The sequence below is a fragment of the Bradyrhizobium tunisiense genome, assembly GCF_042263385.1.
GTDB classification, from domain to species: domain Bacteria; phylum Pseudomonadota; class Alphaproteobacteria; order Rhizobiales; family Xanthobacteraceae; genus Bradyrhizobium; species Bradyrhizobium tunisiense.
Genome location: NZ_JBHLEV010000004.1, coordinates 792,180 through 849,850, shown reverse-complemented (window position 1 = coordinate 849,850; position 57,671 = coordinate 792,180). Strand labels below are relative to the sequence as shown.

The 57,671-nt window shown below is 66.4% G+C and carries 44 protein-coding genes and 3 riboswitches (1 of these 47 only partly in view); of the genes, 18 read left to right on the top strand and 26 right to left on the bottom strand.

Annotated features, from left to right (window positions below):
- The first annotated feature begins 17 nt into the window (after positions 1-17).
- From ACFDR6_RS22620 to ACFDR6_RS22570, 11 genes are all read left to right on the top strand, one after another.
- Positions 18-341, top strand: a complete 324-nt coding sequence (locus tag ACFDR6_RS22620; RefSeq protein WP_212092478.1) for a Dabb family protein — start codon at positions 18-20, stop codon at positions 339-341.
- Positions 338-1,417, top strand: coding sequence for a maleylacetate reductase (locus ACFDR6_RS22615; RefSeq protein ID WP_375859543.1), 1,080 nt, complete (start codon positions 338-340; stop codon positions 1,415-1,417). The genes ACFDR6_RS22620 and ACFDR6_RS22615 overlap by 4 nt, the downstream gene beginning before the upstream one ends.
- A 4-nt stretch (positions 1,418-1,421) precedes the next feature.
- Positions 1,422-2,789, top strand: a complete 1,368-nt coding sequence (locus ACFDR6_RS22610; RefSeq protein ID WP_375859542.1) for an amidohydrolase family protein — start codon at positions 1,422-1,424, stop codon at positions 2,787-2,789.
- A gap of 21 nt (positions 2,790-2,810) precedes the next feature.
- A complete protein-coding gene (locus ACFDR6_RS22605; protein ID WP_375859541.1) occupies positions 2,811-3,713 on the top strand; it encodes an NAD(P)-dependent oxidoreductase in 903 nt (300 codons plus the stop codon).
- 15 nt (positions 3,714-3,728) lie between these two features.
- Positions 3,729-4,613: an intradiol ring-cleavage dioxygenase gene (locus tag ACFDR6_RS22600; RefSeq protein WP_212092474.1), complete on the top strand. Its 885-nt coding sequence runs from the start codon at positions 3,729-3,731 to the stop codon at positions 4,611-4,613.
- A gap of 53 nt (positions 4,614-4,666) precedes the next feature.
- The gene (locus ACFDR6_RS22595; RefSeq protein WP_375859540.1) at positions 4,667-6,061 is read left to right on the top strand and encodes an FAD-linked oxidase C-terminal domain-containing protein; all 1,395 of its coding nucleotides are present in this window, start codon (positions 4,667-4,669) and stop codon (positions 6,059-6,061) included.
- A gap of 10 nt (positions 6,062-6,071) precedes the next feature.
- A complete protein-coding gene (locus ACFDR6_RS22590) occupies positions 6,072-7,595 on the top strand; it encodes a sugar ABC transporter ATP-binding protein (RefSeq protein WP_375859539.1) in 1,524 nt (507 codons plus the stop codon).
- Positions 7,588-8,538, top strand: coding sequence for an ABC transporter permease (locus tag ACFDR6_RS22585; RefSeq protein WP_317240207.1), 951 nt, complete (start codon positions 7,588-7,590; stop codon positions 8,536-8,538). The genes ACFDR6_RS22590 and ACFDR6_RS22585 overlap by 8 nt, the downstream gene beginning before the upstream one ends.
- Positions 8,535-9,512: an ABC transporter permease gene (locus tag ACFDR6_RS22580; RefSeq protein WP_212092470.1), complete on the top strand. Its 978-nt coding sequence runs from the start codon at positions 8,535-8,537 to the stop codon at positions 9,510-9,512. Before ACFDR6_RS22585 ends, ACFDR6_RS22580 begins: the two co-directional genes overlap by 4 nt.
- Before the next feature lie 42 nt (positions 9,513-9,554).
- Positions 9,555-10,529 (top strand): sugar ABC transporter substrate-binding protein, encoded by a 975-nt coding sequence (locus tag ACFDR6_RS22575; RefSeq protein ID WP_375859538.1) that lies wholly within the window; start codon positions 9,555-9,557, stop codon positions 10,527-10,529.
- A 70-nt stretch (positions 10,530-10,599) separates the two neighbouring features.
- A complete protein-coding gene (locus ACFDR6_RS22570; RefSeq protein ID WP_375859537.1) occupies positions 10,600-10,887 on the top strand; it encodes a YciI family protein in 288 nt (95 codons plus the stop codon).
- A gap of 91 nt (positions 10,888-10,978) precedes the next feature.
- Here ACFDR6_RS22570 and ACFDR6_RS22565 read toward each other — a convergent pair whose 3' ends face one another.
- From ACFDR6_RS22565 to ACFDR6_RS22535, 7 genes are all read right to left on the bottom strand, one after another.
- The gene (locus ACFDR6_RS22565; protein WP_375859536.1) at positions 10,979-11,971 is read right to left on the bottom strand and encodes an ABC transporter ATP-binding protein; all 993 of its coding nucleotides are present in this window, start codon (positions 11,969-11,971) and stop codon (positions 10,979-10,981) included.
- Entirely contained in the window at positions 11,968-12,957 is a 990-nt protein-coding gene (locus ACFDR6_RS22560; protein WP_375859535.1) for an ABC transporter ATP-binding protein, read from the bottom strand. Before ACFDR6_RS22560 ends, ACFDR6_RS22565 begins: the two co-directional genes overlap by 4 nt.
- Before the next feature lie 31 nt (positions 12,958-12,988).
- Entirely contained in the window at positions 12,989-13,912 is a 924-nt protein-coding gene (locus ACFDR6_RS22555) for an ABC transporter permease (RefSeq protein WP_375859534.1), read from the bottom strand.
- Positions 13,909-14,850, bottom strand: a complete 942-nt coding sequence (locus tag ACFDR6_RS22550) for an ABC transporter permease (protein WP_212092465.1) — start codon at positions 14,848-14,850, stop codon at positions 13,909-13,911. Before ACFDR6_RS22550 ends, ACFDR6_RS22555 begins: the two co-directional genes overlap by 4 nt.
- A 17-nt stretch (positions 14,851-14,867) precedes the next feature.
- Positions 14,868-16,469, bottom strand: a complete 1,602-nt coding sequence (locus tag ACFDR6_RS22545; protein ID WP_375859533.1) for an ABC transporter substrate-binding protein — start codon at positions 16,467-16,469, stop codon at positions 14,868-14,870.
- Between the two features lie 186 nt (positions 16,470-16,655).
- A complete protein-coding gene (locus ACFDR6_RS22540; protein WP_375859532.1) occupies positions 16,656-18,089 on the bottom strand; it encodes a PepSY domain-containing protein in 1,434 nt (477 codons plus the stop codon).
- Between the two features lie 12 nt (positions 18,090-18,101).
- The gene (locus ACFDR6_RS22535; RefSeq protein ID WP_375859531.1) at positions 18,102-20,459 is read right to left on the bottom strand and encodes a TonB-dependent receptor; all 2,358 of its coding nucleotides are present in this window, start codon (positions 20,457-20,459) and stop codon (positions 18,102-18,104) included.
- 115 nt (positions 20,460-20,574) lie between these two features.
- A riboswitch (cobalamin riboswitch) is annotated at positions 20,575-20,776 on the bottom strand.
- Positions 20,777-20,848: 72 nt separating this feature from the next.
- On the opposite strand from ACFDR6_RS22535, the gene ACFDR6_RS22530 reads away from it, so the two are divergent.
- Positions 20,849-21,421, top strand: coding sequence for a histidine phosphatase family protein (locus ACFDR6_RS22530; protein WP_375859530.1), 573 nt, complete (start codon positions 20,849-20,851; stop codon positions 21,419-21,421).
- On the opposite strand, the gene cobT is transcribed toward ACFDR6_RS22530, so the two are convergent.
- The 8 genes from cobT to cbiT form a co-directional block, all read right to left on the bottom strand.
- Positions 21,414-22,466, bottom strand: a complete 1,053-nt coding sequence (gene cobT, locus ACFDR6_RS22525) for a nicotinate-nucleotide--dimethylbenzimidazole phosphoribosyltransferase (RefSeq protein WP_375859529.1) — start codon at positions 22,464-22,466, stop codon at positions 21,414-21,416. The genes ACFDR6_RS22530 and cobT overlap by 8 nt on opposite strands.
- 10 nt (positions 22,467-22,476) lie before the next feature.
- Positions 22,477-23,226 (bottom strand): precorrin-6A synthase (deacetylating), encoded by a 750-nt coding sequence (cobF, locus tag ACFDR6_RS22520; RefSeq protein ID WP_375859528.1) that lies wholly within the window; start codon positions 23,224-23,226, stop codon positions 22,477-22,479.
- A gap of 40 nt (positions 23,227-23,266) precedes the next feature.
- A complete protein-coding gene (locus ACFDR6_RS22515) occupies positions 23,267-23,944 on the bottom strand; it encodes an energy-coupling factor ABC transporter permease (protein ID WP_317240219.1) in 678 nt (225 codons plus the stop codon).
- Between the two features lie 37 nt (positions 23,945-23,981).
- Positions 23,982-24,201: riboswitch (cobalamin riboswitch) on the bottom strand.
- Positions 24,202-24,246: 45 nt separating this feature from the next.
- Complete coding sequence (gene cobA, locus ACFDR6_RS22510; RefSeq protein ID WP_317240220.1) at positions 24,247-24,978, bottom strand: uroporphyrinogen-III C-methyltransferase; 732 nt, start codon at positions 24,976-24,978, stop codon at positions 24,247-24,249.
- A complete protein-coding gene (locus ACFDR6_RS22505) occupies positions 24,975-26,285 on the bottom strand; it encodes a cobyrinic acid a,c-diamide synthase CobB (protein ID WP_375859527.1) in 1,311 nt (436 codons plus the stop codon). The genes cobA and ACFDR6_RS22505 overlap by 4 nt, the downstream gene beginning before the upstream one ends.
- Entirely contained in the window at positions 26,285-27,067 is a 783-nt protein-coding gene (gene cobM / locus ACFDR6_RS22500; RefSeq protein ID WP_375859526.1) for a precorrin-4 C(11)-methyltransferase, read from the bottom strand. Before cobM ends, ACFDR6_RS22505 begins: the two co-directional genes overlap by 1 nt.
- Complete coding sequence (locus ACFDR6_RS22495) at positions 27,064-27,432, bottom strand: cobalamin biosynthesis protein (protein WP_375859525.1); 369 nt, start codon at positions 27,430-27,432, stop codon at positions 27,064-27,066. The genes cobM and ACFDR6_RS22495 overlap by 4 nt, the downstream gene beginning before the upstream one ends.
- Positions 27,429-28,610: a precorrin-6Y C5,15-methyltransferase (decarboxylating) subunit CbiT gene (gene cbiT, locus ACFDR6_RS22490; RefSeq protein WP_375859524.1), complete on the bottom strand. Its 1,182-nt coding sequence runs from the start codon at positions 28,608-28,610 to the stop codon at positions 27,429-27,431. Before cbiT ends, ACFDR6_RS22495 begins: the two co-directional genes overlap by 4 nt.
- Here cbiT and ACFDR6_RS22485 point away from each other — a divergent pair.
- On the top strand, positions 28,609-29,355 hold the full coding sequence (locus tag ACFDR6_RS22485) for a cobalt-precorrin-6A reductase (protein WP_375859523.1): 747 nt from the start codon (positions 28,609-28,611) through the stop codon (positions 29,353-29,355). The genes cbiT and ACFDR6_RS22485 overlap by 2 nt on opposite strands.
- Here the strand turns inward: ACFDR6_RS22485 and cobJ are convergent.
- From cobJ to ACFDR6_RS22450, 7 genes are read right to left on the bottom strand one after another with little or no spacing between them, the layout of a single operon-like run.
- Positions 29,331-30,065 carry a precorrin-3B C(17)-methyltransferase gene (cobJ, locus tag ACFDR6_RS22480; RefSeq protein WP_375859522.1) on the bottom strand — a complete coding sequence of 245 codons (735 nt, stop codon included), beginning with the start codon at positions 30,063-30,065 and terminating at the stop codon, positions 29,331-29,333. The two genes, ACFDR6_RS22485 and cobJ, sit on opposite strands and share 25 nt — an antisense overlap.
- Positions 30,062-30,793: a precorrin-2 C(20)-methyltransferase gene (locus tag ACFDR6_RS22475; protein WP_375859521.1), complete on the bottom strand. Its 732-nt coding sequence runs from the start codon at positions 30,791-30,793 to the stop codon at positions 30,062-30,064. Before ACFDR6_RS22475 ends, cobJ begins: the two co-directional genes overlap by 4 nt.
- Positions 30,794-30,795: 2 nt before the next feature.
- A complete protein-coding gene (locus ACFDR6_RS22470) occupies positions 30,796-31,425 on the bottom strand; it encodes a precorrin-8X methylmutase (protein WP_375859520.1) in 630 nt (209 codons plus the stop codon).
- A complete protein-coding gene (gene cobG / locus ACFDR6_RS22465) occupies positions 31,425-32,588 on the bottom strand; it encodes a precorrin-3B synthase (RefSeq protein ID WP_375859519.1) in 1,164 nt (387 codons plus the stop codon). Before cobG ends, ACFDR6_RS22470 begins: the two co-directional genes overlap by 1 nt.
- Positions 32,585-35,833, bottom strand: a complete 3,249-nt coding sequence (gene cobN, locus ACFDR6_RS22460) for a cobaltochelatase subunit CobN (protein WP_375859518.1) — start codon at positions 35,831-35,833, stop codon at positions 32,585-32,587. The genes cobG and cobN overlap by 4 nt, the downstream gene beginning before the upstream one ends.
- On the bottom strand, positions 35,833-36,867 hold the full coding sequence (gene cobW, locus ACFDR6_RS22455) for a cobalamin biosynthesis protein CobW (protein ID WP_375859517.1): 1,035 nt from the start codon (positions 36,865-36,867) through the stop codon (positions 35,833-35,835). Before cobW ends, cobN begins: the two co-directional genes overlap by 1 nt.
- Positions 36,864-37,238, bottom strand: a complete 375-nt coding sequence (locus ACFDR6_RS22450; RefSeq protein ID WP_212092445.1) for a DUF1636 family protein — start codon at positions 37,236-37,238, stop codon at positions 36,864-36,866. The genes cobW and ACFDR6_RS22450 overlap by 4 nt, the downstream gene beginning before the upstream one ends.
- Positions 37,239-37,332: 94 nt before the next feature.
- A riboswitch (cobalamin riboswitch) is annotated at positions 37,333-37,552 on the bottom strand.
- A 40-nt stretch (positions 37,553-37,592) separates the two neighbouring features.
- On the opposite strand from ACFDR6_RS22450, the gene cobO reads away from it, so the two are divergent.
- Together cobO and ACFDR6_RS22440 are read left to right on the top strand one after the other, a co-directional pair.
- On the top strand, positions 37,593-38,228 hold the full coding sequence (cobO, locus tag ACFDR6_RS22445) for a cob(I)yrinic acid a,c-diamide adenosyltransferase (RefSeq protein ID WP_375859516.1): 636 nt from the start codon (positions 37,593-37,595) through the stop codon (positions 38,226-38,228).
- Positions 38,229-38,233: 5 nt separating this feature from the next.
- Positions 38,234-39,682 carry a cobyric acid synthase gene (locus ACFDR6_RS22440; protein ID WP_375859515.1) on the top strand — a complete coding sequence of 483 codons (1,449 nt, stop codon included), beginning with the start codon at positions 38,234-38,236 and terminating at the stop codon, positions 39,680-39,682.
- On the opposite strand, the gene cobD is transcribed toward ACFDR6_RS22440, so the two are convergent.
- Positions 39,671-40,636, bottom strand: a complete 966-nt coding sequence (cobD, locus tag ACFDR6_RS22435) for a threonine-phosphate decarboxylase CobD (protein WP_375859514.1) — start codon at positions 40,634-40,636, stop codon at positions 39,671-39,673. The two genes, ACFDR6_RS22440 and cobD, sit on opposite strands and share 12 nt — an antisense overlap.
- A gap of 11 nt (positions 40,637-40,647) precedes the next feature.
- Entirely contained in the window at positions 40,648-41,589 is a 942-nt protein-coding gene (cbiB, locus tag ACFDR6_RS22430; RefSeq protein ID WP_375859513.1) for an adenosylcobinamide-phosphate synthase CbiB, read from the bottom strand.
- 121 nt (positions 41,590-41,710) lie between these two features.
- On the opposite strand from cbiB, the gene cobU reads away from it, so the two are divergent.
- Genes cobU through bluB form a run of 3 tightly spaced genes read left to right on the top strand, consistent with a single transcriptional unit; the run spans position 41,711 to position 43,629 of the window.
- Positions 41,711-42,214 carry a bifunctional adenosylcobinamide kinase/adenosylcobinamide-phosphate guanylyltransferase gene (gene cobU / locus ACFDR6_RS22425; RefSeq protein ID WP_317240237.1) on the top strand — a complete coding sequence of 168 codons (504 nt, stop codon included), beginning with the start codon at positions 41,711-41,713 and terminating at the stop codon, positions 42,212-42,214.
- The gene (gene cobS, locus ACFDR6_RS22420; RefSeq protein ID WP_317240238.1) at positions 42,211-42,993 is read left to right on the top strand and encodes an adenosylcobinamide-GDP ribazoletransferase; all 783 of its coding nucleotides are present in this window, start codon (positions 42,211-42,213) and stop codon (positions 42,991-42,993) included. The genes cobU and cobS overlap by 4 nt, the downstream gene beginning before the upstream one ends.
- Before the next feature lie 3 nt (positions 42,994-42,996).
- A complete protein-coding gene (gene bluB, locus ACFDR6_RS22415; protein ID WP_375859512.1) occupies positions 42,997-43,629 on the top strand; it encodes a 5,6-dimethylbenzimidazole synthase in 633 nt (210 codons plus the stop codon).
- Positions 43,630-43,818: 189 nt separating this feature from the next.
- Here bluB and ACFDR6_RS22410 read toward each other — a convergent pair whose 3' ends face one another.
- A complete protein-coding gene (locus ACFDR6_RS22410) occupies positions 43,819-45,507 on the bottom strand; it encodes a ShlB/FhaC/HecB family hemolysin secretion/activation protein (RefSeq protein WP_375859511.1) in 1,689 nt (562 codons plus the stop codon).
- Positions 45,508-45,518: 11 nt separating this feature from the next.
- Positions 45,519-57,671: the 3' portion of a leukotoxin LktA family filamentous adhesin gene (locus ACFDR6_RS22405; protein ID WP_375859510.1), read on the bottom strand. It continues 5,247 nt past the right edge of the window; the window shows 12,153 of its 17,400 coding nt (coding positions 5,248-17,400); the start codon falls outside the window, past its right edge; its stop codon occupies positions 45,519-45,521.

Genomic DNA, 57,671 nt, shown 5'->3' with positions numbered 1-57,671 from the left:
GGCGAGGAAATCAGGAAATGTCGGGCCCGATCAGGCACATCGTGATGTGGCGGCTGCGCGGGGAGACCCAAGAGGAGCGTTCCGCCGCCCGGGTCAAGGTCAAGACCCTGTTCGAGGGCCTCAAGGGACGGATCGACGGCCTCACCCACATCGAAGTCGGGCTGGACGTCAGCGCGGTCGACTACGCCTGCGACGTGGTCCTGTTCTCCGAATTCACCGACCAGGCCGCGCTCAGCGCCTATGCCAACCACCCGGAACATCTGCGCGTGCGCGAGGCGCTGGGTGACTTGCGGATCGGACGCTTCCAGGTCGATTATCCCATCAAAGAGACCGGCGCATGATCGGTTCGTTCACTTTTGAAAACCTGCCCTGCCGCGTCGTGTTCGGCAGCGGAACGCTTGCGTCGGCCAAGGCCGAGGTGGAGCGGCTGGGCGGCACGCGCGCCCTGGTGCTGACGACGCCGCAGCAGGAGGCACAAGGCAAGAGCCTGGGGACGGCGCTCGGCCCGCTCTATGCCGGACTGTTCTCCGGCGCCACCATGCATACGCCGGTCGACGTCACCGAGCGGGCGCTCGCAGCGATGAAGGCGTGCGAGGCCGACTGCGTCGTCTCGCTCGGCGGCGGCTCCACCACGGGCCTCGGCAAGGCTTTGGCCTTGCGCACCGGAATCAATCAGCTTTGCATCCCCACCACCTATGCCGGCTCGGAGATGACGCCGATCGTCGGCCAGACCGAGAATGGCCTGAAGACCACGGTGCGCGATGCGGCGATCCTGCCCGAGACCGTGATCTACGATGTCGATCTGACCCTGACGCTGCCGGCGAACCTGGCCGCAACATCAGGCATCAACGCCATCGCGCACGCCGTCGAGGCCCTGTATGCGCGCGACACCAATCCCGTGACGTCCCTGATGGCGGAAGAAGGCATCCGGGCGCTGGCCCGCGCCCTGCCCGCGATCGCCGCCAGAAGCGACGATCGCGAGGCCCGCACTGAAGCGCTCTATGGCGCGTGGCTCTGCGGCGTCTGCCTCGGCACGGTCGGCATGGCGCTGCATCACAAGCTCTGCCACACGCTCGGCGGCACCTTCGACCTGCCGCACGCCGAAACACACACCATCGTGCTGCCGCATGCGCTGGCCTACAACGCACCGGCGGTGCCCGACGCGATGGCGCGGATCTCGCGCGCGATCGGCGCGGCCGATGCCTCGCAGGGACTCTATGATCTCGCCAAGCGGCTGGGCGCGAAGCTGGCGCTGCGCGACGTCGGCATGCCCGAGAGCGGCATCGACAAAGCCGCAGATCTCGCGGTGACGAACGCCTACTGGAATCCGCGTGCGCTCGAACGAAACGCCATCCGTGACCTGATCGCACGTGCCTGGGCCGGCGAGCCGCCGGCTGCGATCAAAGCGGCGGCTTGAGGCGATGCGGCGCACGCTCATCAGATCCGCTGTTGTCATCACCATGGATGACACGATCGGCGATCTCGGCACCGGTGACGTCCTGATCGACGGCAGCCGCATCGCCGAGGTGCGGCCGTCGATCGACCTCGGCAGCGGTGATGCAGAGATCATTGACGGCGCCGGGCGCATCGTCATCCCGGGCCTGATCAACGCACACATGCACACCTGGCAGACGGGCTTGCGCGGCTACGCCGCCAACTGGACGCTGCTGGAATATTTCCGCCGCATGCATGCCGGACTTGCCACCGTGTTCCGGCCCGAGGACATCTATATCGCCACCCTCGTCGGCGCGCTGAACCAGATCAATTGCGGCACGACCACGCTGGTCGACTGGTGCCACAACAATCCGACCCCTGAACATACTGACGCTGCCGTGCGCGGGCTGATCCAGAGCGGCATCCGGGCCGCGTTCTTCCACGGCTCGCCAAAACCCGAGCCGAAGCCGGGCGAGCCGCATTTCTCGGAGGTGCCGCACCCTCGCCGCGAGGTCGAGCGGCTGCTCGCAGGTCCCCTCGCCGATCGCGACGGCCTCGTCACGCTGGGGCTCGCCATCCTCGGCCCGCATTACTCGACGCTCGACGTCGCCAAGCACGACTTCCGCATGGCGCGGGAGCTGAAGCTGATCGCCTCCATGCATCAGGGCGGCGGACCGGCCAAGACATCAGGCGGCTGGGAGCAGCTGATTGCGGCCGACCTCGTCGGCACCGACGTCAACATCGTTCATGGCAACGATCTGCCCGATGATCTCCTCGACCGCCTCGTCGGTCTCGGCGTGTCCTTCTCGGTGACGCCGGAGAATGAGATGATCCAGGGCCACGGCTTTCCGATCACCGGGCGGTTGCTGAAGCGCGGCGTTCGCCCGACGATCGGCATCGATCTGGAATCCATCCTGGCCGGCGACCTCCTCTCCGCCGCCCGCATTGCGCTATCGATGCAGCGGTCCCTCGACAACGCGGAGTCGCGCAAGGCGAGCGGCGCCATTCCGGCAACGACCACGATCCCCGTCGGCGAGGCCCTGCGCTGGATCACGACGGAAGGCGCGCGCATGCTCGGCCGCGAACACCAGATCGGCTCGCTGACGCCGGGCAAGCTCGCGGACCTCGTCATCATCAACGCCTCCGACCTGAATCTCTGTCCGGTGCACGATCCCGTCGCAACCGTCGTGATGCAGACGAGCCTCGCAAATATCGAGTCCGTCATGATCGGTGGCGCCTGGAAGAAGCGGAACGGACGACTGCTGGTCGAAGGGCTGGACGCCAAGAAGGAGCTGCTGGCGCAATCGGGCCGGCGGCTGGTGCAGGACATCGAACGACAGGGACGCGCCGCCTGAGGCGCCAACGGACGACAACAAATGACAGATGCTTCGAAAAACATCGCTTTCATCGGAATCGGCAAGATGGGCCTGCCGATGTCGATGCTCCTTGCCGAGGCCGGCTACACCGTTACCGCGTTCGATCGGAGCGTGGCGCGGCTCGACGAAGCCCGCGCGCAGGGCATTTCGATTGCGGCATCGCCGGCCGAGGCCGTGAGCGGCAAGGCCGCTGTCGTTACGTCGCTGCCCGATGACGCCGCGTTACGCGGCGCGCTGCTCGGCCCGGCCGGCCTCATCGCGGCGATGTCGCCCGGAGCTGTTCTGGTCGAGACCAGCACCGTGAGCGTCGAGGCGTCCAACGAGGTCGCGGCCGCCGCGCAGGCGCGCGGCATCGCCTATCTACGTGCGCCGGTCTCCGGCAATGCCAGCATCGTTCACACCGGCGGGCTGTCCTGCTTCGTCTCGGGACCGAAGGATGCCTTCGAGAACACGATGCCGCTGTTCGCCGCTTTCACCCGCGCGCAGACCTATCTCGGGCCAGCCGAGGAAGCGCGCTACGCCAAACTCTCGGTCAATCTGATGATTGCCGTGTCGGCGGCGATGATGGCCGAGAGCCTGGCACTGGCGCGCAAGGGCGGAATCGCCTGGCAGGACATCTTGAAGGTGCTCGACGACAGCGCCGTCGCTTCGCCGATGGTGAAGTACAAGACCGCGCCGCTGCGCAGCCGCGATTTCGAGTCCACCTTCTCCTGCAAGCAGATGGCCAAGGATCTCGACCTCATTCTCGGTGCCGGTCACGCCATCGGCGTGCCGCTTCAGCTCGCCGCGCAAGTGCGCGAGACCTACGGCGCGCTGGTCGCGCAAGGCGACGGCGAGGCCGACTTCATCGCGACCGTCAAGCACCTCGAACGACTGTCCGGCCTCGGCGAGCCGAAACTCTGATCGACGGAGATAAGCATGCGCAATTTCAACGAGACCACGATCACCGACGCGGTGCTGGAGCGGATCGCGGGCGCAACCGATCCGCGCATCAAAGAGGTTAGCGAGGCGCTGGTTCGCCACCTGCACGCCTTCGTTCGCGAAGTGCGGCCGACCCAGAAGGAATGGGAATACGGCATCGATTTCCTGACCCGGACGGGACACATGTGCGACGACAAGCGCCAGGAGTTCATCCTGCTGTCGGATACGCTCGGCGTCTCCATGCTCGTCGATGCGATCAACCATCCGGTGCCGGAGGGCGCAACCGAGACCACGGTGCTCGGGCCGTTCTTCGTCCAGGCCGCACCGGAGAAGGACAGCGGCGCGGACATCTCCGGCCCGATGGAAGGTGATCCAATGCTGGTCACCGGCTCGGTCTCGGCCGTGGACGGAAAGCCGCTGGCGGGGGCCATCGTCGACGTCTGGCATTCCGACGACGACGGCTATTACGACGTGCAGCAGCTCGACGCCATCGGCGATCTCGCGATGCGCGCGCGCTTCCACACCGATGCCAGCGGCAGATTCCATTTCTGGTCGATCAAGCCTGCCGCCTATCCCATTCCGCATGACGGCCCGGTCGGCGACATGCTGGAGGCGCAGGGGCGCCATCCCTGGCGTCCCGCCCATGTGCATTTCATGATCTCGGCGCCCGGTTACGAGCAGCTCGTGACGCACGTGTTCGTTGCCGGCGACCAGTATCTCGACAGCGACGTGGTGTTCGGCGTCAAGGACAGCCTGATCCGGGAGTTTGTCCGTCAGCCCGCTGGCCGTGCGCCGGATGGTCGCATGGTGGACACCGAGTATTTTCATCTCAACTACGATTTCGGCCTGAAGCAGGTCGCGAGCGAGGCGAGAGCGGCTTAAGCTGGACGAAGGACCAACAAGAGTCCGGCAACAGGGAGCAGACGGAGCTGAGGATGGGACCGCGGGTCAGCACGGCAGCATTGGCCGATCGCCTCACAGGCATGATCGGTTCGCGCGCGAGCGTTGCGCGGGGCGTGCTCGATCAGCACGGGCAGAGCGAGTCGCATTATCGCAATTTGCCGCCCGACATCGTCGTCTTTCCTGAAACCACGCAGGAGGTCGCCGAGATCGTCAAGCTGTGCGCCGGCGCGGGCGTGCCGATCGTGCCATTCGGCGCCGGCACTTCGCTCGAAGGCAATGCGGCGGCGATCGCCGGCGGCGTCTGCTTCGACCTTGCGCGCATGAACAAGATGCTGGCCGTGCACGATAGCGACATGGATGTCGTCGTGCAGCCCGGCATCACGCGCAAGCAGCTCAATGCCGAGCTGCGCAACACCGGCCTGTTCTTTCCGATCGACCCCGGCGCCGACGCCTCGATCGGCGGCATGACGTCCACGCGCGCCTCCGGCACCATGGCGGTTCGGTACGGTACCATGAAGGACAACGTCATGGCGCTCGAGGTCGTCCTGGTCGACGGCCGTATCATCCGCACCGCCAAGCGCGCGCGAAAATCAGCCGCCGGTTATGACCTGACGCGCATGTTCGTCGGCGCGGAGGGCACGCTCGGAATCATCACCGAGATCACGCTGAAGGTCCACCCGGTGCCGCAGGCGATCTCGGCCGCCGTCTGCAGCTTCGACACGCTTCACGACGCCGTCGATACCGCGATCTCCGTGATCCAATCCGCGATCCCCGTCGCGCGCATCGAGCTGCTCGATGACGTCATGATGCGCGGCATCAATGCCTACGCCAAGCTCGGCTATCGCGAGGCCCCTACCCTGTTCTTCGAATTCCACGGCTCCGAAACATCCGTCGCCGAGCAGGCCGAGGCCGCGCAGGCGATCGCGGCCGACCATGGCGGCCATGGCTTTGCCTGGGCCAAGGCGCAGGAAGACCGCAGCCGGCTCTGGCACGCCCGCGACAACACGCTCTATGCCGGCCTCGGCCTGCGGCCGGGCGCGCGCGCCGTGATCACCGACGTCTGCGTGCCGATCTCGCGGCTGGCGGAATGCCTGACCGAGACGCGGCGCGATGCGGACGAGCACGGCTTCACCGCGCCGATCGTCGGCCATGTCGGCGACGGCAATTTCCACATGCTGATCCTGATCGACCCGGCAAGACCGGAGGAGACCGAAGGCGCCAAGGCGCTGCAGGCCCGCATGGTCGCCCGCGCCATCGCCATGGACGGCACCTGCACCGGCGAGCATGGCATCGGACTCGGCAAGATCGACTATCTCACCGACGAGCTCGGCGAGGCCGTCGATGTGATGCGCTCCATCAAGACCGCGCTCGATCCGAATGGTTTGATGAACCCCGGAAAGATCTTTGCAGGCGGAGCCAAGACATGAGCGACAAGGCATGAACGACGCGCTCCCCATCGAGGTCACCTCGCCGACGCCGCTGCTGGAGCTGCGCGGCATCAGCAAGGAATTTCCCGGCGTCAAGGCGCTGGACGACGTGTCCTTTGCCGTCTACCCCGGCGAGGTCCACATGCTTCTCGGCGAAAACGGCGCCGGCAAGTCGAGCCTGATGAAGGTGTTGTGCGGTGCCTACAGCGCCGATGCCGGCGAGTTCTACCACAAGGGTGAGAAGGTCGCGATCTCATCGACCGCGGACGCGCAGAAGCTCGGCATTGCCGTGATCTTCCAGGAATTCTCGCTGGTCCCCTATCTCGACATCGCCCAGAACATCTTCCTCGGCCGCGAGCCCGGCGGACGCATCCCCGGCACCATCGACCGCCGCAAGATCCTCGCCGATGCGAAGCGCGTGCTCGGCACCATCGGCTTCGACATCGATCCTTCCACGACCGTCGACAAACTCGGCGTGGCACAGCAGCAGATGGTCGAGATCGCGAAGGCGATCAGCCAGAACGCCCGCATCCTCGTCATGGACGAGCCGACCGCCGCGTTGTCCGATCGCGAGACCGAGCTGCTGTTCGAACTGATCGCGCGGTTGAAGGCCGACGGCGTTTCCATCGTCTACATCTCCCACCGCATGGCCGAGGTGTTCGCGATCGGCGATCGCATCACCGTGCTTCGCGACGGCCGCCGCATCGACGGTGTCCGGCCTGCCGACGTCACGCCGGACCAGCTCGTGCGCATGATGGTCGGCCGCAACGTCGACATGACCTACCCGCGCAGTTTTGCCGACAAGCCCGGCGAACTGCTGCTCGAGGTCAAGGGCCTGACCACCGCGACCGGCATCTCCGACATCAACATCGAGGTGCGTCGTGGCGAGATCGTCGGCCTGTGCGGCCTGGTGGGCTCCGGCCGCAGCGAGGTCGCGCGCGCCATCTTCGGCGCCGATCCCGTGACATCGGGCGAGATCATCTTCGACGGCAAGAGCATATCCGGCGAACCGGATCTCGCCGCGCGCCGCGGCATCGCGCTGATCCCGGAGAGCCGCAAGAGCGAGGGCCTCGCGCTGCTGCGCTCGGTGAGCGACAATCTGGTGGTCTCGGCGCTGCGAAAGCTGTTTCCGAGCGGCCTGTTCGACCAGCGCAGCGCACAGCGCACCGCCGACGGCCTGATCCGGCAGCTGCGCATCGCAACGCCGAGTGCGCGCCAGACCGTCGGCCTGCTCTCGGGCGGCAACCAGCAGAAGGTCGTGATCGGCAAGTGGCTGGCGGCCGGCTCGAAGCTCTTCATCTTCGACGAGCCGACCCGCGGCATCGACATCGGCGCCAAATCGGAGATCTTTGCCCTGATCGACCGCCTTGTCGCGGAGGGCGCGGCCGCGCTGATGATCTCGTCCGAGCAGATCGAGATCTGCCACGTCTGCGACCGCGCCTATGTGATGCGCGAAGGGCGCATCGCCGGGCACCTGACCCGCAACGAACTGACCGAGGAGAACATCGTGCGACTGGGGATGCATCATGCGTGAAGCCGTGGTCGTATCACAGCCTAATCCGCTGCAGCGCATTCCCGGCGTTGCCATGGTGCTGGTGCTGCTGATCGCGCTGTTCAGCGTGATCGCACCCGGCTTCCTGTCCGTCGCCAACCTCTCCAATGTGCTGGTGCAGTCGACCATTCTGACCATGCTCGCGTTGCCGATGACGCTGATCATCATGACGGAGGGACTTGACCTGTCGATGGGTGCGGTGCTGACGCTGACCTCGCTGTGCGTCGCAATCGTGTCGCTCGCAACCAATTCGATGCTGCTGGGCCTGGGTGCCGGCCTGCTGGTCGGTACGGCGTTCGGCATCGCCAACGGCTGGCTGGTCGCAATTCTCGGCATTCCGCCTTTCGTCGCGACGCTGGGCACGCTCGGCATGGCGCAGGGTCTGTCACTGATCGTCAGCGACGGCCAGAGCGTTGTCGGCATTCCCCACAGCGTGCGCGACATCTACTCGGCGACGCTTCTCGGTGTGCCCGTCCCGATCGTGATGGCGCTGGTGACGTACGCCGCGTTCCACGGCCTACTCTACCACACCCGTTTCGGCACCTACATTTTCGCGCTCGGCGGCAACCGCGAGGCGCTGCGCTATGCCGGTCTGTCGCCGAACAAGCTGCTGATCGCGGTCTATGCGATCGGTGGCGCCATGGCCGGCATCGCCGGCCTGTTGATGACGGCGCGGATGAACTCCGGCCACCCCACCGCCGGCCTCGGCCTCGAATTCGATGCCATCGCGGCCGTCGCCGTCGGTGGCACCTCGTTCGAGCGCGGCAATGGCTGGCTGCTCGGCACCCTGCTCGGCGTCCTCTCGGTTGGCGTGCTGCGCAACGGGTTGAACCTGATCTCACTGCCGTCCTCGGTGCAGGTCGCAAGCGTCGGCGTCCTCGTCATCCTCGCTCTGTTCCTCGACGGCCTCAGGAGCCGGGCATGACCGACATCAGCAAGGACACAATCACGCCGCCACACTCCCTCCTCTCGCAAGACGCCATCCAGGTGTTCTATCGCCTGCTGGCGGCACTGCTGATCTGCGCGGTGCTTGCCGTGCTCAGCGACTCTTTCCTGAGCCTTGGCAACATCCTCAACGTGCTCAGGCAGGCGAGCCTGACCTTCTTCATCGCTTCCGGCCTGACTCTGGTGGTGCTGACCGCCGGCCTCGATCTCTCGGTCGGCGCCAATGTCGCGCTGTCCGCCTGCATCGCCGGCACGGTGATCCACAAGACCGGCTCGCCGGCGCTCGGCATTCTCACCGGGCTTGCCTGCGGCGGCATCGTCGGCCTCCTCAACGGCATCATGGTCACCGCGCTGCGCATCCCCTCCTTCATCGCCACCTACGGCATGCTCTGGGTGCTGAACGGCCTCACCTATTGGTACATGGCAGGCGAAACCCTGCACGGCTTCCCCGCGGGCTTCCGCCAGATCGGCAGCGGGTATCTGTTCGGCCTGCCCATCCCGGTCTATCTGCTGCTGGTGTTCCTCGGCATCGGGACATTCTTCGCGCAGCGCACGGTCTGGGGACAGGAGATCTATGCGATCGGCGCCAATCCGGTCGCGGCGCGGCTTTCAGGCATTCCCGTCGCGCGCCGCCTGCTGCTGGTCTATGCGGTCTCGGGCACCATGGCGGGACTGGCCTCGATCATCTTCCTGTCGCGGCTCAATTCGGCGGAGGCCGATATCGGCGAGAGCCTGACCTTGCCGGCGATCGCGGCCGTGCTGATCGGCGGCACCTCGCTCTTCGGCGGCGTCGGCACGGTGTTCGGCACCTTCATCGGCGCGCTGATCCTGACTTTGGTGCTGAACGGCATGAACCTGCTGTCGGTCAGCGCCAACTGGCAGCCGCTGGTGACAGGCATCATCGTCATTCTCGCGGTCTGGCTCGACATGAAGACCCGCCGCCGCGCGCAATGAGTTCCTGAACTACCAACAAGCAAAACGAGGGATGGAGGCAACATGAAACGTAAACTGGGTTACCTGACGCTGCCGCTGCTGATGGCCGCGGCATTCACCACGGAAGCGCGCGCCGACGGCGAGACCATCGCGGTCTTCACCAAGAACCAGACCAATCCGTTCTTCCAGACGGTGCGGGTCGGTGCCGACAACATGGCGAAGGTACTGAACGCCAAGACGCTGCAATACATCCCGACCAAGCCGGACTCGATCCCCGAGCAGCTCAGCCAGATCGAGGACGTCGTGGTGAAGAAGCCGAGCGCGATCGTGTTCACGCCGGTCGACTACAAGGCGATGGTGCCCGGCGTCGAGAAGATCAACGAGGCCAAGATCCCGGTCGTCAACATCACCGACCGTTCGGCGGGCGGCAAGTTTCTGTCCTTCGTCGGCGCCGACGATTACAGCCTTGGCCTCGAGACCGCGCGCTTCCTGCTCAAGGCGCTCGGCGGGAAGGGCAACATCGTCATCATCGAGGGCGTCAAGGGCTCGCTGACCAATGTCGACCGCGTCCGCGGCTTCAACGACGCGCTGAAGGAGGCGCCTGGTGTCAAGCTGCTCGCCTCGCAGCCCGGCAACTACCAGCGGCTGCAGGCGCTCCAGGTCATGGAAAACCTGATGCAGTCGAATTCGCAGATCGACGGCGTGCTGGCTGCCAACGACGCCATGGCGGTCGGCGCGATCGAGGCGCTCGACGGTGCGAACCGGAAGGCGCAGGTTATCGGCATCAACGGCACCAAGGAAGCCATCGACGCGATCAAGTCCGGCAAGCTGCTCGCGAGCGGCGACTACAACGGCTTTGCTCAAGGCTGTCTCGGCACCATGATGGCGATCCGCTCCTTGCGCAACCAACCTGTCATCAACGAGATCGTGCTGAAGCCGACCGTGATCACCAAGGACAATTACCAGCCGTTCGACGTGCCGCTGGAGCAGCGGACCTGCCCGACCTTCGAAGACGCGAGCAAGCTCAGCGCCAAGTAAATCCACCCATCACGCCCGGACGGCCGCCTCGGCGGCCGTCCCAAGAACCGAGCCAAGACACGGAGACACCATGCTGTTCGCCATTCACGCCGTCGACCGCGCCGGCGCGCTGCCGACCCGGCTCGCCAATTACGATGCCCACAAGGCCTTCCTGAGCGACACTTCGCGCTTCGGCGTCAAGATCGTGATGTCGGGGCCGCTCATCTCCGACGATGGTCAAACGATGATCGGCAGCCTATTCCTGATCGAGGCGCCCGGCCGCGGCGAGGTTGAGGCCTTCAACCGCGCCGATCCCTTTGCCGCCGCCGGCATCTGGGAAAAAGTGACGATCACGGGCTTCCTGCGCCGGCAGGGTTGAGGCCGGCCCCATCAAAACTGCGAAAACAACCCCATGCACAGTCGAATGGGGTTTGTTTTCATTGACGAATTTCTGATGCAGATTTCACCCTTCAGCCGCTCATCGCCGCAGCGCCGTCCTCGAGATGACAGGCCACCCACTGCTCGTCCCCGGCCGCGCGGAGCACCGGCTCTTCGACCCGGCAGCGATCGAACACGAGCGGACAGCGGGTATGGAATCGGCAGCCCTTTGGCGGATTGATCGGGCTCGGAACGTCGCCCTTCAGGATGATGGGATTGCGCTCGGCGCCGGGCTCGGGCAGCGGCACTGCGGAGAGCAGCGCCCTGGTGTAGGGATGTCTCGGTGCGGCAAATATCTCGCGGCGCGGGGCGACCTCGACGATCTTGCCGAGATACATCACGGCGACGCGGTGGGTCATGTGCTCGACGATCGCAAGATCGTGGCTGATGAACAGCAGCGCGAGGCCGAACTCGCGCTGGAGATCCTGCAGCAGATTGACGATCTGCGCCTTGACCGAGACGTCGAGCGCCGAGACCGCCTCGTCGCAGACGATCAGCTCGGGCTCGGCCGCGAGCGCCCGCGCGATGCCAATGCGCTGGCGTTGGCCGCCGGAGAATTCGTGCGGCCTGCGGTTCAGCGCCTCGCGCGGCAGGCGCACGGTGTCCATCAGTGACGTGACGCGCAGCTCGAGATCTTCCGCCGATTTGGCGAGGCCGAAATTGCGGATCGGCTCGGCCAGGATGTCGCGCACGCGCATGCGCGGATTGAGGCTCGAGAACGGATCCTGGAACACCACCTGCACACGGCGGCGCATCTGCCGCATCGTGCTTGGTGCGGCGTCGTCGATGCGTTGGCCATCGAGGATCACCTGGCCTGCGGTGATGTCGAACAGTCGCAGAATGGCGCGGCCGACCGTCGACTTGCCGCAGCCGGACTCGCCGACCAGCGACAGCGTCTCGCCGCGCGCGATCTCGAAGGAGACGCCGTCGACCGCATAGACCCATTCGGACTTGCGCTGGAAGAGGCCCTTCTTGACCGGAAAGTGTTTCTTGAGGTCGTTGACCTGGAGCAACGGAATACTCATGCCGCGACGGCCCCCTTGGCCGCGTAATGGCAGGCGGCGATGTGGCGAGGCCCTTTCTCTTCGAGCCCCGGCGCATATTGCCGGCACAGATCGGTCGCAAGCGCGCAGCGGCCCGCGAAGACGCAGCCGCTGATGGGCTTGCGCAGGTCAGGCACCTGCCCGGGAATCTCGGCAAGCCTCCGTGCCGTGCCTGTTAGCGACGAGCCGAGCCGCGGCACCGCACCGAGCAAGCCTTGCGTATAGGGGTGCCGCGGCGAACGGAACAGCTCGGCCACAGGGGCTTCCTCGACCTTGCGGCCGGCATACATCACCATGACGCGTTCGGCGATCTCGGCGACGACGCCGAGATCGTGGGTGATCAGAATGATGGCAGCGCCGACCCGGCTCTTCAGGTCCAGCATCAGCTTGAGGATCTGCGCCTGGATGGTCACGTCGAGCGCGGTGGTCGGCTCGTCGGCGATCAGAAGCTTGGGATTGCAGGCGAGCGCGATCGCGATCATGACGCGCTGGCGCATGCCGCCGGAGAGCTGATGCGGATATTCGCGCACGCGGCGCTTCGGCTCGGGAATGCCGACCAGCGTCAGCATCTCGATCGCGTGCGCCTCGGCGGCCTGCTTGTCGAGACCCTGATGGATCATCAAGGTCTCGCGGATCTGACGGCCGACGGTGAGCACCGGGTTCAGGCTCGTCATCGGCTCCTGGAAGATCATCGAGATGTCGTTGCCGCGGATCGCGCGCATCTCGCGGTCGGAAAGCTTAAGGAGGTCCCTGCCCGCAAAGCGGATGGTCCCTGCGATCCTGCCCGGCGGCTCCGGGATCAATCGCATCAGCGACATCGAGGTCACGGACTTGCCGCAGCCAGACTCGCCGACGATGGCGAGCGTCTCTCCTTCGTTGACATGGAAGGACACGCCGTCGACCGCGCGGTTGATGCCGCCGGGAGTGCGGAAATGGGTCTGGAGATTTTCGACTTCGAGCAAAGCCATCGCGATCAGCCTCGACGCATCAGAGGCGACATCACAGACTCTTCGCCATGCGCGGATCGAGCGCATCGCGAAGGCCGTCGCCAAGCAAATTCACGGCGAGAACCGTGACGGAGAGGAAGGCCGCCGGGAAGAATACGATGTAGGGCTTGACCTGCCACAGCGCGCGGCCCTCGGCCATGATGTTGCCCCAGGATGGAATGGTCGGCGGCGTCCCGGCGCCGATGAACGACAGGATCGCCTCGGTGATCATGGCGCTGGCGCAGATGTAGGTCGCCTGCACCAGCATCGGTGCCACCGTGTTGGGCAGGATATGCCGGAGAATGATCATCGGCGTGCGCGTGCCGCAGGCGACGGCTGCGTCCACGTAGGGCTGCTCACGCAGGGACAGCACCACGCTGCGGACGAGGCGCGAGACACGCGGGATCTCGGCAACGGTGATGGCGAGGATGACGTTGCCGACGCTGCCCCGCGTCAGCGCCATCAGCGCGATCGCGAGCAGGATCGGCGGGATCGACATCAAACCATCCATGAAGCGCATCAGAATGCCGTCGGCCCAGCGGATGAAGCCGGAGACCATGCCGATGGCGAGACCGGCGGCGGACGCGAAGATGGCAACTGACAGGCCGACCGTGAGCGAGACGCGGGCGCCATAGAGCACGCGCGAATAGATGTCGCGGCCGAGCACGTCGGTGCCGAACCAGAAATCGGCCGACGGTGCGCGGGTGCGTTTTGCCGGCGCGAGCGCGGTCGGATCGACCGTCCCGAGATAGGGCGCGAAGATCGCGATCAGGACCAGCGTCAGCAGCAGCGCGCCGCCGATCGCAACGGTGGGGTGGCCGCGCAACAACCCGATCAAGCCTCGCCGGATCGTGACCGGCCGGAGGATCTCGGGCAGTTGCGGGGCAAGGACGAGGCCGGTCGGGAGCGATTGCGGATTGACGGTCGTATCGGTCAATAGCGGATCCTCGGGTCAACGAGCGTGTAGATGACGTCGATCATCAGATTGACGAGGACGTAGACGAAGCTGAACAGCAGCACGATGCCCTGGATGACGGGATAGTCCCGGCGCAGGATGGCATCGATCGTGAGCCGGCCGAGGCCGGGGATTGCGAACACGCTTTCGGTGACCACCGCGCCGCCGATCAGGAGCGCGATGCCGATGCCGATCACGGTCACGATCGGCACCGCCGCGTTCTTCAGCGCGTGAATGAACAGGATGCCGCCCTGCCCGAGGCCCTTGGCCTTGGCCGTGCGGATATAGTCCTGTTGCAACACTTCGAGCATGGCGGCACGGGTGATGCGCGCGACCAGCGCGATATAGACGCAGCCGAGCGCGATCGCCGGCAGGATCAGGTTCTCCAGCCACGGCCAGAAACCTTGCGTGAGCGGCGTATAGCCCTGCACCGGCAGCCATTCCAGCTCGAGCGCGAAGACGTAGGCGAGCATGTAGCCGACCACGAAGACCGGTAGCGAGAAGCCGAACACGGCAAAGCCCATGATGACGCGGTCGATCAGGCTGCCGGCCTTCCACGCCGCCACCACGCCGAGCGGCACCGCCACCACGATCGTGAGCAGCAGCGTGACGATCATCAGCGACAGCGTCGGCCCCAAGCGCTGTCCGATCATCGCCGACACCGGCAGGTTGGTGAAGATCGAGGTGCCGAGATCGCCGTGCAGGATGCGCCAGACCCAGCTTCCGAACTGGATCAGGAAGGGCCGGTCGAGGCCGAGACTCTGGCGGATGCGCTCCACATCCTCCGGGCTCGCCTGGTCGCCCGCGATCACCACGGCCGGATCACCCGGCGCAATGTAGAGCAGGCTGAACACGAACAGTGCGACGATTGCCATGACCGGCAAGGTCGCGACGATGCGACGGAGGATGTAAGAGAGCATCTGGCCTCAGCGCGCGATCATGCGGACTTCGACACGCCCCAGAAGAACGGCAGCGGCCCCTTGGTGATGCCGGAGACGTTCTTGCGCCAGGCCGTGTAGGTCAGGAAGAAGCCGGTCGGCGCGTAGACGACATCCTCGATCGCCGCCTTGTTGACCCGTCCGATCGCCGCCTTCTCTTCGTCGACACTCTTGGCGTCAAACCAGCCAGTGATCTCCTTCTCGGTGTTCGGGCTGTTCGGCCAGCCGAACCAGGCCTTGTCTCCGTTGGCGCGGATGGCCGTGTAGGCGGCGGGCGTGATGCAATCGGCGCCGGCATGCCAGCTGTGGAACATGTTCCAGCCGCCCTGTCCCGGTGGTGTCTTTGCGGCGCGACGGGAGCCGACCGTGCCCCAATCGGTCGCGACGAAGTCGACATTCATGCCGAGCTTCTTCAGCAGGTCCGCGGTGACGTCGCCTTGCGCCTTCGTGATCGGCTGATCCTGCGCGACCAGGCACGTCACCGGCTGGCCGGAATAGCCGCTCTCGGCCAGAAGCTTCTTGGCGGCGTCGAGGTCGCGCTTGCCCTTCAGGATCTCGCCGCCCATATCGTTGTAAACAGGCGTGTCCGGCGTGAAGAAGCCGGGCAACGACTTCCACAATGCGTTGTCGTCGCCGACGATGGCGCGCATGTAGTCTTCCTGGCTGAGCGCCATCAGCACCGCACGCCGCGCCCGCACGTCGTTGAACGGCGCGAACAGATGGTTCATGCGGAACGAGCCGATATTGCCGAGGGGATCGCCGATGTCGACGCTGATGTTCTTGTTCTTCTTCAGCACGGGCACGAGATCGGCGATGGGGTTTTCCCACCAGTCGACCTCGCCGTTCTGCAATGCGGCTGCTGCAGTGGCCGGATCCGGCATCACGATCCACTCGATACGATCGACCATGATCTGCTTGCCGCCGGCCAGCCACGACGCCTTCTCCTGCCGCGGCACGTAATCGGTGAACTTCTCGAACACCGACTTGGCGCCGGGGACCCATTCGCTCTTGGCGAACTTCATCGGGCCCGAGCCGATATATTCGGTGATCTGCTTGAAGGGATCGGTCTTGGCGATGCGCTCGGGCATGATGAAGGAGCATGGCGCGTTGTTCTTGGCGAGCGCGTAGAGCATTTTCGGGAAGGGCTGCTTCAAGACCCATTTGAAGGTGCGGTCGTCGACGGCGGTCAATTCCTGCTGGATCGCGAGGATCATCAGCCCCATCGGATCGCGTGCAGCCCAGCGCGACAGGCTCGCAACGACGTCCTTGGCAAGCACCGGCTCGCCGTCGTGGAACTTGAGGCCCGGGCGCAGCTTGAAGGTCCAGATCTTGCCGTCGTCGGAGGTCTCCTCGGACTCGACCATTTGCCGCTGCGGCTGCAGTCGCGCATCGATGCCGTAAAGCGTGTCCCACACCATCGCCGCGGCATTGCGCACGACATATTGCGTGCCCCAGATCGGATCGAAATTGGCGAGATTGGCCTGCGGCACGAAGCGGAGCGTGCGAGCCGAGGCGCCTTGCGCGATGGCCGGGGCCGAGAGTCCAGTCAATGCCAGACCGCCCGCGCCCGCCAGTCCCTTCAATACGGTCCTGCGATCCATGAAGTCCTCCCAGTAATGCCAGTGATCCGGCCATCGTTGGCCAAGGGCAGGTGAAACCAGAGCCCATTCGCTTGCAAATGGTATGCCACTAACCGGCCCTTCGCCAGCAGGATCTCACCGCTATTTGGACCCTCCCAAGCCTCGAAGAGCCGCCGCGCGTTGCGATCGTCGCTGGTTCGCCTGAGGTCAGCCTGTCAGGGAGAGCCGCAAGCGCCGCCAGCCGATGACGACGCCGGTCATGGAGAACACGAAGCCTAGCGCACAGAGGCCGACGATCATGACATCGCGCAAACGCGGATGTGCCATGAGAATCGGAAAATCGAGTGTGTGGAGTGCGCCATACAGCCAACGATAGGCGCGGCGCGAGGCATCCAGCCGTTGCAGCACGCGGCCGTCCGCGCCATCGATGTCGAACCAGAGATCGCCGCAGCGCGAGCGAAAGACAGGAGCAGCCGGGAGAGCCGATCGCATGAGGTAGACATCGTCATCGGCGACGACGACCGGCGTCTTGCAGTCCGGGGAGAGGCGCGCCGTCAGTGCCGATACCTCGCGCGCGCTGAGAAAGGCCGTCCGCTGCTGGTGCGGCAGATCCCCTGCCCCGATCAATCTCTGATCATCGAGCGCGACGCGGTCGCGCCGATAGACAGTGCCATTGAAGCCGAACCATTCGACCTCGCGGGCCGAGGAGGATATTGGCTGGCGATCGAGCGATGCGACCTCCCGCCAATCCGGCGCACCGTTGATCACGCCGGCCTCTGGAGGCATCAACTGTCCGGGCGAGAACAACCGCCCGTGGTCCATCGAGAGCCAGCCGCTGAAGATCCAGGTGAGCACGAACACCATCGCCGCCAGGCCGAGGAGGTGATGCAACGCGTGCCAGCCGCGGTAAGGCGTTGCGAGTTGACCGTCCCTCATCCGCAGCCGGATGATCCCGAGCGCCGCGCCAAGCACGGCCGCGATCAGGGCCAGCAGCGACAATGTCCAGACGACGCCGTCCCATAGCGCCCAATTTCGCCTCAGCACGGTCGGATAGATCCAGTGCAGCACGCTGCCCACGAGGTTCCACCCCCGTTCGCTCCGTATCGTGTCGAGGACCACTTCGCCGGTGCGCGAGGAGACGTATATTTCCGTGCCGTCGGGATCTGCGAGCACGATGCGAAACAGCGGGCGATGTCGATCGAAGCCGTTCGGCACGGTCCACTGATCGTGGTCCGCCTGCGCCTGCACTGTTGCTTGCGCGGCGTCGAGCCCGCGACGGCTGGCATGATCGCGCGCAATCGCGAGAGCGATGTCGACCGACCTCACCAAGGCGTCACCTCCGTCGGACGCGTGCAACGCGCGCAGCCCCGATGCTCCCGCGACAACGTAAGCGAGTCCATCGCTGCGCCGGATCAACCTGACCCGTGTCGCGTCCCTCATTCCACTCGCGACCACGGCGTCCGCAACCGCGATCTGCGGCTCCGCGCGCTCGACCGGCGCGAGCCCTGCAAATCGCTCCGCTTCCGTCAGCGACGGAAACGGAACGAAGTGCATGACGATGCCGGTCGCGAACCACATCGCGAACAGCAGGCAGAACGCAATCCCGAGCCAGCGGTGCAGCAGGACGGTCGCGCGCATCATGCGGTCAGCGTCCTACCATTTGAAGGACGCCGAGAGTTCGTAGGTTCGGGGCGCGCCCAGGAGAATCTGGTCCGGATAGAACGGATCGCCCCAGATCGCGTAGCGCTTGTCCGTGATGTTGCGAACGCGGAAAGTCAGCCTGGCCTTCTCCACCGCGTTGAACACTGTCCTGGGGATGTCGACGAAGGCGTAGACGTCGGCAACGGTATACGCCTTCATTGTCACCGTGTTGGCGTCGGTGTTGTAGCGGTCGCCGACATGGCGGCCGGTGATGCCGAGCTCCACCGGCCAGGGCGTGAAGAACCGGTAGGACGCGCCGGCGTTCGCGACGATGCGCGGCACGTTCGGCGGCGTATTGCCGGAAAACGAGCCGCCGGTGAAATTGTAATCGGCATAGCGCGCATCGACATAGGCGATGTTGCCCCATAGCCTCAACGGTTCGATCGGCCGAACGGACGCGGCGAGCTCGACGCCCTTGGATTCCTGTCGTCCCGCGATGTTGAGTTGCATCCCGCCGGCCGCTGCATAGACATTCTTGCGCTGGATGTCGTATGCCGAGAACGACCATTCGGCCCTGTTGTCCCAGAACAGGTGTTTGACGCCGGTCTCGTAGGTGCGCGCGGTGGTCAGGTCGAGCGGCTGGGTGGGTGCGAGCAGGAAGATGTTATTGGCTGCGACGTCGGCGCCGGTGGCGTATTGGCTGTAGAAGGTCAGGCCGGGAACGGCCTCCCAGGTGTAGCCGATGCGGCCGGTCACCGGCGCCCAGTCTTTGGTGTACGGAAAACCTGCCTTTACGAGGCCGTTGACGTCGGTCGAGTTGCGGTCGAGCCCGATATGTTCGACGCGCAGGCCACCAACCAGCGCGAAGCTGCGCGTCAGCTTCAGCCGGTCTTCGAACGACAGCGCCTCGTTGTCGATGCGCGCGGTCTGTTGCTGCGTCGTGAGCAGGCCGTAAAAGCCACGGTTGGGATCGACCAGCGAAACGGAATCGCCGGGAAAGTTCGCCGCGCCGGGCCTGACGAAATCGAGATAGCTCGACGAGAGCGTCGTGACCAGCCGGTTGTCGAAACCGGCGATATCGGTATCCCAGATCAGGTCGGTGACGTTGCCGACCAGGCGCTGGCTGTGCGCGACATAGAAGCGCTCGCGATCGACCAGGTTCGTGGTGGAATTGAACGCCTCGATCTCATTGTTGAACCATTTGCGCTCGGCGCCGTAGCCGTACGCCTGGCTTTTCAACGTCAGGTCAGGCGCCAGCTTCAGCTCGAAACCGCCACGCAGCCATACTTCCTGCGCCACGTTCTTGTTGTCGAGCACGTTGTAGTTGGTGTTGAAGGTGCGGTCGTCGATGGTGACAGCACCGAGATTGGTTCCGTTGTAGTTCGAGACGTAATTGCCGGAGACGATGCCGCTCGTCGCGTGCGAGCCGCTGAAGGCGATCGGCACCAGCGGTGCGCCCCAATAGGCTTTCGAGCGGTCCTCGCGGTACTCGATCGCGCCCCAGATCTTGAGGCTGTCCGAGATGCGGTAATTGAGCTGGCCGGACGTGCCGAACGTCTTGACGTTGGTGTCGTCGGCAAAGCCGTTGAGCGCGGAACGGCTGATGTCGAAGCGGTAATCGAGGCCTTGCACGTTGGTGCTGCCGCCCGAACCGTAATGGGTGCGGAACGAGTTCAGCGAATCCCAGGAGAAATCAGCTTCGTTCCGGATAGCTCCGGTGTGCGGCTGCTTGGTGACGAAGTTGACGGCTCCGCCGGCGGCGCCCTCGCCCGACATCAGCGAGGCCGGACCTTTGAGGAATTCCACCGCCTCCAGATTGGCGGTGTCGGTGATCCGCGAGGTCATGTTCTGCGGACCGATCTTGATGCCGTTGTAGAGCGTGTTGATCTGGCTGTTGGTGAAGCCGCGCATGGAAAAGCCCGCAGGCTCGGCTGGATTGTCGCCGGAGGTAACGCCGACGGCGCCCTGCGCCACCTCGGACACGGTGCGATAGCCCTGCTCGCGCATCGTCTCGGCCGAGATCACCTCGACGGTTGCGGGCGTCTGCCGCACCGCCAGGCCGAGCCGCGAGGCGCTTTCGGCCACGGCATTGGAGTTGAGCGGCGTCGGTGCGGTCGCGGCGGGCAAGGCGGGCGTGGGCGCCGTTACTGCGCTCGCCGGCCTGCGCGCGGCCGCGCGGCGCGGGCTTTGCGCGTCCCGGCCGGCTGGTCTCGCCTGCTTGCGGGCCTCGGCCGGCGATACCTCGACAGGCGGCAGGGGTTCGCGCAGCTGCTGCGCCAGCGCAGCGGGCAGATCGAGAACGGCAAAGAATGTGAGGGCGGTGGAGGCGAGCAGGAATTCTCGCGATCGTACGATGCGGATGGACAACACGGTTTCGGACCTCGGTATGACGTCAGTGGCACGTCACAGCGAACGAGGTCTCACCTTTGGCCTTGCAGCCGTCCGATGAAGCCGAATGCCTGTACTCCCCGACCGACATCTTCGCGTGTGACCACGGCTGACGGCAGGTCTCCTGGCTCGCGGGTCAGTACCTTGCATCGCCTTCCCGGGACCGAGATACCCAGTGGCTCGTGAGGCAAGATTCGCCGCTCACAGTTGCGGGGGCAGCCACGGCATTGGGGACAACGTCCCCGCACCGCATTCCCTTTTCATCCCCTCTCGGGGAAACCGTCGGGAGCATCTAGGATTACCATCAAGACAGAGTCAATGTGCGAGTTGCGGCGTTATGGTCACCACGACCAACTTCCTTGGAGATGAGCATGGAAGGCGAGACCTTCCTCTGGCTGATACGGCACGCACCCGTCGAGGGCGTGAAGGGGACGATCCACGCCGCCGACGCGCCGGCCGATCTCGGCGACCACGCGCAACTGGAGGCGCTGCAGCGGCGTCTGCCTGGGAATGCCGTCAGCTATGCCAGCCCCTCGCGGCGCACGGTCGAAACTGCGCGCGCACTGGGGCTCGAACCGGAGTTGATCGGTGAATTCCGCGAGCAGGATTTCGGCGACTGGACAGGCCATCGGCACGACGAGCTTTCCGCAACCGGCGGCGAGACTTACGCGCAGTTCTGGAGTGATCCGGCTGGCGGACGCCCGCCGGGCGGCGAGAGCTTTGCGGATCAGGTCGCGCGCGTCCGGCTGGGTCTGTCGCGGATCGGGACCGGATCGGCCACGCTCGTCGTGCATTCCGGCACCATCCGCGCCGCGCTCTGCATCGCGCTGGACCTCACGCCACAAGCCGCCCTGCGCTTCGTGATCGATCCGCTGTCGCTGACCCGGATCGATCGCCTGGCGGCCGGCTGGCGCGTCGTCGCTGTCAATCAGCGGATCAGCTAGGTCTGTCAGGCACGTTGGCCTGTGCGAATGTTGCCATGCCGTTGTGGAGCGCGCAGGCGAGGCGCACCAGCGGCAGCGCGATGGCAGCCCCCGATCCCTCGCCGAGCCTGAGATCGAGGCTGATCAGCGGCTGCACGTTCAGTGCCCGCAGCACCAGACGATGCCCCTGCTCGGCCGATTGATGCGAGGCAAGCAGGAACGGCTGGCACGACGGATTCAGCCGCACTGCTGCGAGCGCTGCCACCGACACGATGAAACCGTCGATCATGACCGGGATGCGGGCTTGCGCGGCCGCGATGATCGCCCCTGAGATCGCCGCGATCTCGAGGCCGCCGACGGCGCACAGGATTTTGTCGGTCGTCTCCCCCGCAACGCCATGCAGCGCAATCGCGGCATCGATCACGCGTGCCTTGTGCGCGCGGCCGGCCGCATCGACACCGGTGCCGCTGCCTGCAATCTCCCCGGCACTCACGCCGAGCAGGCCCGCCGCAATCGCCGCCGACGCCGTGGTGTTGCCGATGCCCATCTCGCCGAAGATCAGCAGATCGGGCTGATTGGTCGCCGCACGCGCAACCGCGCGCCGGCCGGCTTCAAAAGCAAACGCCAGCTCCGCAGGCTGGAGCGCGGCCTCGACGCTGAAATCGCGGGTGCCGCCGCGCGGCTTGTCGGTGATGATGCCGCCCATCTCGCCTGGCGCCAGCGTGCCGGCGTCGACCACCTCCAGGCTCGAACCAAGCTCCTGCGCCAGCACCGAGATCGCCGCGCCGCCGGCGGCAAAATTCGCCATCATCGCGATGGTCACTTCTTGCGGATAGGCCGAGACGCCTTGCGCGACGATGCCGTGATCGCCGGCGAAGACGATGATCGGCACGCGCGCGGCGCGGGGCAGCTCCGTCGCCTGCAGGCCGGCAAGCTCGATCGCAAGCTGCTCGAGCCGGCCGAGTGCACCGGTTGGTTTTGTGAGCTGCGCCTGCCGCGCGATCGCCGCCTCGCGATGGAGCGCGGAGATTTCGGGGCACTGTCGATAGACCCATTCGGGGAGCATGCTGCCTCGCTTAACCCGCGCGCTTGAGGATGTAGCTGTCCATGATCCAGCCGTGCCGCGCGCGTGCATCCTGCCGCGCGGCGACGATGCGCTCGCCGACATCGGCCAGCGCGCCGGACAGGATGATCTGATCGGGCATGCCGAGATAGGCTCCCCAATAGATGTGGAGACCTGCCGCATCCAGCGACTGGAACGCCGTGCCGCCGTCGAGCATCACCACCACGGTGTCGACACCTTGCGGCCAGCCGCCCTCGCGCAAGCGCCGCCCCGTCGTGACCAGAAAAGGCTCGCCGATATCATTGAGCGGCAACGCATGTGCAGCGCAGAGCGCCTGGATCGAGGTGATGCCGGGCACGACCTCGATGTCAGGCGCCGGATTGAGCCGACGCGCAATGCGCAGCGAGGAATCGTAGAGCGAGGGATCGCCCCAGATCAGCAGCGCAACCTTGCCCTCGCCTGCAAGGTGTCTTGCGATCGTCTGCGACCAGGTCGCGGCCACCGCATCGTGCCAATCGTCCACGCCCTTGCGGTAATCCGTTTCACCGGCGTCGCGCACGGGAAGATCGAACTCGGCGATTTCGGTCTTGTCGCTTGTGAGCACGTCCGCGCAGATCGTCCGACGGAGATCGGCAAGGTCGGACTTCGCCGTTCCCTTGCGCGGGATCAGGACGAGATCGGCCGCGTTGATGGCGCGGATCGCGGCGCGCGTGAGCTGGTCGGGATCGCCGCAGCCGATGCCTATCAGGGAGAGCGTGAGCATCGCGAGCGCGAGGGGCGGCGTACCGCCCCTCGCTGATCTCTCAGGCCGCGTTGTGCAGGCGCGGGGTAACGAGGCCGGGCGCGGTGACCCCACGCAGCGACTTCGCCAGCGCCAGCACGGCGAGATCGGCGAGCGGCTCGATCACGATGACGAGCGCGTAGGACGCCGCGAACGTCGCAATGCTCGCGAGGTTGCTCATCGCAAAACCGGAGCCATAGAGAGCCCAGAACGCCACCCAGGCGATCACGCCGGCCTGGTAGGTCGTCGAGAGCGCCAGCGCCTGCCGGTACTTGAGATCGACATAGGCGGTGTTGCGCGGAATGATCCGCGTGGCGATCGCCTGGATCGCGAACAGCGGCACCAGCAGTGTGGTGACGTTCATGCCGTATTGCGGCAGGTCGGGTGGCTCAAAGAAGATGCCCTGGAACAGCAGGCCGAAGGCGAGGCCAAAGGCGGCAGGCGCAGGGCCGAACAGCAAGAACAAGGTCGAGCCGAGAATGAAGTGGACTTCGGAGACGCCGACCGGGAAGTGCGGCAGGATCTCGAAGAAGATGAAGACGAGCGCCGTCGTGGCCAGCGTCCGCACGGCGAACGAGACGACGCCCTGCTCGCGCACGGTCTCGGCCGCGAGCTTCAAGGCAACGCCACCTGCGGCGATGCCGGTTGCGTAACTCAACATGAGCTTGGCGTCGGATACCAGTCCGGGTTCGATATGCATGGCTCAATTCCTTCCTGCCGTCACACCCGACGGCCTTGGCCTCAAAACGTGCAGGGCCGGTCTCCTGGCTCGCGGTTCACTGGGGTTCTTCGGCCTTCCCGAGCCTTGCGGCCCAGTGGCTGATCGAAGTCCCTCACCGCTTACAGTCGCGGGGGCGGCTGGGGTTTTGGGCGCCGCAACTTGGTCCGCCCACCCCCATTCCCGATTATGCTCCGGCGCTTTGCGCCGCGTTGAGCACCATGCCTCTCCTGTGTGCCCCTTTCGGCGAGCCTGCGTCAAGGGGCGAAGGGTGGCCGCTTCCGTCACGACGGTTGATCCCCCGCCAGCGCGCCGAACAGGATTACCGCGGCCGTCGAGGCGGCGCCGCCGCGGGCAAGCTGCTCGGCAAGCTCGGCAATGGTGGTGCGGACCAGCCGCTCGTCGGAGCGGCCGAGGGATTCGGCAAACAGCGCCGGCGTATCCGCGGCGAGACCGTGCGCGATCAATTTTGCGGCAAGCGCCGGAAAGGTGCGCCGGCCCATATAGACAACCGTCGTCGCTTCGGGGTCGGCCAGCGCGGCCCAGTTCAGATTGGGCGGCAGCTCGCCGGTGACGTCGGCTCCGGTCACGAACTGTACGCGCCGCGAGGTGTGGCGACGGGTCAGGGGAATGCCGGCTTGCGCGGCGGCCACACAGGCCGAGGTGACGCCGGGGATGATCTCATAGCCGATGCCCGCCTCGCGCAGCGTCTCCAACTCTTCTTCGAGCCGGCCGAAAATGCCGGCATCGCCCGACTTGAGCCGTGCCACGCGCACGCCTGTTGCGGCATAGTCGACCAGGAGACGGTTGACATGATGCTGCCTGGTCGAGGGTCGCCCGGCCCGCTTCCCGACCGCGACGAGATTGGCGCCGGGCCGGGCGAGATCGAGGATCGCGCCCGAGGCAAGATCGTCGTAGAGCACGACGTCGGCCTCCCGCAGCCGCGCAGCGCCCTTGAGCGTGAGCAGTTCGGGATCGCCGGGGCCGGCGGAGATGAAGGAGACAAAACCGCTCACCGGTCCTCCGCGATCAGATGGAAGAACGTGCCGGTGGCCTGCCCTCGCCGCGAGCCCGTTTCGGCAATGACAGCGCCCGTTGCATCGTGCACGACGGCCAGCGCCGTGTCGGGCTGGGCGATGATGGTCGAATAGTGAAACTCGTGGCCGCGCAGACGCGCGCCGGCCCGATGGCCCGGCATCGGTGCGGCGAGTTCGGCGAGGCGGTAGCCCAGATGCATGCGGCGTTTCGCAAAGCTCGTCTCGAGGCCAAGCAGGCCTGTCATCTCATGGCGGATACCGTCCGCGTCGGTCAAAGCGGTTCCCAGCACCATATAGCCCCCACATTCGCCATGCACCGGCCGCGTTTCGGCGAAGGCGCGCAAGGAACCGTGAAAGCTCGCGTTGGCGGCAATCCTGCCGGCATGAAGCTCCGGATAGCCGCCGGGCAGCCAGCAGACGTCGGCGCTCGCGTCAGGCGCTTCATCGGCCAGCGGCGAGAACGGCAATATCTCGGCGCCCGCCGCGCGCCAGGCTTCCAGCATATGCGGATAGACGAAGGAGAACGCGGCATCGCGCGCGAGCGCAATGCGCTGGCCGGGCGGCGTCACGTTCAGGCCGTTCGCGGCAGGCGGCGGCGACCAGGAACCTGCCGACCGCAGCACCGCGTCGAGATCGACATGCTCGGCAACGAAGCGCGCGGCCTCGTCGATTAGCTTGCCGATCTCCGTCTGCTCTTCGGCCTGGACGAGGCCGAGATGCCGCTTCGGCAGGCTGATCTCGGCATGACGCGGCAGTGCGCCGAAGACGGCGATGCCCACATCGTTGAGCGCGCGCCGTACGAGATCTTCGTGACGCGGGCTGGCGACACGATTGAGCACGACGCCCGCGAGTCTCACGCCGGGTCGATAATCGCGAAGGCCCGCGGCGATCGCCGCCGCGGTCTGCGCCTGACCCGAGGGATCGATCACCAGCACCACCGGCCAGCCCAGCATCTCCGCGATATCCGCGGTGGCACCGGTGCCGGAGACACCGCGCGCGGCGACGCCGTCGAAAAGGCCCATCGACCCCTCGGCGAGGACGATATCTGCGTCCGCACCGCGGCGGACGAGATGCGCTATTCCTCCGCGGTCCATCGCCCAACTGTCGACGTTGACGGAAGCGCGCCCCGTGGCGGCGGCGTGGAAGGCGGGATCGATGTAGTCAGGCCCACTCTTGAAGCACTGCACGTTCAGGCCGCGATTGCGCCAAGCGCGCGCGAGCGCCAGCGTCAGCGTGGTCTTGCCGACGCCCGAGGCCGGTGCGGAGATGACGAGGCCTGCTGCCATCACGTCGCCTCCGGAAAGCGCGGCTCGGTCCCAACAGGCCGATAACGGCGGTCGTAGTCGGCGGCATAGAGGCGGCTCTCGTCGAAATCCGCAGCGCCAAGCGTCTTGCCGACCAGGATCAGCGCGGTGCGCTCCATCTCCGTGCCGACTGCGGCATCGAGCGTGCCGAGCGTCGCGCGGACGATGCGCTGGTCCGGCCAGCTCGCGCGCCAGACGATGGCGACCGGACAGTCCGCGCCGTAATGCGGCGTGAGCTCGGCGACGACGTTGTCGAGCAGATGGATCGACAGATGGATCGCGAGCACCGCGCCGGTCGCGGCGAATGCGGCCAGCTTTTCGCCTTCAGGCATAGCGCTGGCGCGGCCCGGCGTGCGCGTGAGCACTACCGTCTGGGCGAGACCGGGCAGCGTCAGCTCTGCCTCCAGCGCCGCCGCCGCAGCGGAGAAAGATGGCACACCTGGCGTCACCGAATAGGGAATGCCAAGCGCGCGCAGACGGCGGAGCTGCTCGCCCATCGCGGACCAGATCGAGAGATCGCCGGAATGCAGCCGCGCGACGTCCTTGCCGTTTGCATGCGCGGCGACGATCTCCGCGATGATCTCGTCGAGCGACAGCGGCGCAGTGTTGACGATGCGCGCCCCACGCGGGCAATGCGCCAGCACGCCTTCAGGCACCAGCGAGCCGGCATAGAGACAGACCGGACAGGCCGCGATCAGGTCGCGGCCGCGCAAGGTCAGCAAGTCAGGCGCGCCCGGTCCTGCGCCGATGAAATGCACCGTCATGCGCCGCCTCCTTCGGCGATGGCCGCGGTCGCGGTGCGATCCTGCGAGACTACGCGCGTCGCAATCAGCCGCGCGCCCGGGCCAACCGCAGCGAGCGCTGCGGCTTCGGCAATCGAACCCGTCCCGAATGTCTCGGCAACGAGCTTCGACTGCGTCGGCGTGTCGATGCCCGCCAGTACATCGGCCGGAACAGCCTTGATCGGCACACCGCACTCACGCGCGAGCTGCTTCAACGATTCTGTGTCGGCCTTGTCGCTGACAGTCGCCATGGCTGCGAGACCTTCGGCACCACCCGCCGCCAGCAGCGCTTCGCGCAACGAGGCCAGCGTGACATCCTTCCTGAAACCCAGTCCGGCGACCTTCATCGGACCGTACTCCATTGCACCAATGGACGTGCCGCGTCCCAGGACCGATAGCGGCCGAGCGGCGCGGCATGCGCGATCTCCACCCGCATCAGCTCGCCGCCGTGGCGCTGATGCAGCTCGCCAAGCAGCGCGTCCGTCTCCAGCGTCACCCCGTGAGCAACCAGCCGCGTCCCCGGCGCAAGCGGCGACCAGATCGCATCGAACATCGCATGATCGAGACCGCCGCCGACGAAGACGGCATCCGGCGCTTCCAGCCCAGCAAGAGCTTCCGGTACCCTCCCCGAGACGACCATGATCCGATGCGAAAGTCCGAATGCGGCTGCATTCTTGCGGATGTTCGCGACACGATCCTCACGCGCCTCGATTGCGGTCGCCGTCCCGCCGCACAGTGCCCACTCGACCGAGATCGAGCCCGAGCCGGCGCCGATGTCCCACAGCCGCTCGCCGGGCCGCGGCGCCAGCGCCGAAAGCGCGAGCGCGCGCACCGGCCGCTTTGTGATTTGTCCGTCGTGGACGAACAGATCGTCTGACAGGCCCGAACTCCGCGGCATGCCTTGTCCGCCATTTGCCTCGATGGCGACTGCGACAAGGGCTCCAGCGAGATCACCTGCAAAGCTATCGGCGCGACATTCTCCGATGCTTTCTTGCGGCCCGCCAAGGGCAGCGAGCGTCCAAAAGGTCGACGCGCCCCATCCGCGCTCGCTCAACCATCTTGCGAGATCGCCAGCCGCTGTCCCGCCGCGTACGAGGCAGATGATGCGTGCGCCTTGCGCCAGATGCGGAACGAGACGTTCGAACGGTGCGGCGTGGAGTCCGAGGCAGGCGACGATTTCGAGGCGCCAGCCAAGTCGCGCAGCGGCGAGCGAGAAGGTCGACGGCGCGGAATGCGCAATCCACTCGCCGGCCTGAAGCGTCTCGGCTAGAACAGCGCCCGCACCGTGCCAGAACGGATCGCCGGAGGCCAGCACCACCGTCGGCCGGTCGCGGCGGCTCAGCACGACATTGGCATCGAACGGCACCGGCCATGAACGGCCACGGCTCCCGACGCCGGCAAGTGCGAGGTGCCGTTCACCGCCGAACACGGTTTCGGCAGCGTCGAGCGCCTTTCGGCTTGCCTCCGACAGCCCGGCAAGGCCATCCTCGCCGATACCGATGATGGTCAGCCAGGGATCAGCCATGATGCGCGCCCTCATACTGGGCGGAACTGCCGATGCGAGCCTGCTCGCCGGAGAGATGGCGCGCGCGCGCATCGATGCCATCTATTCGTACGCCGGTCGCACTCACGTGCCGGCCGATCAGCCGCTGCCGACCCGCATCGGCGGTTTCGGCGGCGTGAGCGGGCTTGCGGGTTACATCCGCGACGAGCGCATCACGCATGTGATCGACGCGACGCATCCCTTCGCCGCCGAGATGAGCCGCAATGCGGCCGCGGCGTGCGCGGAAACCGATACGCCGCTGATCGCGCTGGAGCGCGCGCCCTGGGCGATGGCGAACGGCGACAACTGGATCGAAACAGCTGATCTCACCGCCGCCGTCGCGGCTCTGCCCGAGATGCCCGCAAAAGTATTCCTCGCCATCGGCCGCCAGCACATCGCGCCGTTCGCGACGAAGCCACAGCATGCCTATACGCTGCGCTTCGTCGATCCGCCCGAAGCGCCCCTTCCCTTTGCGGCCGACGTCATCGTATCGCGTGGACCATTCACCCTTGATGGCGAACTGGAGATGATGCGGGCGCGCGGCATCGCCTGGATCGTCGCCCGCAATTCCGGCGGCGACGGTGCGCGCGCCAAGATCGACGCGGCGCGCATGCTCGGCCTTCCCGTGGTCATGATCTCGCGGCCGGAGCTGCCCGAGCGCCGACGGGTTGAGAGCGTCGCCGAGGTGATGCAGTGGCTCGGTCATTCGACCCGCCTCGGTGCATAGACCCAGCGGCCGACGCGGCGCGTCTGCGAATTTCCGACGATGACCAGCGTGCGCATATCGGCCATCTCGGGCGTCGCTTCGTTCAGAGTCACCGTCTCGATCTTCTCGTCAGCCGCACTGACCGCACGCGCAAAGATCACGAGGCGCTCGCCGCAGCCTGCTTCGCGAAGCACAGAAAGCGTACGGCCAAATCCTTCCGGCCGGCTTGCCGAGCGCGGATTGTACATCGCGATGGCGAAGTCAGCCGCGGCGGCAAGCCTCAAGCGCTTCTCGATCACCGCCCACGGCTTGAGGTTGTCGGAGAGATTGATCGCGCAGAAATCATGACCGAGCGGCGCGCCGGCTCGGGCGGCAGCCGCCAGCATCGCGGTGACGCCCGGCAGCACGCGGATCGGCAGCTCGCGCCATTGCGGCGCCTGTTCCAGCGCCTCGAACACGGCGGAAGCCATCGCGAAGACGCCGGGATCGCCGGAGGACACGATGACGACCTGCTCGCCTTCGGCGGCGAGCCGCAAGGCTTCGCGCGCGCGCTGCAGCTCTTCGCGGTTGTCGGAGGGGTGCAGGGTAAGCCCGGCTCGCGGCGGCACCCGCGCGACATAGGGCGCATAGCCCAGAATGTCGGTCGCGGCCGCGAGCGCGGCGGAGACTTCCGGCGTCACTAGCGCGTCGCTGCCGGGCCCGAGGCCCGCGATGGTCAAGGTACCAGTCATTGGGCGGCGTCCAGATGCCGGCCCTTGCCGTGCACCAGCACGATCGCGAAATAGGGACAGTCGGCGCCGTCGATCTCGGCGAGCCGCACCACGCGCTCGCCCGGCATGGTGCCACGCTCGACCAGCCAGGCATCGTCCAGCCGGCCGGCGGCGCTGAGCGCGCGGCGCACCTTTGCGAGATTGCGACCGGTCTTCATGACGACGAGCGCATCGGAATCGCGCATGCGCCGCTCGAGTTCGTCTTCAGCAAGCGTGCCCATCAGCACGGTCGTCACGTCATCGCCGAGCGCGATTGGCTGTCCGACGCCATTCCAGCAGCCGACCATGCCGGGAATGCCGGCGATCACCTCGATCTCGGCCCGTCCCTGCAGGCGCGTGTGCAGATGCATGAAGGAGCCGTAGAAGTAGGGATCGCCCTCGCAGAGCACGACGACATCGACCGCGCGCGCAAGCCGCGCCAGGCGTTCGGCCCATTCGTCGTAGAAGCCGGCGAGCAGCTGCACATATTCAGCGCTGTCGAAGGCGATCTCGGTCGTGACAGGATATTCCATGGGATATTCGGCGACATCCGCCGCCAGCATGCCGTCGACGATGCGTCGCGCCTGGCCCGGCCGGCCCATCTTGCGGAAATAGGCGACATGCCTGGCGCCGCGCACGGTGCGGTCGGCGCGCACACTCATCAGATCAGGATCGCCGGGGCCGAGACCGCAGCAGATGATGCGTCCCATCGCTATTCGCTCCGGCTCGCCAATGCATTCACGGCGGCGACCGTGATCGCGGAGCCGCCGAGGCGGCCCTCGACCGTCAGCGCCGGCACAGGCGGATTGGCCATCAGCGCGGCCTTGGATTCGGCCGCACCAACGAATCCCACCGGGCAGCCGATGATCGCCGCAGGCCGCAGACAGTCGCGGTCCTCCAGCATGTTGAGAAGGTGAAACAGCGCGGTCGGCGCATTGCCGATTGCAACGATTGCACCGTCGAGATGCGGCCGCCACAGCTCCAGCGCCGCGGCCGAGCGCGTGTTGCGCATCGATTGCGCCAGTGCGGGAACCGCGGCGTCGCCAAGCGTGCAGATGACGGCATTGGCCGCGGGCAATCTCGCGCGCGTAATCCCTTCCGAGACCATCCGCGCGTCGCACAGGATAGGCGCGCCCTTCTGCAAGGCCGCGCGCGCGGCGGTCGCCATCCCAGGCGTGAAGCGGATATGCGCCTCGAGACCAACCATGCCGGCGGCGTGGATCATCCGCACCACGACCTGCTCTTCGTCAGGCGAAAAGCGCGCAAGGTCCGCCTCGGCGCGGATCGTCGCAAAGGACTGACGGTAGATCGCCGCGCCGTCGGTTTCATAGGTGTGCGGCATCAGTGCCCTCCGACCAAGATGGAGGGATCGCTGACGATGTCGGCGCCGTTGAGCCCGCGCAGAACCGGCTCATCACGCGTCGAGCCGCCGCGGACGAGATCGAAGCCGGCACCTGTCGCAACCAGCGTGACGGCGGCCGTGCCGGAATGCGCGCAACCCTTGCCACAACCGGAAACGTGGAGACGCGTATCCGCGGCGATGCGCGGCGCGAGCGCCGCAGCCAGTGCGCGCGTATCGGCGTGGGCTTCGCGGCAGCGCGGCGCTCCGCTGCAGGCGATGACGCGCAGCGCGGGATCGAACGGCTCGGTAATGAGGCCCGCCGCGCTCGGCATTTCGTGCTTGCCCTCGCTCAGCACCATCCGCCACGGCGTCATGCGCAGCGCATGTCCGCAACCGGCGAATTGATGCAGTGTCGTATGCAGCATCTGCCCGAATGCGACGCCGACCATCGCGCCTTGCGGATAGTGCCCCGGCCGCGACGCCGCCATCACGGGCGCCGGCTCGGTCTCGCCGCGCAGCGATTGAGGCAATGCCGCGCCGGAGGCGATGTGGGCCGCCATGCGCCCTCGCCCGCCCCTCGCGCCGCCGGAGACCAGGAACCAGCTTGCGAGCGCGAGCGCCATGCTGACGGCCTCGCCGCGTGCGACGGAGCGGCCGAGCCTTGCACCATCGGCCCGCACCAGGAGGCGGCCCAACCGATCGCGCTCGATGCGTATGTCGGCGGAATCGCCGGCGAGCACCCGCGATCTTCCGTCATCGACGGCGAAGCCGAACTTGGTGGGAAGCGCGAGGCCGCTGTCGGCCAGCGCCTCCTCCAGCTCGGCGGCGAGCGACTGGGTTTGGTCGGCGCCGCTCCAGAACGGCATCACCAGAATGTTGCGCCGGGCTTCGATATCGGCGTCGGGATCGAGCAGTGCCAGTTGCGCGAGCCCGTCGAGCAGCGGCCGATGGCTCTGCTCGCTGACGCCGCGGATCTGCAGATTGGCGCGGCTCGTCACGTCGATCAGACCATTGCCGTGTTGCCCGGCGAGTTCGGCAAGGCCTGAGATTTGCGGGGCTTCAAGACGCCCACCGAACGGACGGACCCGCACCACGAGCCCGTCGCCCGATTGCATCGGCCGCAGCGCGCCGGGACACCAGCCCTTGACCGGAGACGCGCTCATGATGCCTCCCGCAACGCCGCCGCGATCGAATTGCGGCGCGTTTGCCAGAGCGCGGCATCGTGCAGGCGCGCGAAGCAGGTTTCCATCGCGGCGAGCGCCCGCGGATTTTCACTCGCCATGAAGGCGCGGACATCATCGTTGCCGAGCGTCGCATCGTAGTAGAGATCGAACAGATGCGGCGGCACGGCCCCGGCGAGATGGGCGAACGCGGCCATATGCTCCAGCGTCGCAGTGATCTCGGCGGCTCCGCGAAAACCGTGGCGCATCATGCCGGCGATCCAGGCCGGATTGGCGGCGCGCGCCCGGACGACACGGGAGATTTCCTCGGTCAGCGTACGCGCGTGCGGCTGTTCGGGACGCGTGGTGTCGAGGTGATAGAGCGATGGTCCTGCCGCGCCGAGATGCGCTGCAGCCGCCGCAACGCCGGCTTCATGCGCGGCATAATCGGCGGCGAGAAGCAGATCGGTTTCCGGCAAGTCCTGGACGTGGACGAAGGCCTCGGCCAAGGCGAGCCGCGCCTCGATGCCGGCGCGATCTGGCTTGATCTCTCCATCGGCCGAGAACGCCCAGGACGAGGCCGACAGCCAGGCCTCGCCCGCGGCATCGCGCGTCTCCGGCGTGAAGGCATCAGGGATCGCCGAGAGACCGACGCCGTAATGTCCAGGCCGCGGCGCAAACACGCGGGAGACGCGGTGGCGATAGGGATTCTCCTCGCCCTCGTCCTCACGCGCCGCAAGCGTTTCGGAAGCGGCCTCGAACAATTGCGCGAGACCCGCGAAGACATCGCGGAACAGGCCGGAGACCCGCAGCGTGACATCGATGCGGGGGCGGCCGAGCTCGGCCGGCGCGATGATGTCGTAGCCGGTGACGCGGCCGGAGGCGTGATCCCAGCGCGGCGCGAGGCCTGCCAGATGCAGCGCCATCGCAAACTCTTCACCGGCGGTGCGCATGGTCGACGACCCCCAGAGATCGACGACGAGTCCCTTCGGCCAGTCGCCGTGATCCTGCAAGTGACGGCGCAGCAGCTCTTCGGCGAGCTTGATGCCTTGCGCATGCGCGGACGGCGTCGGCACCGCGCGCGGGTCGACGGCAAAGAGATTACGTCCGGTCGGCAGCACGTCCTGGCGTCCGCGATAGGGCGAGCCCGACGGTCCCGGCGCGACACGCCGGCCGGCAAGCGCGGCACGTAGCGCTTCGCGCTCCGCTTCGCTGCAGGCACCGCGGCCGAACACGTGCAGGCCGTCGCCGAACTGGCTTTCCTTGAGGTCACAGACGAAGCGGTCGATCCGCGGGATGGCTTCGGCCGGTGCGGCCGATGCATCGAGGCCGAGATCATCTTCGAGGCCGGCGGCGCGCGCCTCCTCGCGGATCGCAGCGATCAGCCGCTGACGGCGCGCGGGATCGAGACCGTCGGCGGTCGAATATTCGTCGAGGAGACGTTCGAGCCGGCGCAGCCCTTCCGGTACCGCGGATTTTTCCAGCGGTGGCGGCAGGTGGCCAACCGTGACGGCTGCGAGACGCCGCTTCGCCTGCGCGGCCTCGCCGGGGTCGTTGACGATGAAGGGATAGATGATGGGAAGATCGCCGATCAGCGCTTCCGGCCAGCAGCGCGATGACAGCGCCACGGATTTGCCGGGCAGCCATTCCAGCGTTCCATGCGCGCCCATGTGCACGACGGCGTCGATCCCCTGCTCGCGGAGCCAGAGATGGAACGCGACATACGCGTGGCGCGGCGTGCGGGCGAGATCGTGATAATCGGCATCGCGCATGGCCGCATCGCCGCGCTCGGGCTGGACCGCGATGATAGACCGGCCGCATTGGATCGCCGCGAAGTGGAACGCGCTATCGCGGCAACTCGGATCCTCCTCCGGCGCGCCCCAGGCTTGCGCGAGATCGTCCTGCAGGGACTGCGGCAGACGCAAGACTGCCGCGCGATAATCGGCGACGCTCCAGGTCAAACTTTGCTCGAGCAGCGCTTCACCGAGCGCATGGACCGGCGCAACATCGAAACCGACCTCGACGAGATCCAACAGCAAGGCCTCGACAGACGCCAGCGCGTCGAGACCGACGGCATGCGCGATCTGGTGCGGGCGTCCCGGATAGTTCGAGAGCACGAGTGCCAGCCGCTTCTCACCGGCGGGCTTTTCCGCTAGGCGCCGCCACGCTGCGACGCGTGCGGTGACGGCCTCCACGCGCTCCTCATCGGGCCTATGGGCCAGATGCGAGAACTGCAGATCGGAGTCGCGCTCCCCGGCGGATTTGAAGCTCACCACGCCCGCGAACAGCCGGCCGTCGACCTCGGGCAGCACCACATGCATTGCAAGATCACCGGGCGAGAGGCCGCGTAGCGACTCCGCCCAGTCCTCGCGCCGCGCCGTCGAGAGCGCGACCTGGAACACAGGGCACGATGCTTCGTCGAACGGCGTCGTGCCGTCGTCACCCAGGGCCGAGAATGCCGTTGCGTTGACGATCACCGCCGGAGGATTTTGCGCGAGATAGCCGCACAGCCAGTCGGCAACGCCCGCCGCCTTCAGCGAGGTGACGAACACGCCGCAGGCGTCAAACCCCTTCTCGCGCAGCGCCGCGATCAAGGCATCGACCGGGCCGGTGTCCGCGGCGGTGAGATAGGAGCGATAGAACGTCACGAGCGCGCGGGGCTTCCCCTCACCGCCCACGGGGGCCGCAATGACGCCGCGGGCGGGATCGTAGAAGCCCATCTCGGGCACGCTCATCTCGCCGACGACAGGGCCGGCATAGAGGCCCGAGGCCAGCGCGAGTTGCGCGATCGCAGCTTGCGCGGCGACCGTGCCGCCGGTGTCGCAGAGCACCTTGAGCCGGCGCAGCGTCGAGACCGGCAAGGTCGAGTACGCGTCGAGCCGCGCATCGTCATGGCCGTCGGCCGGCAGCACGGCAAGGACGATGTCACGATCCCTGGCCAGTCGTTGAAGGGCCGCCAGCCCATACGCCCAATAGGACTCCCCGCCGATCAGGCGCACGAGGATGCCGCGCGCCTGCGACAGCGTGCGGTCTATATAGGTGTCGACCGACAGCGGATGACGCAGCTCCGCGAGATTGGCGAGCCGCAGCGACGGCAGGCTGTTCCGGCCGCGCCGCCAACCGGCCGCGAAAGCGGCGAGATCGGAATCCGAATACGAGAGCACCACGAGATCGGCCGGGTCCTGGCCGATGTCCCTTGGCGTCGCGGTCTCTTCGAGACCGCGGCTCTCGCGGAAAACGACGTGCATCAGATACCTAGTCCTGACCTGATCGCGGCCTCGTCGATATCGCCGTGCTCACCGATCACGACGAGCCTGGACTGCCTGACACCTGCACCCCAGGGCTTGTCGAACTGGTGACGCACGCGCTCGCCGACCGCCTGCAGCAACAGGCGCATCGGCTTTCCCGCGACCGCGATATAGCCTTTGGCGCGCAGCACGTTCTGCTCGCGCGCCAGGCGCTGGACGGAGGCAACCAGCGCGTCGACGTCGGTGACTTCGGGCAGATCGATCACAACCGAGGCGAAATCATCATGCTCATGCTCCTCCTCGCCATCGTGATGCGAGGGGCGTGCGGCGAGATCGTTCTCGGCGGCGGCCCCGAGTCCAAGGATGAGGCGCGCATCGATGGCGCCGTCGGTGACGGGCAGCATCGGCACGCGCCGCGGCATCTCGGCGGTGATCGCCGCCTTGGCAGCTTCGATGCCGGCGGCGCCCGCGAGATCAGCCTTGGTCAGCAGCACGATGTCGGCGCAGGCGATCTGATCCTCGAACACTTCCGACAGCGGCGTCTCGTGATCGAGATTCTCGTCCGCCGCGCGCTGCGCCTCCACCGCAGCCGGATCCGGTGCGAAGCGGCCGGCCGCGACAGCCTCGGCATCGGCGAGAGCGATCACGCCATCGACTGTGATGCGCGAGCGGATCTGTGGCCAGTCGAACGCTTTGAGCAGCGGCTTCGGCAGCGCCAGGCCCGAGGTCTCGATCAGGATGTGATCGGGCCGCACCGGGCGCGCCAAAAGCTGCTCCATGGTCGGAATGAAATCGTCGGCAACCGTGCAGCAGATGCAGCCATTGGCGAGCTCGACGATGTTCTCTTCCGGGCAATTGGCATCGGCGCAGGACTTCAGGATTTCGCCATCGACGCCCTCGCTGCCGAACTCGTTGACGAGCACCGCGAGCTTCTTGCCATTGGGGTTTGCGAGCAGATGCTGGATCAGCGTGGTCTTGCCGGAGCCGAGGAAACCGGTCACCACCGTGACCGGGACTTTTGCGAGCGAGTTCATTCGGCGGCCTCCGGCAACGCGGCAACAGGGGGAATGCGGGCAAGCGACTGCTTGCGGAATATTTCCGGCCGGCTGCGCCAGGGCACGAGCCCGTCGGGCGCCGCGGCATAGGCCGCCGCGCCCGCGACCACGTCCTGGGCATTCGTCTCGGAGAGGCGCCCATAGACATAGGACCAGCGGCCGGGCGCGCTCAGCGCGACCGAGCAGCCCTGGCTGCAGGCCGACAGGCATTCGACGGGAACCACATTGACGCCCTCGGGCACGCCGGCCTCGAGGATCGCGCCATGCAGGCGCTTTCCGGGCGTCGTCTCGCCCTCGCCAGGAGTCTCGCCGGCACGGCAGGTGATGCAGACGTGAAGTGTGACGGTCATCGCCTCTTCCAGATAACAGCGGGAGGCGATGAGGCACACGGACCATTCTTCAGAAGGCCCGTTTCCCCGTCGCGGAACACCCCGTCCGCCGGTCCAAAACTCGTCCGCGCTGGCAGGTCTCCCGGCTTGCGGAGCAGGGTTTTGCCCTTCGATCCCCGCCTTCCCGATTCCGCAGGGAATCAGTGGCTTCGGGCATCTCTCCGGTCACGGTCGCGGGGGCGGCTGCAGTTTGGACCCAAATCTTGCCGATTCGGACCCTATCGCATTCCCTCTTCGCCTGTCATAGGACAGGAACCAACGCCGGGCCACCATTTGCCGGTGGCCGCCTCTTGTCAAGCCGAAGGACCGGGACCGATGACGCCTGAACCGGAGACCCCAACGACCGAGGAAACCGACGCCCGGCATACCCAGAAAATGGCGAAGAAGAAGGCCGCCCGCGACAAGATCATGGCGACCAAGAGCGGCGAAAAGGGCCTCATCATCGTCCACACCGGCGCCGGCAAGGGCAAATCCTCCTCGGCTTTCGGCATGATCGTCCGTTGCGTCGCTCATGGCTTCCCCTGCGCGGTCGTGCAGTTCATCAAGGGCGCCTGGGACACCGGCGAAAGGCGCCTGCTCACCGGCCATTTCGGCGACCTCTGCCAGTTCCACGCGATGGGCGAAGGTTTCACCTGGGAGACGCAGGACCGCGCCCGCGACATCGCCGCCGCCCGCGCCGGCTGGGAGAAGGCCAAGGAGCTGATCCTCGATGAGAACTTGCGCATGGTCGTGCTCGACGAGATCAACATCGCGCTGCGCTACGATTATCTCGATATCGCCGAAGTCGTCGAATTCCTGACGACGCAAAAGCCTGCGATGACCCATGTCGTCCTCACCGGCCGCAACGCCAAGGACGAGCTGATCGAGATCGCCGATCTCGTCACCGAGATGACCCTGGTCAAGCATCCCTTCCGCTCCGGCATCAAGGCGCAGGCCGGCGTCGAGTTCTGAATTCGATGGCCCGCACATTGATGATCCAGGGGGCCGGCTCTGACGTGGGCAAATCGCTCATCGTCGCCGGCCTCGCGCGCGCCTTCACGCAGCGCGGCCTGCGCGTGCTTCCGTTCAAGCCGCAGAACATGTCGAACAACGCGGCCGTCACCGTCGATGGCGGCGAGATCGGCCGCGCCCAGGCGCTGCAGGCACTCGCCGCCGGCGTCGAGCCGCACACCGACATGAACCCGGTGCTGCTGAAGCCCGAGACCGATGTCGGCGCGCAGGTCATCGTGCACGGCAAGCGCATTGCGACCGCGCGGGCACGCGACTACGCCGCGATGAAGCCGTCGCTGATGGGCGCTGTGCTGGAGAGTTTTGAGCGGCTGAAGGCGCGCGCCGACCTCGTCCTCGTCGAAGGTGCCGGCAGCCCGGCAGAGGTGAACCTGCGGAAGTCCGACATCGCCAATATGGGCTTTGCCCGCAAGGCCGGCGTGCCGGTCGTGCTGGTCGGCGACATCGACCGCGGCGGCGTCATTGCCCAGCTCGTCGGCATCAAGACGGTGATCGACCCCGACGATGCCGCGATGATCCAGGGTTTCGTCATCAACAAGTTCCGCGGCGATCCCGCGTTATTCGAGGATGGCTATGGGCTAATCAAAACGAAAACCGACTGGCGCGGCCTTGGCGTGCTACCCTGGTTCGCGCGTGCCGGCGAGCTGCCGGCCGAGGACGCGCTGGGCCTGACCGACTCGCGAAGACCCGGTCAATGCAAAATCGCGTGCCTCGCGCTGTCGCGGATCGCCAATTTCGACGACCTCGATCCGCTCAAGCTCGAGCCGGGCGTCGATCTCGTGATGGTGCGTCCCGGCGAAGCCATTCCCGGCGACGTTCGCCTCGTCGTCATCCCGGGCTCCAAATCGACTCGTGGCGACCTCGGATTTCTGCGCGCGCAAGGCTGGGACATCGATCTGCTCGCGCATCACCGCAGGGGCGGCCATGTGCTCGGTCTCTGCGGCGGCTATCAGATGCTGGGCCGAAGCGTCGCCGACCCCGAGGGTATCGAAGGTCCCGCGGGCGACATGCCAGGACTCGGGCTGCTGGATGTGGCGACGGTCATGAGCCCGCAGAAGACGCTGACACGTGTCGCGGCCGTACATGCCGCCACGGGGCAGCCGATCGAAGCGTACGAAATCCACATCGGCCGCACCGACGGGCCGGATCGCGCACGTCCCTTCGCAACGTTGAACGGCGAGCCGGAAGGCGCTATCTCGCGCGACGGACGCGTGCAGGGCAGCTATTTGCACGGCCTGTTCACGTCGGACGATTTTCGCAGGGCATTCCTGGCAAAGCTCGACATTCCCGCAGGCGAGGTGCCCTACCACGCCAGGATCGAGAGCACGCTCGATGCTCTCGCCGATCACATCGAAAAACATCTCGACGTCGAAGGCCTGCTCGCGCTAGCGCGCTAGGACTTCGCCGAGCCGAGCCCATTCGGCTTCGCTGCCGGGAAGCCCGAGCCGCAACCATGTCGGCTTTTGTGCGAACACGCGCGACCAGATATGGCCATGCGCCAGCTTCTCCTGCGCGGCACGTGCGTCGGGCATCTCGTAGAGACGAAACAGCGACGCTCCGCCGACGAACCGCCATCCCTGCGCGCGTGCCATGGCGTCGAGGCGCACACAGTCTTTCGCAAGCCGGGCCGACGTGGCCTCGGCCCAGGCGTCGTCGCGCAAGGCGCGGCAGCCGATCGCGATCGCTGCACCTGAGACCGGCCATGGCCCCGAAGCCGCCGCGAGCTTGGCCACATCAGCCGCACCGCCAAGCGCGAAGCCGAGCCGCAATCCGGCAAGGCCATAGAACTTCCCGAACGAGCGCAGGATCAGCAGCCCCTGCCGATCCGCTTCGGGCGCGAGCGACAGCTGCGGAGCGGCATCGGCAAAGCTCTCGTCGATCACGAGACGGCCGACGCGCGGCAGCAGTGTCAGCAAACCCTCCGGCGAATGACACCGGCCATCGGGATTGTTGGGATTGACGACGATGGCGAGATCCGCGCTCGCCAGCGCATCGAGCTCCCCGACCTCCTGGACGTCCCAGCCTGCAGCCGACAACACGCCTGCATATTCATTATAGGTCGGCGCGAGAATGCGCGCGCGGCCGGGGGCCGCCAGTTGCGGCAGCAATTGGATAGCCGCCTGCGCGCCGCCAAGTGCGACGATCGGCGCGCTCGTGCGGTACGCGTGCCGCGCGGCCTGATGCAAGGCGTCGACCTCGTCGCGCGAGGGCAGCGCACTCCAGGCGCGCGAACCCACTTCGCCCACGGGATAAGGCAACCGGTTGATTCCGGTCGAGAGGTCGATCCAATCCTCCGCGCGTCCGCCAAAACGCTGCTGGGCCTGATCCAGATTTCCACCGTGCTCGCGCATGCCTCTTTGTTTCACGCGAAGGCCAGGATCGCAAGCAGGCCTGCGAGCAGCAGCATGGCGCGGCGGTAGACCGTCAATGCCTCGTCGATGTCGGCTGCACGCGGATCGCGCGCGCCCTCGTTCAGCCAGGGCTCGTCGGTGACGCTGCCGTGATAGCTCCGGGGGCCGCTGAGCCGCACACCGAGCCCACCCGCCATGGCCGCTTCCGGCCAGCCGGCGTTGGGCGAACGATGACGGCGCGCATCGCGCGTCATGCAGGCAAGCGCATCGGATCGCCGCGGTGCCAGCAGCACGAACAGAAATCCGGTCAGCCGCGCTGGAATGAAGTTTGCGACATCGTCGATGCGCGCCGCGGCCCAGCCGAAGGCTTCGTGCCGTTCGCTGTGATGGCCGATCATGGAGTCCAGCGTGTTGATCGCCTTGTAACCCAGAATCCCGGGCAATCCGAACAGCGCACCCCAGAACACCGGCGCCACGATGCCGTCGGAGGCGTTCTCGGCGAGACTCTCGATCGCCGCACGCGCGATGCCGGCTTCATCGAGCGCCGCGGGATCGCGGCCGACGATGTGCGAGACCGCCTCGCGCGCGGCAGCGATATCGCCAGCCATCAGGGGATGCGCGACGGCGGCGACGTGATCATGGAGCGAGCGCGACGCGACCAGGGGCCAGGCCAGGATTCCGATCACCACGATCTGGATCCAGCCAAAGGGCAGCAAGGATTGAAGCATCCAGCCGAGTGCGACGGAGAGCGCGATCACGAGAAGCGCGCCGGCAACGCCCGCGCCCCGGCGAAGAGCCGGCGGATCGGCCGCGCGATTCCAGCCGGTATCGACAGCGCCGATCAGCCGCCCCAGCCAGGTCACGGGATGCCCGATCCGCGCGAACAGCCACGACGGCCAGCCTAGCAGGGCATCCACCGCCATCGCCACCACCATCGCGCCCGCAAAGTCCAAACCCGCCTCCTGTCCCGCCCCTGTTGCGCAAAGCGAGGCGCGAGCGCAAGCCCCCAGCCGCCTGATTTCGGCTTTGTCTTTGGCTGCGTTTGGTGATTAGTCAGGCCCACAGGAGAGTTTGATGGCCGTCATCTTGATCACGGGCGGAGCGCGATCGGGCAAGAGCAAGCGTGCGGAAATGCGCACGCGCGCCTTTCCCGGCCAGCCCGTCTATGTGGCGACGGCTGAGGCGCTCGACACCGAGATGGAGGAGCGTATCGCCAGGCATCGCGCGCGTCGCGGAAGCGACTGGATCGAGCGCGAGGTGCCGCTCGATCTCGTCGATGTCCTGGTCGCAACCGATGGCGGCGGCGCGAGGCTGGTGGATTGCCTGACGCTGTGGCTCTCCAACCTGATGCATGAACAACGTGATTGGGAACATGAGGTGAGCGAGCTCGCCGGCACCCTGCCCCGTCTGAAAAGTCCCGTCGTCTTCGTCACCAACGAAGTCGGCCTCGGGATCGTTCCCGACAACGCGCTGGCCCGCAGCTTCCGTGACGCCGCCGGGATCATGAACCAGATGATAGCGGCCGTTGCCGATGAGGTCGAGTTCGTCGTTGCCGGCCTGCCGATGAAGCTGAAATGACACCGGGTATCGAGTTTCTCAAACACATCATTGCCGATCTCAGGATGGCCGCATCGTTCGTGACAATCCTCCCTGTGGGATCGTCGAAGCCTGCGGGCGACGGCGCCGTTGCGCGGGCCACATGGGCCCTTCCCGTCGCGGGGCTGCTGGTCGGCCTTGCCGGCGCACTGGTCTACACGATCGCCAGCCGTTTCGGACTGACGCCGAACGTTGCCGCCCTGCTCGCGTTGGCCACGACCGCCCTCATCACCGGCGCGCTCCATGAAGATGGGCTTGCCGACACAGCCGATGGGCTCGGCGGCGGGCGGACACGCGAGCGCAAGCTCGAGATCATGCGCGACAGCCGGATCGGCACCTATGGCGTCTGCGCGCTGATCCTGTCGATCGGCCTGCGCTGGAGCGCGCTTGCGACGATCGCCGATCCATTCGCCGTCATGCTGGCGCTGTGCGCCGCGCATGCTGCTGCTCGCGCGGGCGTGCCGGCCTTCATGTCGCTGGTACCTCCGGCGCGGCCGGACGGGCTTTCGGCGAGTGCGGGAGCGCCGCCGGGTCGCAGCGTTGCGCTTGCGCTCGCACTTGGAACGCTCACGCTCGCTCTCGCGTTAGGGCCGAGCAAGGCGCTGGGCAGCCTGATCCTGCTGACGCTTGCAGGCCTGATGCTGGCGTGGCTTGCCATCCGTCAAATCGGCGGACAGACCGGCGACATCCTCGGCGCGTTCGAGCAGCTAGGTGAGATCCTGATCCTGCTGGTGGCGGCCGCCTTCCAGATGGGACGCTAGCTCATGGTCGAGTTCGACGATACCTTCCGCCGGCAGTTGCGCGAGCTGTTCGTGTGGCGGCGCGACGTGCGCCGCTTCCGAGCTGACCCGCTTCCGGCCGGCGCGATCGATCGCCTGATCGAGACCGCGTGCCTGTCGCCCTCGGTCGGCCTGAGCCAGCCCTGGCGCTTCGTCGTCGTCGACGATCCTGCACGGCGCCACGCCGTGGCCGACGATTTCAGGGCGTGCAACGCCGACGCTCTGGGTTCTTATGCGGGCGAACGCGCCGCGCGCTACGCCACGCTGAAACTGTCGGGCCTCGAGCAAGCGCCCGGCCACCTCGCGGTGTTCGCCGACAAGGCCAGCGACGTCGGTCACGGCCTCGGCCGCGCCACCATGCCGGAGACCACGGAATATTCCGTGGTCGCCGCAATCACCGCGATGTGGCTCGCCGCGCGCGCCGAGAGCATCGGCGTCGGCTGGGTGTCGATCCTCAATCCCGATCGCATCCAGGTCATTCTCGACGTGCCCGATACCTGGAAGTTCGTCGCCTATCTCTGCGTCGGCTATCCGGAAATCGAATGCGACCAGCCCGAGCTGGAGCAGGCGAAATGGGAGCATCGGAGGGGCGCGGAGGAGTTTACGTTGAAGCGCTGATTGAGCGGCGCCTCAAGCTCGAACATCAGACGCCAGCGGCACCCCATCCTCCGTCATTGCGAGCGAAGCGAAGCAATCCAGAATCCTTCCGCGGAAAGACTCTGGATTGCTTCGTCGCAAGGGCTCCTCGCAATGACGGCGAGAGAGTTGCGCTCGCAACGCCGACGGCGAGAGCGGCGCAGCTTCCGGCTACGACTTGCTCCTGCCCGCCACCGCGGCGACGGGCGCAGGTGGCTCCGGCTTCTGGAACATCAGCAGCGGCCGGAAGATGACGCGGCCATAGGCTTCGTAACGGTTCTGGGTCGACACCGCCATCTTCAGCGGTGTCGCGTAGTTCGCCTCGAACGTCATGAACGGCGCATAGGTCCAGGAGAAGCCGACGCCGACAGAGGCCATTTCGGTGACGCCCGGGAAGGTCGAATACACCGCACCCCAGTCGGTGAAGACGTAGGTGTCGAAACCCCTGAGCCATTGCGACCAATTGTAATGCAGCTCGGCGTTGAAATAATAACCGCTGTCGCCGGACGCCGCGTTGGAGGGATAGCCGCGTACCGTGGTGGGACCGCCGATCGAAAAGATCTGGCTGCCGGGCAGCAGCTTCTCCTGCGTGTACTGCCAGCTCGCCAGTAAATTGGCACTGAAATTGGCCGGGCCCGCGGCGCTGGTCGCGATCAGCGAACCGGTATAGGTGTGGAACGCGCGGTTGTTGCCGAGCACGTAGTCGTGCCATGCGATGTAATTCACCGCCGGCGAGACCGTGATCGAATAGGTATTGCCGGACTTGGTCACCGAGACGCCCGCCGTGGTCTTGTCGTAATGGTCGTCGGTGACGGCAACCGTGGAGAAGCGGCTGACCGTCTTGCCCTCGGTCAAGGCGGCGTTGAGCAGCACCAGCCAGTCCTGCGTCACCCAGACCGGCTGGCTGAAATTGACCGCGGCCTGGCTCGAGCGTCCGGTCACGTCGAGCGCGACGAACGGACCCTGGATGATCTTGATCTTGCCCTCGGTATAGCTGACGCCGGCGCGGCCTCCCCAGGGATTGACCGGGATGCTGTAGGCGACATTGCCGTTGAGATTGCCGTCGGAGCGGACGCCGTAGAAGGTCAGCCGGTCGTCGACGCCGAACAGGCCGTGGCGCTTGTAGAAGGCCCCGCCTTCCCAGCGCCCGGTGTTCTCGGGGCCCTGGTTGTCGGTGAAGAGCTGCAAGGTGTCAGCCGGCGGCTCGATCACCGCGAGCTGGAGGTCGGTGAGGCCGAAGCTCGTGCCGGGCTGCAGCAGCGCCTTGATCTGCACGTCGTTGGTCCGGTTGAACCAGATCACGTCGCGGTTGAGCTTGGGAACGTCGAGGACCTCGCCTTCGGGCTCCTTCACGCGCTGAAGGATGTAGTCGGTGCGGGTCTGCTTGTTGCCCTCGACGGTCGTCTTCTGCAGCCGGCCTTCGGTCAGCTTGACGCGGACGACGCCGCCCTTGGCGTCCTGCTCGGGCAGCGTCGCGATGCCCGTGACGATGCCGCGCGCGGCATAGACCGCATTGATGTCGGCAACGAGCTGCAACAGCGAGGCGATGTCGACGTCCTTGCCGACATACTTCTTCGCGATCTCATCCAGCTCCGCCGGAGTGATGAACTTGGACTCGTCGAACGTAATTTTGCGCAGGCGGAATTTCGGCCCGCCCGGCTTCAGAAGCTGGGATTTTTCCCGCTCACCGCCAACCACCGCCGGCCCTGTGAGCTTGGGCGGCGCGCTCTGCTGCTCGAGCTGCCGGCGCTGCCGGTCAATGTCGTTCTGGATCACGCCGGGATTGATCGACTGGGCGCGCGCAGAGACGATGCAGGACGCTGCCAGCCCGACCGCCAATGCTGCCCCGCGAATCCGCATCCTGAATCCGGTTACCATGCCTCTGCGAGACGGCCCATCGCCGGCCTCGCCGTCTGGATCGCAGCGTCCTTCCAGCCCGTGCGTCCCGCACGCTGACCCTTCTGGAGCAGCTTGCGCATGTCGCTGAGCCCCTCGGTGTTGACGGCGGGACCGGAGCCGATGGCCTCGACCGGCCGCGGCGTCAGCAACGCATCGAGCCGCGCCTGGCCGGAGAGACCGAGCAGGTAGAACGTCCCCCCGTCCCTCTTCGCGAGCCAGGTCTCGATGTTCTCTTTACCCTGGCCGTCGACCGCGATGTTGCGCGCCATGCTGGCGCCGGTGAAGTCGTAGCAGCAGGTATGGGTCGGGCCGTAATTGGTCACTGTCGCCGAGACGTTGCCGGTGTAGAACACCACATAGGCGTTGCTGACATTGGCGTTACCGACCTGGCTCATCGTGAATACGCCGCCCGGCTGGTAGAGCTGAAGCGACGGCCAGTTGGACGGCGCCGGCGTGCGGTTGTTGAGCAGCACTTGCGCGTTGGCCGTAGTGAGCATCAGCTGGCCCGGGACATAGCCGTTCAGGATCGAGACGGCCGGTGCGTCCGTCCAGAAGGTCGCGTCCACCACCCTGAACTGATTGACGATGATGAGATCGGGGTCGATCCAGATGTTGGCGGACTTCGCGACGCCGCCGTTATAGCCGGTGACGTTGAGAACGAGCGGGACCGCCGGGTTCGAGCGAAGCTGCTCGCCCTTGACGTCGATCGTATCAGCCGCGAGATCGAGCTCTCGCACGACGCTGACCCAGTTGATGGTCAGGTCGCCCGACGAGGTCATCTTGACGACGTTGCCGCTGACCCGGTCGAGCGAGATCGAGCCGGCCACCTCGAAATGCGTTTCGCCGTTGGCGGAGATCGATCCGCCGCGGAGCGAGCCGGTGTCGGACTTGACGTCGAGGTCGCCGGCATCGCCAGGGATACCTGTCGTGGTGAGCTGGCTGAAGACGATGTCGTTCACGGCATGCAGGGTCTGCGTGCCACCGCTGACGGCGGTGCCGAGGGTCATTCCTCCCGTCGTCGCGGTAACGTCGAGCGTGCCGCCAACGTTGAGATTATCCCAATGAACGACCGTGCCGCTGAGGATTGCGTTGCCGGTCGCGGCCGTGAGGTTGTGACCGGTGTTGGTGCCCGCGGCGATCAGCTTCGCCGAGCCTTGGGCGGAGACCGAGCCGAGTGTCGGGACGCCGCCGGACATCACCGTCTGCGCCAGGATGAAACCGTTATCCGCGGTGACGTTGATGCTGCCGGCATCGCCGCTGATGCCGCTCGCCGTCAGCGCGTTGAAGGTGACGTTGTCGCGGGCACGGATGGTTTGTGTGCCGCCGCTCTGCGCGGTCTGAAGGGTGATGCTGCCCTGGCTCGCGGTCACGCCCAGCGTCGTGCCCACGTCGAGGGCGTTCCAGTTGACCGGACCGCCGTTGGCCGTCAGCAGCCCGGAGCCGGTCGTGGCGGCGAGCGCGTTGCCGGTGATGGTCGTGGCGGCCAGCAACGTCGCCGAGCCATGGGCCGAGACCGAGCCCAGCGTGACGACGCCGCCCGACATCACCGCCTGCGCCAGGATGAAGCCGCTGTCGGCGGTGGCGTTGATGTTGCCGGCATCGCCGGTGATGCCGCTCGCCGTCAGCGCGTTGAAGGTGACGTTGTCGCGGGCGCGGATGGTCTGCGTGCCGCCGCTCTGCGCGGTCTGAAGGGTAATGCTGCCCTGGATCGCGGTCACGCCCAGCGTCGTGCCGACGTTGAGGGCGTTCCAGTTGACCGAACCGCCATTGGCCGTCAGCAGCCCGGAGCCGGTCGTGGCAGCGAACGTGTTGCCGCTGATGGTCGTGGCGGCCTGCAGCGTCGCGGAGCCATGGGCCGAGACCGAGCCCAGCGTGACGACGCCGCCCGACATCACCGCCTGCGCCAGGATGAAGCCGGTGTCGGCGGTGACGTTGATGTTGCCGGCATCGCCGGTGATGCCGCTCGCCGTCAGCGCGCTGAAGGTGACGTTGTCGCGGGCCCGGATGGTCTGCGTGCCACCGCTCTGCGCGGTCTGGAGGGTGATGCTGCCCTGGCTCGCGGTCACGCCCAGCGTCGTGCTGACGTCGAGGGCTTTCCAGTTGACCGGACCGCCGTTCGCCGTCAGCAGCCCGGAGCCGGTCGTGGCGGCGAGCGCGTTGCCGGTGATGGTCGCGGCGGCAAGCAGCGTCGCGGAGCCATGGGCCGAGACCGAGCCCAGCGTGACGACGCCGCCCGACATCACCGTCTGCGCCAGGATGAAGCCGGTGTTGGCGGTGACGTTGATGTTGCCGGCGTCGCCGGCATGTCCGGCGGCCGTGAGCGACTTGAACGTCACATTCTCAGTCGCATGGACCGTCTGCGAGCCGCTGCTGTCGGCAGTGCCGATGACGATGCTGCCGTTGTTCGCGATTGCGCTGAAGCTGCCGTTCGCGCCGGTCGCCGTGCCCGCCAGCACCTGGTCGAGCGTCAGCCCACCTGTGCCGACGATGTCCACGCTGCCGTTCACCGCGGACAGCAGGCTGACCTCGGTGTCGATCAGCGCCTTAAGATAGATGTTGCCGGCGCTCGCGGAGGCCGACAGCCGCGCGGCGTTGGTGGTGAACCGGCTCGCCGCGTTGCCGATGCCGTTTGATGCGCTGAGCGACACTTCGGCGCCTGCGCCGGACGCGATGAACTTGGTCTGGCCGTCGCCATTGTCGATGATCGCGCCGAGCGAGGCGACGCCGCCGGCGGTGACGATGATCGAGGGCGTGCTCGAGGCGGCGGCGTAGGTCTGCGACGAATTCAGCTGGCCGATGGTCGCATCGCCCGTGGTGGTCACCGAGATCAGGCCAGCCGCGTTGATGGCCGAATGGGCGCCCATCGACAGCGTCGCGGCCACCAGCGTCACGCCGTCCGTGCTGCTGGTCGCAACCACGGGCGCCGCACTGGTGCCGGCCACGAAGGTCATGCCGCGATTGGCAAGCAGCTGCATCAGGCCGTCGCTGCTGATGCTGGTATTGATGGTGAGCGCGCCGCGCGCAACGTTCAGCGTCAGCGCGCCGCCGGCCGTCAGCGTCCCGTAGGAACCGCTCGTGCCGACCCCGAGATCGCCGGTGACGGCAAGGAGGCTGAGATCGCCGACCGCCGAGCCGGTCACCGCGCCCGAGATGTTCACCTGCAGCGGCTGGAAGGCCCCGCCGTTGAAGCCGATGTCGCCGCCGGCGCGCAGATCGAGGTCGGTGCCGAGAATATGGATCGCCGTACGATCCGTGAAGCCGGCCTCGGCGTAGATGCTGCCGGCCGCGGCCAGCTGAATCGCGTTGCCGGCGGAAATGTTGCCGAGAATGAGATCGCCGGTGGTCTGCTTCACATAGATGCCCTGCGCCGACGAGACCTGGTCGAGCTGATCGTTGCCCGGGTCGGCAAAGGCGATCTGAAGCGCGTTCGAATTGTTGGCGGGATTGCTTCCGGCCGCACCGGGAGCCCCGACATTGCCGCGCTCGGCGATCAGGGTCAGGGTGGCGATATCGCCCGAGATCACGGCACCGCCCACATTGGCGAAGATGCTGGTGACGGCGTCGAGCTTGACGTCGCCGCGGCCGGTCACCTGGATGCCGTTGGCCTGCGCGGCCGCGATCGGGCCGTAATTGGCGGTGACGCCACCGAGCGCGAGGCTGTTCTTGCTGCCGAGATAGATGTTGGTCAGCGCCTTGGCCGAGATCGCGATCGGGTTGTCGACGACGACGAGGTTCTGCTGCGACAGGCTGACCGTATAGGTCGTGACATGGGTGGTCGGGTCCGTCACCGCACCGACGGTGAGCTGGCCGGGACCGGCCGTGGCGAGCAAGCCTCGCTGCTCCGGCGTCAGCGACGAGGAGTCGACGCTGGTGAAGGTAAAGGTCTGAGGCGCGGCCGAATTGCCGACCGAGCCGCGCGGCGCGTAGAGCATGATCTGGTTGGCGCTGACATTGGCCACGACGTTGTCGTCGATGGGCGGCGGCGCGGCACCGACGGCCGACGACGACACCGTGTAGGCGAGCTGGCTCTGCGTCCACTGCGAGCCCGCGGTGATGATGCCGTAGACCCGCTCGGTCGACGCGAGCGTGTAACTGTAACTCGCATTGTAGGCATTGAGCGCGGTCTGCAGCGCAGCGTTGCTCGGCAAGCGCTGATTGGCCGTCGAGACGCCATCGAAGAGCTTGGTGAACAGGGTCGACGACAGCGAGCTGCCGAACACCGTCCCCAGCGGATCGGTGGGTGCGCTGCCGAGCAAGGTCGTCAGCGAGCTCTTGAGCTGGTCGGTGGTGATCTGGCCGAGCAGGAACTGATCCCGCAGGAACCGGGTCGTGGCCTCGGTTTTCATCTGCGTCGCGGTGACGTTGGTTGGATCGATGCCGAGCTTGGCCGCGACCTGCGCCCGCAGCACCGTCAGGCCGACCGACGTCGGAGCGTAGGTGCTGCCGTTCGGGAACGCGATGTTCTTGAGCTGGAAGTAGTCGTTATAGGCCGACGTCACCATGGATTGGTAACTGTTGACGGCGTTGGTGGCGGCGTTGCCGCTCAGCAGGTCGAGGCTCGCCCAGACATCCTGGAGATGCTGGCTCTGCGCCTGAGTGAGACCGACCGCCGCCCGGCCGTTGAGGATGCTGGCCTGGTTGCCGTCGGATCCAGCGGCCTCGAGGAAGACGGGGCCGCCGGTCGACTGGATCGTGCCGAGACGCAAATCGCCCTTGGACTGGACGATGTAGGTGCCGTTTGCCGAAGCGCTATCGAGCACGCCGCCGTCGACGGTGCCGTTGGTCTGCGTGGTGCCCGTCGCCTGGATCACCAGAGGATTGATGTTGGTCAGGGTGGACGCGCCGTTGACCACGGCGCTGGTCGCGCCGATCGCGCCGGCAGAGGAGTTGATCTCGACATTCTTGCCGATCACGACGGGCGTGGCGACGTTGTAAGGGGCCGCCGAGTTGATGTCGCCGGTCGCCGAGATGAAGACGCTGCCCTGCGGCGCGCGGCCGGAGACACCCGAATTGACGGCGACCTGATTGATCGAGAGCGCGCCGACGGCCGCGATCGCGATGTCGCGATCGATCGAGGTGGCTGTCAGACTGCCACCGTAGACCTGCACCTGGACCGGAGCACCGTTCGTGCCCAGCGTGCCGATGCCACCATCGGCCGACAGGGTCACGTTCTTGCCCGAGATCATCGGATTGTTGGCGCTCGCGCCGGACGTGATGGCCGAATTGGCGCCGGTGGCGATGACCGTCGTATCACCCGAGAGGTTGTTGATCGGCCCGTTGATGACGATTCCGGAGTTCGAGCTGACATTGACCGTGCTCGCGCCGCCGCCGCTGAACTGGATGTTGATCGGGTTCGACGCCTTGACCGTGTTGGTCAGCGTGAGCGTCAGGTGATCGTAGATCTGCTGGTACCAATTGAACTGGGCGTCCGCACCGCAACACTTGTCGGCGGTCGTGTTGTAGCCACCGTTATGATAGCTGCCGGTCGCCGTGATCACTTCCTGGAAGTTGGCGGTCTGCAATTGGCCGGTGTTGCCGCCCCCGCCCGTGGCCTGCATCACGTTCTCAACCAGGCTGATGCTGCGGGTCCAGTTCTCTCCGGTCGCCGCATTCGGCGTGTAGTGCCAGCCATAGTCGAATTGCGAGCTCGTCACCGGGCGATCGAGCGTCGCCGTGTCGACCCACTGGTAGTACATGTTGGGCTTCACGGCGTACTGGATGCCCGCCGTTCCGCTCATGCCGGTCAACATCGCGCCGGTGTACGCGCTCGCATTGACGCCGGCCGTCCTGTACGTCGACACCTGCTGTCCGCCCGACGCGGACGGATTGTAGACGTACCACGTCGTCTGCTGCTGAAGCTGATCGACGATCTGGATGACGCTGGGCGCGCTGACGCCGGTGTTGATGGTGTTGGTGACGAGCTGGAGCCCGGTCGAGTTGTTGACCGTGATCGTGCCCGCACCACCCTTGACCGCGATCGTGCCCTGTGAGGTGCCGTCGGTGGACGTCGAGATGATCTTGCCGTTCAGATAGACGTAGCCGCCGGAGCCCTGCACCACTCCGTTCACGAGGATCTGGTCGGTGAGCGCGTTGTACCGCACTCCGATCTTGATATCGCTGCCGACCAACGGCGCGGCAGCGGCCGTGATGTCGTAATAGCTGCCATTCCGCGCGTTGGCCTGGGCCTGGGCGAAGGCCGCGCTGTTGCTCTTGAGGTCGTTGATGGCGGACAACGCGCCGCTGCCGATGTCGACCGAGTAATTGCTGCTCGTGCCGCTCTGGATCAGGCCGTTGACGTTGATGACGCCCGCCGAAATGATGATCGCCTGGCCGAGGATGAAGGGCGCGTTCGCGGGATTCTGGTGGCCAGAGGGCGTGGTCGAACTCCAGTTCGACTGCGCGTTCGTGTTCGCAGTCCTCGGCGTGATCACGTCGTTCTGGACATTGACAACCTGGAAATAGGCCCCGCAGCCCGAGCAATTGAACGGCGAGTAATACGTGTAGGTGCGGGTCGAGGTCGAGCCGTCGGGATTTGTGATCGTCTCATCGCGAGTCGTGTTGCTGAAGACGCCCTGGCCGGCATAGGTGTTGCGTTCCCACGGCGCGGTGACGATCGGCTGTACCGTCGGTCCTTCCATCGCCGCGAGCGTCGCGGGGCTACCCACGCTGCCGCCGCCCCCGTTGGGCGTGCCGTTGCCCATCGGCAGGAAGATCGCCGAATAGAGCGACAGGCCATCGTAATAGGTCATCAGCATGCGCGCGGTGAAGACCGTGCTGTTGGCGGCCGTTTGTTGAACGCCGGTATTCCCGTCGACGCAGCAGTAATAGAAATACGGGTGATTGCCGCCTGCGCCGATGTGCGGACTGTACTCGTACGCGCCATAGGCGCCGAGGAAGGTTGCCGCCGCCATCACCGCCGTCAGCGTGTCGTTGTCGGCCGGCTTGTACTGGACGCCGGCCCATTGCGCGGTGACATCGTGGTTGGAGTTGTAGAAGCTGCCGATGCCGCCGAGGAAGATGAACGAACCGTTGGGCGCCACCATCTGGATGGTCGCGGCATTGAGCGACTGCGACGCCACGACGCTGCCGAGCTGGCTGGTGATCTTGAGCAGACCGTTCTCGTTGGTGACGATGCCGTCGAAGTAGATGTCCGGCTTGCGGGTCAGCTGGTTGCCATTGTCGTCGACGCCGAGCCCGGTGCTGGGATCGACGCGGTTGTAGGTCGCCGAGATATCGATGATCGGCGTCGCGCTCGGCATGGCGATGAAGGTCACGTTGGAATGCGAATCCGGGTCGACATGGTCGATCTGGCGGTAGGTGATGTTGCCGCCGGTCACATTGGTGACGGTGAGGTTCGCGAAATCCATGAAGTCGAGGCCGCGGTTCTCGACCTTGATCATGGGCGATCCGCGCGCGATGACCGCTGGCGCCGAATGACCGGCAAGGCTGTTTCCGGTGAGCTTCTGCGCCAGGATCGAGACATTGCCTGCGGACACCAGCATGTCGCCGAAGGCGAAGGCGTTGCCGCCGGCATCGGAGGTATATGGCGCCTGCTGGATCAAGGCGTTGATCTGACGCTGGATGTCCCCGGTCGGATCGGCCCCGGACGGCGTCATCGTGGCGGGATGTGTGGACGTCGACGCCGCGAGCGCGGTCCGGATCTGAGCATCGGTCAGGCCGGTGAGCGTGCCGAGCTGGTTCACGATGTTCTGGTAAGGATTGAACCCGCCGACGATGGTGTACTGGATCGTCTGGTGGTTCCAGCTCTTCACCGGGCTGAAATGATCGACGTCGGAGACATATTCGAGCGTGGAGGACAGCGACGAGTATGGGCTCGTCGTGCTGAGGGTCGGCGCGCCTGCACCGAGATCGATCGTGATGAGCACGTCGTTGTTGATGCCGGCCACCACGAGGCCGTTGAGCGCGACGTCGCCGGTTCCGCTGGTGTGGCTGTGATTGTCGCTGTTCTTGGCGCTGAAGATGTCGAGGTACGGATTGTAATTGCTGCCGTTGCCGGTCGCGGTCACCTGCCCCTGCGTCGCGCCCAGATAGATGTCGCGGACGCCGAGCACGCGGGAGCCGTCGGCCAGCGTCAGGCTGCTGTCGCCGCCCGCATTGGCCGTGCCGCGGTACAGGGTGGAGATCGGAATCGCGGTATTGTTGTAGACGACCGTCGTCGCCGTCGCCTGGATGCTGCTGAAAGTGATGGTGTCGCCAGACATGCCGGCAAAGATGTTGATGTCGCGCCAGGCCTGGATGGTCGTGCCGCTGTCGACGGTGACGTCCTGGATGGCGTGGACCCAGGTGTTGGTGCTGGCACCGACGCCGGCGATCGCGCCGTAGAGACTGGCGTTGGCGTTGTTGGACGCGGCCATCTTCGCAGCCGTGCCGATGAAGATCTTGCCGACGCTGAACAGCTCCCGGGCATGGATGTTGACCGCGAGCGTGGCGTTCGCCGTCATGTTGGATTCGGCGCCACCGCCGGCGAAGAAGCTGGCCGTGGCGAGGCTCGCCGTGTCCCTGGTGTTCAGCGTGTTGTAGGCCTCGATATCGATCACGCCTGCCGAGGTTCGCGGATCACCGTTGAGACTCAGGATCGTCCCGGCGCCGATATTGGTGGTGACGATCTGGGTGACCGTGGAGTCGCTCAGCGCAGCGGCACCCGAGAACGAGCCGCCGGAGCCCGAACGCGCCCCGCCACCGGCCTGGTTCACGTTATCTTTGGAGGTGACGATCATGTCGCCGCCATCGGAGTTGATGATCAGATGGGTTCCGATCTCGGCCGTGGTGGTCGAGGTGACGTCGTTCTGCGCCTTGCCGGCGGAGACGCCGGCCGTGGACGCCTGGTAGGCGTCGCCGCTTGCGGCATACTTGGTGGTGTGCTCTGCCGCGACCTTGATGCCGCCGAAATAGAGCGTGTCATCCGTCGCGCCGCCGTCGAACCGCGCATTGGTCACGGCGGTGGAGCTGGTCGTGGCGACCGCCGCCGCGCCGGCGTAGGTACCACCCGCGCCGACCGTCGCATTGGAAACATTGGCATCCGTACCGGTCGCCGTGATCTCGAGGATGCCCGTGTAGTTGGTGCGATTGAGGTTATCCATGTCCGCGGGCGCACCCAGATAGGCGTAGGTGTGCGCGCTCGACGAGGTCTGGGCGACGGTCGCCCCCAGGGCCAGGAAACCGGTCGAAAGGCCGGTCGCCTCGGCATATTGAGCGCTGTCGTTCTGAGCCGCGATGAGCACATCGGCGTTCGGAAGCTCGATCCCGGTTCCGCCATACGCACTGACGGTCGCGTTCTGCGAGGCCCTGGCGTAGCTGCCCTGCGCGCCGATCAGCGAACCGCCGCCGCCCGCAAGCGATTTGGCGTAGGTCGTCGTGCCGTAGATAGTCGTCGTGCTTCCGTCAGTATTGGTCTGCATCCCGATGATCGGGACGAGCGCCATCGCGGTCACGGCGAGCGCGCCGCCCGAGAAGATGGCGTCGTCGCCGACATCGGCCGTAACAGTGGCTCCGACCGTCGATTGGGCAATGGCGACACCGACCGCACCACCACCCACCGAGACGCCGATCGCCTCGCTCGACAGATTGGGCGTGATCGATGCCGTCACCAGCGTGCCGACACCGGTCGCGGACGTGGTGATCGAGGAACCTGCGCCGATATCGGCGACCACGCTCGAATTTTCGTGCACCTCCGCATCCGCGCCGACGCCGGCGAGGATGCCGCCGCCCAGCGCCGTTGCGGTCGTCGACAGCTTGCCGGCTCCAGCCGCGCCCACCGCCAGCGTCGAGGTATTGACAATGGCGTCGTCCAGGACCTTTGCCGCGACCGAACTCGACCGTCCGGCCGTCGCGACCGACGCGCCGACCGCCGCGGCACCGGCGGTGACGCCGCCCGTGAAGACGACTTGGGTCGAGGTGTCCTGCGCCATGACGGCGACACCCGTGCCGCCCGTGCCGGTGACCTGGCCGCCGAGCTGGGCCGTCACGGTGTTGGTGACATTGCCGAACGCCACGGCTGCCTGCGCGCCGAAGTAAAGCGCCGCCCCGCCCGCGATCGCCTCGGTGTCGATAGTCTTGCCGGCATAAGGCCCGGTGCTGGCGTCCTTCACGATCGCTGCAACCGTCACGGACGGCGCGGACACGATCGCGCTCAGATTGGCCAGCACGCTGCTGTTGACGCTGGTGTAACCGATGCCGGCGCCGATGCCGACGTTCTTCGCAAAGCCGGCACCGAGCAGGTACATCTTGGCGGCATTGGCGCTGGTGGCACCGACATTGACCTGCGTACCCGTGACGTTGCCGCCCGCGATCTGCGCGGTCACGCCGTCATCGCCGCCCGTGAGCACGCTGCTGACGTTGTAGGTCGAGGTCACGTTGGCATTGTTGGGATTGCCGGCCGTCCCGCTCGCGACCGCATTGCCGCCCTGCGCGGTGCTGGTCCTCGCGTTCACCGCCGCGATCGTTCCGTTGCCATTCTGGTTGAGCTGACCGGTCTGCTGCCCCTGCGTATCCGGATCGGCGGTGTTGGTGCCGATGATGATGACGCCGACCGTCGCACCGATGCCGACGCTGCCGCCGATGCCCGCCGTTACCGCATAGGACAGCACCTCCTTGGTGCTGAGCGCGCCCACGTTGATCGCGCCGGACGAATTCAGGTTGCTGTTGCGGCTTTCCGCGATGGTCTGGCTCTTGAAGACAATGACGTTGGCCGCAGCTCCGACGCCGACACCGGCCCCGCTGGCGCCGACCGCGAGCGCACCGGCGATCTCCTTGATCGCCACGTCCTCGTTGGCGTTGATGGTGACCGCGCCGGCCGCACCGCCCGTCACCCCTTGCAGCGTGGTGTCGTAGACGCCTGCGATGGTGGTGTTGTTGGCGATCTCAATGTTCGCCATGCCCGCGATCGCCGCTGTCCCGGTCGAGAGCGCGCCGCCGATCGCATAGGCTTCGAAGCGGTTCTTGGTCTTGGCCTGGACGTCGAGCGCGCCGCTCAGATTGAGCGCGGTCGTGTGTGGCGTCGTGCCGCCATGATAGGCGAATTCGTCGCCGACATAGGCCTCGGTTCGGTTCGAGGAGACCTGGACCAGGAAGGCCGCGCCGATCGCGGCCTGGCTGCCATAGGCCCCCGAGCCGTTCGCGGAGAAGATGCCAGTGTTGTTGTTGGCGTTGACCGTCAGCGACGTCGCCGTCAGCGCGCCGCCGTCGACATAGGCCTCCGTGGTTGCCTGGAACACGTTCAACCCGACCGAGCCGGTGTTGAACCCGACGGCGATCGAGGACGCATCCTGCTCGGCATTGGCCTTGACGGTGACGGCACCGACCGTCGGGCTCGACGACTGCACCCCGCCGACCGTGGCGTTGGTAATGGTGGCGAAAGTGCTGCGCGACATCGTCGTGCTGATGACGGTGGCGCCGCCGCCACCTGTGCCGGTGGGCGGAACGATGCCGGCGCCGAACGCGCCGGAATAGGAGAAGCTCGACGCGGCGACCACGATCTGCGGCGCCAGCGTCGACGAGGTCAGGCGCGTGGCGACGGCGGCGCCGTCGATATACGCTCTCGTCGCCCCGCTCATCACATTGGTGATCGGGTTGATCATGATGGCGATCCCGCTGCTCGCCGCGAGCGAGGCAACGTTGGTCACGACCGCCTGGTGCGAGCTTGCGACGACCGCAAGGCCGCGCACGGTGTCCTGGTTCTCGGTGAGATCGGGTGTCGTGTCGGTCGGTGCATGGGCCGTGCCGAGATCGAAGGCATGGACGAGCGTGCCGTTGTTGACCGACAGCGTATCGGTCGAGCTGGTGCCGAGCGCATCGACCTTGGTGTTCGCCCCGCTGATATAGGCCGCCGTAGTTCCGGTGATCTGATTGGTCACCAGCGAACCCGCGCCGCCGGCCGCGCCCTTGCTGATCGCCACGGCGCCGGCGAATACGCCCGCCTTGTCGTTGTTGCCCGCGATCACGCCGACATTATTGCTGGCTGTGACGTCGGCGCCGTTGATGCCGTTGGTACCGGCGGCGGTGATGCTGGCGGTGACGTTGGTTCCCATCAGATTGGTGGCGACCGAGCCCGCAAGGCCCACCTGCGAGGACATCGCAACGCCGACGGCGACGGTCGAGATACTGGC

What these genes read in the sequence shown, in the direction of transcription:
- ACFDR6_RS22620 (WP_212092478.1), top strand. Translation starts at nt 18, where the DNA reads ATGTCGGGCCCGATCAGGCACATCGTGATGTGGCGGCTGCGCGGGGAG.
- ACFDR6_RS22615 (WP_375859543.1), top strand. Translation starts at nt 338, where the DNA reads ATGATCGGTTCGTTCACTTTTGAAAACCTGCCCTGCCGCGTCGTGTTC.
- ACFDR6_RS22610 (WP_375859542.1), top strand. Translation starts at nt 1,422, where the DNA reads ATGCGGCGCACGCTCATCAGATCCGCTGTTGTCATCACCATGGATGAC.
- ACFDR6_RS22605 (WP_375859541.1), top strand. Translation starts at nt 2,811, where the DNA reads ATGACAGATGCTTCGAAAAACATCGCTTTCATCGGAATCGGCAAGATG.
- ACFDR6_RS22600 (WP_212092474.1), top strand. Translation starts at nt 3,729, where the DNA reads ATGCGCAATTTCAACGAGACCACGATCACCGACGCGGTGCTGGAGCGG.
- ACFDR6_RS22595 (WP_375859540.1), top strand. Translation starts at nt 4,667, where the DNA reads ATGGGACCGCGGGTCAGCACGGCAGCATTGGCCGATCGCCTCACAGGC.
- ACFDR6_RS22590 (WP_375859539.1), top strand. Translation starts at nt 6,072, where the DNA reads ATGAACGACGCGCTCCCCATCGAGGTCACCTCGCCGACGCCGCTGCTG.
- ACFDR6_RS22585 (WP_317240207.1), top strand. Translation starts at nt 7,588, where the DNA reads ATGCGTGAAGCCGTGGTCGTATCACAGCCTAATCCGCTGCAGCGCATT.
- ACFDR6_RS22580 (WP_212092470.1), top strand. Translation starts at nt 8,535, where the DNA reads ATGACCGACATCAGCAAGGACACAATCACGCCGCCACACTCCCTCCTC.
- ACFDR6_RS22575 (WP_375859538.1), top strand. Translation starts at nt 9,555, where the DNA reads ATGAAACGTAAACTGGGTTACCTGACGCTGCCGCTGCTGATGGCCGCG.
- ACFDR6_RS22570 (WP_375859537.1), top strand. Translation starts at nt 10,600, where the DNA reads ATGCTGTTCGCCATTCACGCCGTCGACCGCGCCGGCGCGCTGCCGACC.
- ACFDR6_RS22565 (WP_375859536.1), bottom strand. Translation starts at nt 11,971, where the DNA reads ATGAGTATTCCGTTGCTCCAGGTCAACGACCTCAAGAAACACTTTCCG.
- ACFDR6_RS22560 (WP_375859535.1), bottom strand. Translation starts at nt 12,957, where the DNA reads ATGGCTTTGCTCGAAGTCGAAAATCTCCAGACCCATTTCCGCACTCCC.
- ACFDR6_RS22550 (WP_212092465.1), bottom strand. Translation starts at nt 14,850, where the DNA reads ATGCTCTCTTACATCCTCCGTCGCATCGTCGCGACCTTGCCGGTCATG.
- ACFDR6_RS22545 (WP_375859533.1), bottom strand. Translation starts at nt 16,469, where the DNA reads ATGGATCGCAGGACCGTATTGAAGGGACTGGCGGGCGCGGGCGGTCTG.
- ACFDR6_RS22540 (WP_375859532.1), bottom strand. Translation starts at nt 18,089, where the DNA reads ATGATGCGCGCGACCGTCCTGCTGCACCGCTGGCTCGGGATTGCGTTC.
- ACFDR6_RS22530 (WP_375859530.1), top strand. Translation starts at nt 20,849, where the DNA reads ATGGAAGGCGAGACCTTCCTCTGGCTGATACGGCACGCACCCGTCGAG.
- cobT (WP_375859529.1), bottom strand. Translation starts at nt 22,466, where the DNA reads ATGCTCCCCGAATGGGTCTATCGACAGTGCCCCGAAATCTCCGCGCTC.
- cobF (WP_375859528.1), bottom strand. Translation starts at nt 23,226, where the DNA reads ATGCTCACGCTCTCCCTGATAGGCATCGGCTGCGGCGATCCCGACCAG.
- ACFDR6_RS22515 (WP_317240219.1), bottom strand. Translation starts at nt 23,944, where the DNA reads ATGCATATCGAACCCGGACTGGTATCCGACGCCAAGCTCATGTTGAGT.
- ACFDR6_RS22505 (WP_375859527.1), bottom strand. Translation starts at nt 26,285, where the DNA reads ATGGCAGCAGGCCTCGTCATCTCCGCACCGGCCTCGGGCGTCGGCAAG.
- cobM (WP_375859526.1), bottom strand. Translation starts at nt 27,067, where the DNA reads ATGACGGTGCATTTCATCGGCGCAGGACCGGGCGCGCCTGACTTGCTG.
- ACFDR6_RS22495 (WP_375859525.1), bottom strand. Translation starts at nt 27,432, where the DNA reads ATGAAGGTCGCCGGACTGGGTTTCAGGAAGGATGTCACGCTGGCCTCG.
- ACFDR6_RS22485 (WP_375859523.1), top strand. Translation starts at nt 28,609, where the DNA reads ATGATGCGCGCCCTCATACTGGGCGGAACTGCCGATGCGAGCCTGCTC.
- cbiT (WP_375859524.1), bottom strand. Translation starts at nt 28,610, where the DNA reads ATGGCTGATCCCTGGCTGACCATCATCGGTATCGGCGAGGATGGCCTT.
- cobJ (WP_375859522.1), bottom strand. Translation starts at nt 30,065, where the DNA reads ATGACTGGTACCTTGACCATCGCGGGCCTCGGGCCCGGCAGCGACGCG.
- ACFDR6_RS22475 (WP_375859521.1), bottom strand. Translation starts at nt 30,793, where the DNA reads ATGGGACGCATCATCTGCTGCGGTCTCGGCCCCGGCGATCCTGATCTG.
- ACFDR6_RS22470 (WP_375859520.1), bottom strand. Translation starts at nt 31,425, where the DNA reads ATGCCGCACACCTATGAAACCGACGGCGCGGCGATCTACCGTCAGTCC.
- cobG (WP_375859519.1), bottom strand. Translation starts at nt 32,588, where the DNA reads ATGAGCGCGTCTCCGGTCAAGGGCTGGTGTCCCGGCGCGCTGCGGCCG.
- cobN (WP_375859518.1), bottom strand. Translation starts at nt 35,833, where the DNA reads ATGCACGTCGTTTTCCGCGAGAGCCGCGGTCTCGAAGAGACCGCGACG.
- cobW (WP_375859517.1), bottom strand. Translation starts at nt 36,867, where the DNA reads ATGAACTCGCTCGCAAAAGTCCCGGTCACGGTGGTGACCGGTTTCCTC.
- ACFDR6_RS22450 (WP_212092445.1), bottom strand. Translation starts at nt 37,238, where the DNA reads ATGACCGTCACACTTCACGTCTGCATCACCTGCCGTGCCGGCGAGACT.
- cobO (WP_375859516.1), top strand. Translation starts at nt 37,593, where the DNA reads ATGACGCCTGAACCGGAGACCCCAACGACCGAGGAAACCGACGCCCGG.
- ACFDR6_RS22440 (WP_375859515.1), top strand. Translation starts at nt 38,234, where the DNA reads ATGGCCCGCACATTGATGATCCAGGGGGCCGGCTCTGACGTGGGCAAA.
- cobD (WP_375859514.1), bottom strand. Translation starts at nt 40,636, where the DNA reads ATGCGCGAGCACGGTGGAAATCTGGATCAGGCCCAGCAGCGTTTTGGC.
- cobU (WP_317240237.1), top strand. Translation starts at nt 41,711, where the DNA reads ATGGCCGTCATCTTGATCACGGGCGGAGCGCGATCGGGCAAGAGCAAG.
- cobS (WP_317240238.1), top strand. Translation starts at nt 42,211, where the DNA reads ATGACACCGGGTATCGAGTTTCTCAAACACATCATTGCCGATCTCAGG.
- bluB (WP_375859512.1), top strand. Translation starts at nt 42,997, where the DNA reads ATGGTCGAGTTCGACGATACCTTCCGCCGGCAGTTGCGCGAGCTGTTC.
- ACFDR6_RS22410 (WP_375859511.1), bottom strand. Translation starts at nt 45,507, where the DNA reads ATGCGGATTCGCGGGGCAGCATTGGCGGTCGGGCTGGCAGCGTCCTGC.